Raw genomic sequence first — 57,671 nt, forward strand, 5'->3', positions numbered from 1 at the left:
TAAAAACTCCAAGAAAAAAATAAATAGAAAATGAATAAATGAGCTTTTTAAAACACATACCGCAAAGTCTTTACTTGGAAACGCCGGGCGGCAGTTTTGCCCTCTTAATCCTTCACATCAATAACTTAAAATAAGCGGTTGTTTTGTACCTTCCTAGCATAGTAAAGCGAAGATATAATTCTTGACCAAATAATTGATTATACCAACAAGTAATATGGAAAATAGTGTTACTTGGAAATATCCAATATTTTAAACTTGATTACTCCTGCCGGTGCATCAACCTCTACAACTTCACCCTTTTTCTTTCCCATCAAAGCCTTGCCTACGGGAGATTCATTGGAAATCTTTGACTTTGCCGGATCAGCTTCCGTCGAACCTACAATGGTGTAATCAACTTCCTCATTATACTCCATATCCAAGAGTTTAACCTTTGCCCCTACGCTGACTTGGTCCGTCTTTATATCATCTTCATCAATAACCTTTGCATTCTTCAGCATATTTTCCAGCTGGACGATTCTAGCTTCCATATATGCCTGTTCATTTTTAGCTTCGTCATATTCAGAATTTTCAGATATATCACCAAATGAAAGCGCCTGCTTTATTCTCTCAGCAACCTCTCTTCTCTTGACACCCTTTAAGTACTCCAGTTCATCCTCCAATTTTTTCAAGCCCTCATAAGTCAACACTATTTCTTTATTGGTCATTTAGAGCCTCTCCTTTACCTAATTATTTTGTGTTGATAATATATGTATTAGCCTTATATTTATTCTAAAAACTAATACTTTGCTATATAAAACATAAACAGCACTGAAGTAACAACAGTGCCTGAAGTAGCAGAAAGAATTTACAATTATCGGATTATTTTAAATAATTATAGAATACAAAGTGCATAATGTCAAGAATATAACAGGATAAATCTAGGGAAGCAGGCAAATCAGCGCTTTAGCATGCCTTTAGCTTGATAAAAATCCAAGAAGTTTTTGGCTTCTGCCGGTGGCACTGAGTTCTAATATAACTGCAATGGCAATATTTACAGTGTAAATTCCAGGACGACCTCCGTTCCGTCGCCGGCTAAAGCATATATTCTTATGGTATGGCGGCATGCTGTAACCAAGTATTTCATATTGCTATGTCTTTAGGCTTTATCTTGTTTCTTCTTCCATAAAACTCCTTTATGGAACATCCGCATTTCAAAAACGCTTCTGAAACCCCCTTTGCCGTTTCCCCATCAATGTATTCATTTATTAACTTATCTTCCATTCCTGCTCTGAAAAACAATATAACCTCCATTAATCCTGTTGCATCATATGCTTTTAAAACATCTTCGGTGATTATATGGAGTATATTTTTCTTTATGTTAATTATAAAACCATTGAGTATTATATTTTCACAACTGTGCTTATTTAATTCACTGCTTCCGTAATTGAGTATTATTGCCCTTGGGTTTATTTTAGCATTTGCTGGGATATTTTCCAGACCGCCGAGATTGATGATAATATCCGCATTTTTAAGGCAACTTCTGTGTTCTTCCGTCACTCTCACGCATAGCCCGGTGTCATCATAGACCCTGTTCATTTCTGCCTCGACCGCTTCCCGGTCTTTTGCTACAATCGTGATATACTTAACAAAAGGAGCCAGCAGATCGATCACTCCATATAGCTCAGTCCTGCTCTCTCCCTCAACTATGCAAATATCCAATTCACTGACCACAATATTTCTTTTTGTGTAAATTTCGTCCAATATCAAAGTCAAGGCTGATTTATACAACAGCTTGCCTGTAGACGCAAATTTCATGCATGCGTCCAGTTGCACCCCGTCAGGGGTGTCCTTGGGCAAAAAACAGTATTTTATATCATTATCTGCGGCAAACCCTGAAAGAAACCTATTCAGCCTGGCTTTGTGCCTGTCTATTTCACTTAGACAATACGGCAGTCTTATTATATAGACATCCAGTCCTTCATAAAGCTCTATCTTATTTATATTATCTTCCAGTACCGGCCTTTTAAAGAAATTTTTCAGCCGGGCAGCTATATACTTGAAAAAAAATGCCCTGTCATCTTTTTCCCTGTGCTCATCTTTGAATGTAACCAACGCAAAACTGCTCATAGCACTGATCCTTTAAATATTTTATATAAGAATACTATTTATTACCAGTTAGAAATATGCCCAAAAACCGATAAAGGAGCAGATTGATTCTGCTCCTTTTATAATAGCTTGCCATTGCAGCAAGTTTAATACCTATTCTTCTCTTTTTAAGTCCCCTGCCTTAATCAGGAGGAAAACTCGCTCTCTTTCAAAATTACATCATGAGCGCCGCCTTCTACTATGCTTGTGGAAGATACAAGGGTGATCCTTGCTTTCTGCTGCAGCTCCTTGATAGTCAGAGCTCCGCAGTTGCACATCGTCGATTTGATTTTGCTTACAGTGATATCAAGGTTGTCCTTCAGCTTACCGGCATAAGGTACATATGAATCTACGCCCTCTTCAAACTCCAGCTTTGTCTTTCCTCCAACATCATATCTCTGCCAGTTGCGTGCTCTGTTGGAGCCTTCACCCCAGTATTCCTTAACGAAGTTGCCACCTATTTTAAGCTTTCTGGTAGGGCTTTCATCAAACCGTGCAAAATACCTTCCCAGCATGATGAAGTCCGCTCCCATGGCCAAAGCGAGAACCATATGATAATCATGAACTATTCCACCGTCAGAACATATCGGAACGTAGATGCCGGTTTCCTTATAATATTCGTCCCTTGCCTTTGCCACTTCGATAACTGCAGTAGCCTGGCCTCTTCCGATACCTTTCTGCTCCCTAGTTATGCATATGGAGCCACCGCCTATGCCAACCTTTATGAAATCGGCTCCGGCTTCTACAAGGTATCTGAAGCCATCGCTGTCCACAACATTTCCTCCGCCTACTTTCACTTCTCCATTATAATGTTCCTTGATATACTTAATGGTGTCGTACTGCCACTCAGTATACCCATCGGATGAATCCACGCACAGAATATCCGCTCCTGCTTCCACCAGTGCTGCTACTCTCTCTTTATAGTCCCTGGTATTGATGCCGGCTCCCACCACCAACCTTTTATGGCTGTCGAGGAGCTCGTTGGGGTTCTCCTTATGGCTGTCATAGTCTTTTCTGAACACCAAATACACAAGATGGTCGTTTTTGTCCACAATCGGCAAGCAGTTCAGCTTATGCTCCCATATCATGTCATTGGCTTCCTTCAGGGTTATCCCTTCCCGTCCGTAAATGAGAGAAGAAAAAGGAGTCATGAACTCTTCTATTTTTTGATCCAGGGAAGCTCTGCTCAGACGATAATCCCTGCTGGTAACGATCCCCATAAGCTTTCCGGTGGGCGTTCCGTCCTCAGTTATGGCAACTGTTGAATGGCCTGTCCTTTCCTTTAACTCCAAAACGTCCCTCAAGGTATCCTGGGGCTTCAGGTTCGAATCACTCACCACAAAACCTGCCTTATATTTCTTTACCCTTCTTACCATTTCAGCCTGCTGCTCTATTGGCTGTGAGGCATATATAAAAGAAATTCCTCCACACCTGGCCAGAGCTATTGCCATATTGTCGTCCGATACCGACTGCATTATTGCCGAAGCCAAAGGCAGGTTAAGCATCAGAGGTGACTTTTCTCCTTCTTTGAATTTTACTATGGGTGTCTTCAACGAAATATTCTCAGGCGTGCATTCTTTAGTTGTAAGGTTGGGTATCAATAAATATTCACTGAATGTTCTCGATGGCTCATTATAATAATACGCCATTTTTACTGCTCCTTTCTGTTCACCTTTTTATATCATAGTTATTTGCATAGTACTTCATATAAATTACAACCTGACATAAAATCCATTATATTTATGGGTGAATGTATACTGTATTTTGTAGAAGATTTTATACTATCGGCCCTTTTATGTCAAATAAAAGTTTTCACCTGCTGGAAGGAGTTAAAATAACTCGCTGTGCTAGCATATTAAGTTATTATAAAACTTGCCTGACCTATGCGTATATAATGCAGTCGGCAAGTTTCAATGTCTCTATGGTCAGAGAATTTAAAAGCAGCAAGGAGGAACTTCATCCCTTCTATCCATATCACCTGTTATAAGAGTATTCCACGCTGCTGTTAGCCTCCAGCCATTCACTATAGCTGTTTAACTCTTTAAGGTTTTTGCTCAGCACTTCCCAAACATCCTGGGATTCATCCCCCATTTTCCACGCTGCAGCCCCGGCAAGGCTGTATTTCTGCACCAGGGAGGATTTCAGATTTATGGATTCGGCACTCTCAAGCCATATTTTATATGTCGCTCCATCCTTCTCAAACTCGGCATAGAATTGGCCGCTTTCATCATCCCATACCACCGGGGCGTTGTTTTCGGCGATTAAGGCTCTTGCCTCATCCATTGTAAGGGCATCAGGGTTTGTAACCTTCACTTTCCCATCGTCGCCAATCTCCTCCTTCCAAAGCCGGGTGTAAAAGGGAAGCCCTAAAAGGAGCTTCTCTCTTGGGATTGATTCAAGAGTCCTCTTAAGCTTACTCTCAACCCATGTGATCTGGGCAACCGAACCGGCTTTCGGGCTTGTACTCCAGTGCTGATCATAGGTCATCACCATCACATAATCCACGGTTTCACCAATAGCTTCCCGGTCATAGCACAGGGAATAATTCTCGCTTCCGTCGGGAACGCCTATATCCATTGACACAACAAGTCCCTGCTCTTTAAGCAGCGGAGTTATCTCCCGGACAAACTGGGTCAAAGCATCCCTGTCCTCAATGTTGATATTCTCAAAGTCAATATTTATCCCGTCCAGTTTATATAATGAAGCATAGGAAAGCAGCTGCCGTATGGCGTTATCCCTCGAGTCGGTATTGTTTAAAAATTCTCCCGTCATCTCTGCGTCATTGAAGGTATTGCTAAAAAGGGCCCATACCTGATATCCCCGCTTATGAGCCCATTCCACATATTTAGCATTTGCTCTGTTTATAAGATCCCCTTCTTTATTGACCAACTGGAACCAGGTGGGTGAAATGACATCCAACCCTTCCATCTCTCCTATTTTTGACAGGTCCGGCATCTTTCCATACATCATATGCCACACAAGGCTGATCCCGCCTTTTTGAGGCTTCCAGGCGACATTCCCGGTATCCTCTTCCGGCAGCTTTACTACAGTAACCTTTTTAACAACAACATACTTCTTTTCAATATAACCCACTATCCCATCCTCAGTCCTTACCTTATACCATTTGTCATACTCTTCAAATATCCTGAGCTTGGGTGTGGCGGTGCTCTCCGGATCTGCCCCAAGGCGCTTCAAAATCGGATATTTCACAGAACGGCCCTTACGGACTACGGCATCCTTGTGCACCGGCTCGGCTATTTGCTGCACACTGTTTTTAAAATCAATGGTTACCACATTGCTCTCCTCGATATAATTAACCACTATTCCATAAAAGTCGCTTAGAAACTCAATAGGTATATACACCACATCATCGATTATTGTTACAGGTATATTCAATTCGACAGGTTCATTATTAACATAAGCATTCAGGCTGTCGGTTTTCATTCTGATGACCCGGTCTTTTGTTGTTATCGTCACCTTCTGCAGGTTCTCATCCCAGTAAATATAAGGATCCAGATACTCTTTCACCGTATCCATGGGCAGGCATACCTCCCCGTCGATTATCCTGGGTTCATCATCAATAACATCACTTTCCAGCACCAGGTTCAGTTTTCCTTCCTGAAAGGCGGAAACTACGCTGTCATTCGGCTTGAAAAAGTAGATATACACTCCTATGAAAATGCTTGCGACTATCAATACAAATAATATAAGTGACCTGATTTTTTTCAAATTTCGAACCCCCGTTAGATTAAAATACTCTTTAGAGCAACCCCTCAATACTCCAAGCCATTGCTTAATATTTATGACAGGAGTGCTGATTAAATTATACTATCGATTGCATTTTTAAGCTATGATAATTATTTCTAATATATTACCTCCCTTAATGTCCCTGGTTTGGATAGGTACGGATTATTGAATTACTAAAAAACGAAAAGAATATTAAAAATTCTTTTCGTTTTTCAAATAACAATATTTATTAATTAGGTCATATAAAAACTTTTCGTGGTATAAAGGTCTTAAATGAATTCAGCATTCTTTCGTCAGGTTCGAAAAAGACTATCGTCCTCTCGCCCTTATAGGTGAGAGTAGCAAAATAAACATCGGGTGACTGCAGCGTGCTTACCAGTTCAAGGCGGTTTCTGATGTTTCTCGCTTCATTGTCATATTTATCGCTGTTGAGCTTTGCAACAACATCAAACTCCTTGCAGTGGGCACTGAAAACTCTCTTTCTTTTTCTTTTTGAAGTTATTTTATCTATGTCCAGATCACCGTTGGTAACTATATATTCAAACTCTACGTTTCTTGATGTTATCAGATAATACATAAGATATATGATGCCTGCATCTATGATAAGCGCCATTGAGCCTATAATGGGTATGATCGGCACGAACAGCATTGCGGTACCGCCTGCGACAAGTATACCAACCGTTATCAAATGATCTTTTGCATCTTTTTTCTTGCTCACTATTTTTTCCATGAAAACATCCATGCTTTTATCCTCCCCGCCATGTATATCCTTCTGCTTTTGTCACAATAAATTGTACCACACCAGAAATGTATAAACAACCGTAATATGGTGTAAAAAAAGACCTATGAATATCATAGGTCTTTTCCTGACGGGAAATATTAATACATTCCGCCCATTCCACCGGGTGCTCCAGCTGCTGGAGCTTCCTTCTCCGGAATATCAGCAACAATGCTCTCAGTAGTGAGCACCATGGCAGCCACTGAAGCAGCGTTCTGGAGAGCGGACCTTGTAACCTTGGTCGGATCAACAATACCAGCTTCGATCATGTTCACATATTTTTCATTCAATGCGTCGAATCCTATACCAGGTTCGCTGTTCTTAACCTTTTCAACAATGACAGAGCCTTCCAGTCCAGCATTGATTGCTATCTGCCTTACAGGTTCTTCCAGAGCCTTTGCTATTATCTGTACACCAGTCTTTTCGTCCCCGCTTACTTTATCAAGCAATTTCTCTACCTTGGCTATAGCATTTACCAATGCTGTTCCGCCTCCAGGAACGATACCTTCTTCCACTGCTGCTTTTGTTGCTGCAAGAGCGTCTTCTATTCTCAATTTCTTTTCCTTCATTTCAGTTTCAGTTGCAGCACCAACCTGGATTACAGCAACTCCGCCGGAAAGCTTAGCGAGTCTTTCCTGAAGCTTTTCTTTATCAAATTCGGAAGTTGTCTCTTCAATCTGAGCTTTTATAGCATTGATTCTCTTCTTGATTGCATCAGGCTTTCCTGCGCCGTCAACAATTATTGTATTTTCCTTCTGAACTTTAACCTGTCTTGCTCTACCCAGCTGGCTTAACTTGGTTTCTTTCAGATCCAGGCCCAGTTCTTCGGTGATAACCTGACCGCCTGTAAGTATAGCTATATCCTCCAGCATAGCCTTTCTCCTGTCGCCGAAGCCAGGAGCCTTAACAGCTACGCATGTGAATGTACCTCTCAGCTTGTTAAGTACGAGAGTTGAAAGAGCTTCGCCTTCAACATCCTCAGCGATTATAACCAGCTTCTTGCCCTGCTGTACGATCTGCTCGAGCAGTGGCAGCAAGTCCTGAATATTGCTTAACTTCTTGTCTGTAATGAGTATATATGGATCATCAAGAACAGCTTCCATCTTTTCAGTGTCTGTTACCATGTAAGCTGAAATATATCCTCTGTCAAACTGCATACCTTCAACAACTTCGAGGTTTGTGCCCATGGTCTTTGACTCTTCCACAGTGATAACCCCGTCATTGGTAACCTTTTCCATAGCATCAGCTATCAGGCTGCCTATAACTTCATCGTTAGCAGATATGGAAGCTACCCTTGCAATATCTTCCTTGCCTTTTACCTTGCGGCTGACTTCCTTTATACCTTCAACAGCTGCTTCAACAGCTGCAGCCATACCCTTCTTGAGTATCATGGGATTAGCGCCTGCTGCTACGTTTTTCAGACCTTCCCTTATTATAGCCTGAGCGAGCAGAGTAGCTGTAGTTGTACCATCTCCGGCTACATCGTTAGTTTTGGTAGCAACCTCTTTTACCAGCTGTGCTCCCATGTTTTCGAACTCATCTTCCAGTTCGATTTCCTTAGCTATAGTAACGCCGTCGTTTGTGATCAAAGGCGATCCGAATTTCTTGTCAAGAACAACATTTCTACCCTTTGGTCCCAGTGTGATCTTTACTGTATCGGCTAACTGGTTAACGCCTCTTTCCAATGCACGTCTGGCGTCTTCACCGAATTTTATTTGCTTTGCCATACTATAATACCCTCCTTGTCAAACTTCCGTGTTTATTCAATATGATAAGCATGATATGTTAATAAATAGAATTGATTTGCTAAGTACTATTTATCAATGGCGGTATGAAGCACATTACTCAACTATCGCCAATATGTCGCTCTGTTTTAATATCGTATATTCCTGTCCGTCAAATTTTACTTCAGTACCTGCATATTTGCTGGTAATTACCTTGTCTCCAACTTTTACTTCCATCTTTATCTCTTTGCCGTCCACAACTCCTCCCGGACCTACTGCAACCACTTCAGCAACCTGTGGCTTTTCTTTTGCAGAACCGGGCAGAACTATACCGCTCTTAGTGGTCTCTTCAGTTTCAAGCATCTTAATGACAACTCTCTCACCTAAGGGTTTTATTTTCATAAAAAAATACCTCCTTCTAACATTTCGGACTTATTAGCACTCACTATCATCGAGTGCTAATCATATAAATAATATTATATTCTCTCCTTTTTTTAATCAAATATGTGTTTTTTCTAAATTATATTGTTTTTAGCGAATTTTGCCGGTTTTCCTCCCAATTTTAAGTTATTTCACCGTTTTTCACTACTAGATATACCACAAAGATTCCCCAGAATATGCGCATAAAACGAGATCAAAACCCATCCCAATTCCATTAATCCGGCAATAAAGACCCAAATCCGGAGTACAGAGCACCTCTGCTTCATCCATGTTTCTCCGGAAGCTGCACATGGCTCCATCGCCCTGCTCTTCATTACTATTTCTGAATCATTCCTGCTTCACCAAGACTTCTCTAGAGGGGGCAAACTCAATGTTTCACGTTTCATATTCCGAAATCCTTCAATCTGTATGATATTGAGGAAGGAGATACACTATACTTTTTGGCCAGACTGCTTTTTGAGACCCGGATCAGATGCCTGCGGCAGTAAACGTATTCCAGCACAGCCGCCCAGACTTCCCTCTTTCTTATAACTGGAGCTGTGTCCGGATCAATTCTTCTTATGTAGTTCATCCAGATGCTTCTCAATTCCTTCTCATAGCCTGCCCTGTATATGGTCTCCCGGTTTTGAACAGCACATTCTATGACATCATCCCATTCCTTTTCCCATTTGATGCTTTTCTTCTCCATCCCTTCCAAAATTCCCTCAATGCTGTCCGTCAACCTATGCACATCCACCGCTTTCGCCACTTCACACAGCTTTTTGTACATTTCTTCGATCTCCCTTAGCTGTTTTCTGAAATCCACCGGGGAATATGTAAGAGAATCCAACTGATAATTCAGCTTTTCCTCGTCTCCTTTATAGGAATAAAGAACAGCGAGATTACACAAGGAAAACGGATTGTCCCGCTGGAGGATGAGCGCACTTTTTTCCAGGCTTATTGCCCTTTCTATATCTCCATTAAGAAAGCAAAGCACAGCCAGGTCATTTCTGGCATCAACAGAGCCGTGGTCTTCTTCCAAAGCCTTTTCCAGCTTATTATAAGCCTCGTCAAATTTTAAGTCATCCAGCAGCTTTTTTCCTTCCCGTGCAAGCCTGGATGAGTTTTTTCCTTTACGCTTTCTGCCCTGCGCACCGTCATAGAATTTCAAATAATACAATATGTCGTAAGCATCGTCTGCAAATATACCCTCCGGGTCGTGGTAAACATATTTTTCAAAACATTCCCTTGCTTTTTTCATATCCTGGAGGTCAAAATAGTTGCAGCCCATAGCAAAATAGCATTCTGTCAATGCAGGATTTATGTTTACCAGTATGCCCATCAGTATTTCATTGGACTTCCTGATATCCTGCAATTCAGCATACACCGTCGCCAGGTTAAACTGATAGTCTGCATTGAAAGGCTCTATTTGCACAGCCTTATTAAAATATTTCAGAGCTTTGTCAAACTGCCTCCTGTCGGCATATTTTAGTCCTGACCTGAAGCATATTTCCGCACCCTGCTCAAACGGGATAATTCTCCCTTTTTTCAATATATCACCTACCATCGCAAATACCATCTTTTTTATCTTCTGCTTTTGAGCTCTTCATATATGTCGTCCAGCTTTACGCCTCTTTCCACCATCAAAACGCAGAGGTGATACAGCAGGTCTGCGATTTCTCCTTTTATTTCATTAGGATTTCCGTTTTTTGATGCAATAATAACTTCCGAAGCTTCTTCTCCTACCTTTTTTAATATCTTATCCAGTCCTTTGCTAAAAAGGTAGTTGGTATAGGAACCTTCCTTAGGATGAATCTTCCTGTCCGTTACCGTGTTATATACCTCCTGAAGCACTTCTGCCAGGTTTCCTTTCTGCTCATCATCACAAGGCTGTCCAAAGGTACAGGGATTTTCCGCTGGTTTGGCTTCGGCCTGGCATTTGCCATCCTGTACATCCTCTATATTAAGCTTCCGATAAAAGCATGAGTGGTGTCCTGTATGACAGGCCGCTCCGGTCTGATCAACCTTTATCAGCAGCGTATCCCCGTCACAGTCATAGCTTATGGACCTGATCCTCTGGAAATGTCCTGATGTCTCACCCTTTAGCCAAAGTTTGCCTCTGCTCCTGCTCCAGTAATGGACCATGCCGGTTTCCACAGACTTCTCAAAGGCCTCCCGGTTCATATATGCAACCATCAGAACCTCATCAGTCCTGTTATCCTGAGTAACTACCGGTATCAATCCTCTTTCGTCAAACTTCAGCTCATCTACAATATTCTTAATCATCATTCCTCCTGCAATGTAAAAAACTCCCTATTTCCTTATATAACCATCAATACTGGCATATATAACCGTACTTCTTTTTCGCAATATCCCAGCCTTTTCAGCCAAAATGGGAATTCTTACGTAAAAAGCCGGTTTTGCTTATTATGTTCTCACGCTTATTCCTTTATCTTTCAGGTAACCTTTTAATGCCAGTATCTCCAATTCCCTGAAATGAAACAGAGATGCTGCCAAAGCCGCATCAGCCTTACCTTCGGTCAGCACATCATAAAAATGTTCCATGTTGCCCGCACCGCCGGAGGCTATGACAGGGATTCCCACACTCTCCGAAATAGTTCTGGTAAGCTCTATATCATATCCGTTCTTAGTCCCGTCACAATCCATGCTGGTGAGCAAAATCTCCCCGGCACCAAGCTTTTCCGCCTCCACAGCCCATTCAACAGCATCTTTTCCCGTATTGATTCTTCCACCATTAATGTATACTTCCCATCCGGAGCCATCCTGCCTTTTTTTAGCGTCAATAGCCACCACCACGCATTGGCTTCCAAAGCGCCATGCAGCTTCGGACACCAGCTCCGGTCTCCTGATTGCGGCTGAATTTACAGATATCTTATCAGCTCCGGCCTTCAATATTTCCCGGAAATCGTCCACTTCCCTGATGCCGCCGCCTACCGTAAAAGGTATGAATACCTGCTCGGCAACTCGGCTTACAACATCCAGCATTATATTCCGTGCATCGCTGGATGCGGTTATATCAAGGAAAACCAGTTCATCAGCCCCGGCTTTATCATAAACAGCCGCAACTTCAACAGGGTCTCCTGCATCTCTTATATTTATAAAGTTAACACCTTTAACAACCCTCCCTGCATGCACATCAAGGCAGGGAATAATTCTTTTGGTAAGCATATGAATCTCCCGCCATTCCAATAAAAAAGTAAAGTTATTTCGCAGCTTCCAGAGCTTCTACTAAGTCTATATCTCCGGTATAAAGCGCTTTACCGATTATGGCTCCCGCCACACCGATATCCTTCAGCCTTTTTATGTCGTCAATGCTGCTGATACCGCCTGAAGCAATGATGTCTACCCCAACCTCTTTCACCATCTCTTCCATAGCTTTGAAGTTGGGTCCCGTAAGCATGCCATCCCTGGAGATGTCGGTATATATGATGGTTTTTGCACCCAGCTCCTCCATCTTTTTGGCGAACCCTACAGCAGTAAAGTTGCTGGTCTTGGCCCATCCCTCTATAGCCACCATTCCGTCGCGCGCATCAATACCTATGACTACATTGTTCTCAAAGTTCTGCAAGGCGTGCTTCACCAGTTTGGGGTCCTTGACCGCCGATGTACCCAGGATAATACGCTCAATTCCCTTGCAAAGGACAATTTCCATAGTCTCAATTGTCCTTATGCCACCGCCCACCTGTACAGGTATGCCGAGTTTTACAGCCATTTCACTTATCACGGCGATGTTTTGCGGTTCTCCGCATCTCGCTCCGTCCAGATCTATCACATGCAGATACTGCGCTCCAAGCTTTTCCCATTTAAGAGCCATCTCCACCGGGTCGTCGGAATAAACAGTAACAGCATTGAACTGTCCCTGGACAAGCCTTACACATTTTCCGTCCTTAACATCTATAGCCGGGTAAATAATCATATCTCTTCCTCCCATAAAACATGGATTAAATCTGAATATCTTGCTTTATCTATAGCTTAGCCCCTGCGACCTTAACAAAATTTCTCAGCATGCTAAGCCCTACTTCTCCGCTTTTCTCAGGATGAAACTGCACTGCGAAAACATTGCCTCTTCCTACAGCAGCATCAAACTCAATTCCATAATCTGCAGTCGCCTTGACGATATCCCTATCATCGGCTGCCAGATAGTAGGAATGCACGAAATAGACGTAAGGGTTTTCCGGTAAACCATCAAAGATAGGACAGTTGTCTTTCAGTTTCAGGAGATTCCAGCCTATATGGGGAACTTTCAAACCCTTATCTACAGGCAGCTGCTTTATTGAGCCTTTAAATATGCCAAGGCCTTTCACATTCTCTCCGCCTTCTTCGCTGTAGTCGAATAACAGCTGCATTCCAAGGCATATTCCAAGAAAAGGCGTATTTTTGCTTACCACTTCTTTGACAACCTCAATCATATCCGCCTTTCCCAGGTTTTCCATGGCATCGGCAAAGGCCCCCACTCCCGGCAAAACTACCGCATCGGCCTGCAATATGGTTTTTCTGTCACTGGTAATTACGGTATCACAGCCTATATACTCAAAAGCTTTTTCCACACTTCTTAAATTTCCAACACCATAATCTATGATAGCAATCAAAACAACTCAGCTCCTACCTAATGGGTCATTCCAGCTTTTTGCCGGTTATGCGCTCATAAGCTTCCAGGTATTTCTCCCTTGTCTTTTCTATCACATAGTCCGGCAGTGAAGGAGCCGGTGGCTGTTTGTCCCATGTTATTGATTCAAGGTAATCCCTCAGATACTGCTTGTCAAAACTCTTCTGCGGCCTTCCGGGCTCATAGTCGTCCATCGCCCAGAACCTTGATGAGTCCGGCGTAAATATCTCATCTGCAACCACCAGTTTGCCGTCCAGCATTCCAAACTCAAACTTTGTATCCGCCAGTATAAGCCCTCTGCTTTCCGCATAACTGCTGGCTTTTTTGTAAAGCTTCAGACTGATATCTTTAAGCTTTTCGGCCAGATCTCTTCCTATAGCATCAGCCAGCTCTTCAAAGGTCACATTCTGGTCATGCCCGTCCTGAACTTTTGTAGAGGGGGTAAATATCGGTTCCGGAAGCTTGTCTGCCTGCTTCAGGCCTTCAGGCAGCTTCACACCGCAGATGCTTCCTGTTTTATTATATTCCTTGAGGCCTGAACCTTCCAAATAGCCTCTGACTATGCATTCCGCCGGAACCATATCCACCTTTTTTACAAGCATCGACCTGCCCTGCAGCTCTTCCTTGAACTGAGAGAGCTCCTCCGGATATTGGCTGACATCGGTGGTTATCATGTGATTGCCTATTATATCGGATGTGTAGTTGAACCAGAACTCAGAAATGCTGTTTAGAACCTTTCCTTTATCGGGTATCAGATTTGGAAATACAACATCAAAAGCGGATATCCTGTCTGTAACTACTATGAGGAGCTTGTCCCCAAGGTCATACACATCTCTTACTTTTCCCTTCACAAATATGGGTCGCTTTATAAAGCTTGTATCATTTATTAACAAAAAATCAACTCCCTTCTAGCTATCAGGCTTATTTTTTCATTACTTGCCGGCTATCATCCACCGGCCATTTGAAAAGGTTTGTTTTCCTTTTGCAGTCATTGCCTTTGCCGAATCTATTCCCATTATTGTTTCGCCATCCTCCCGGCCATGCAAAATCACATGTTGCCGGATGCAATGCGCTTTTTCCTTTATCTGCTGCGTTGCCAACAATCATCGGCAGGCTGCTAATGGTAAACCTCCGGTTATATGATCGTTCCCTTTGTGGACATGACTCCTTCTATCCTCTCGTCAATCCTGCAAGCCTCATCCAGAGCTCTTCCAAAGGCTTTAAAAATCGCTTCTATAATATGATGGTTATTGCTTCCGTAAAGGACTTTAATATGTAAATTCATGCCGGCGTTAAAAGCGATAGCACGGAAAAATTCCTCGACAAGCTCAGTATCCATATTGCCTACTCTATCCTGGGTAAACTTTGCGTCAAATACTAAATAAGGTCTTCCTCCGAGATCTATAACGACCATCGCCAAAGCTTCATCCATAGGAACATGGGAAGAACCGTATCTCTTAATTGACTTTTTATCCCCCAGCGCAGCGCGAATTGCGCCGCCCAGCACAATTCCCACATCCTCAACGGTATGGTGGGCATCCACCTCCAGGTCTCCCTTGGCCTTGACAGTGAGATTAAAAAGCCCGTGCTTTGTAAATAAATTGAGCATATGATCGAAGAAACCTATTCCGGTATCGATATCGGACAATCCCCTGCCGTCCAAGTCCAGTTCCAGCTGTATTTCCGTTTCAGCAGTCTTTCTCGACATTTCAGCTTTTCTTTCCATTTTTTCCTCCGCCTAACCATCCAAAATCAGTCTTATTATATCAGATGCATGTACAACTATTCCATAAATTATTAGAAATTTATATTAAACCTGTTCATTAAATCAATTCTTTCAATACCTTTATCATTTGCTCCATTTCCTGATCCGTACCAATGGTGATCCTGAGATAATTGTTTATTCTCGGCTTGTTGAAATACCTGACAAGGACTCCCTTTTCCCGCAAGGCTTTAAACAAATATTCCGAATCCAGTGAAGCATGGCTTGCAAAAACAAAGTTGGCCAAGGAGTCCGTGAGACGAAATCCCAGTTTTTCCAGTTCCGGGCCCACCCATTTCCTCGTATGTATGATCTTAGCCCGGGTTTTTTCAAAATATGCCGTATCTTTGATGGCTTCCGCCGCTCCCGCAAGAGCGATGCGATCGATGGTATACGAATTGAAGGAATTCTTGACCCTGTCAAGACCTTCGATCAAGCCGGCATTCCCCAGGGCAAAGCCTATACGAAGCCCTGCAAGGGAGTGGGATTTGGAAAGCGTCTTTATTACTAAAAGATTTGGGTATTTATCTATGAGTTTTACCGCCGACTGGCCTCCAAAATCGACATAAGCCTCGTCGATGACCACTACCCTTTCAATATTCTCTTTGACTATTTTCTCCACCGAGGCGAGATCCATGAATTTTCCCGTAGGGGCATTGGGATTGGCAAAAATAATTCCTCCGTTGTCCTGTAAAAAACCCTCCACCGGTATGTTGAAATCGGCATCCAGTGGTATCGTCCTGTAATCTATGCCGTAAAGCTGGCAATATACCGGATAGAAAGTGTACGTGATGTCGGGAAAAAGTATGGGCTCTCCCGGATTAAAAAAGGCGGCAAAGGAAAAGGCCAGTACTTCATCCGATCCGTTTCCTACAAATACCTGTTCCTTTTTTACGCCCAAATTCTCGGCGAGGACATGCTTCAACTCATCGCAATCAGGGGCGGGGTATAACCTCAGCCTTTCATCCGCAGCCTGCCTTATCGCCTCAATTGCCCTTGGAGAAGGAGGGTAGGGATTCTCATTGGTATTCAGCTTAATATATTTTTTGTCTTTAGGCTGTTCACCAGGAACATACGGTTCCAGCCTTTTTAAGACATCGCTCCAATATTTGTTCATATTTGCACCTCATATAGTGATTCGTCACCAAAAGCCATTTGGCGTTGAGTAATAATATCAGTACTGCTTTGTAGCACCAGAAAGCAACGGTTTTAAGGCTCCTTCAACTTTTCCGCCGAAGCTTAATTCCATCTGTCCAAGCTCAAAAGCATGGCAGACATGTTAATAATCCAAACATACCATGCTTCGGGTGAAATAAGCCTTTCGCCAATTGCTTTTCACTTAAATCCAACTATGATAAAGCAAAATCAGCTTTAAGTAAAATTAGCTTGAAGTTCCGGCGCTTCTATGCGTAGGTTTCGCCGTCAAAAACAATAGACGGCAGCCGCCGGTCACTCAAACCTTATCCTGATGGCGTTGGCATGGGCTGTGAGACCTTCTGCTTCTGCAAAGCGTATCACATCATCCTTTACACTTCCCAGAGCTTTTGCGCTATAGGAAATGATGCTGGATTTCTTTATGAAATCTCCCACATTCAAAGGGGAGAAAAACCGCGCAGTTCCGCTGGTGGGAAGCACATGGTTGGGTCCTGCAAAATAGTCTCCCAGGGGTTCCGATGAGTAATTCCCAAGGAATATGGCTCCCGCATTTCTTACCGACCCCAGCAGGCTGAAAGGCTCCTGTACGCATAGCTCAAGATGTTCCGGAGCGATCCGGTTGGCGACCTCCATCGCTTTCTCCAAGCTTTCGGTGATAATTATTGCTCCGTAGTTTTCAAGGGATTTTTCTATTATTTCCTTTCTGGAAAGCCGGGAAGCTTGCTTTTCCAACTCTTTTTTGACTTCTTCTGCCAGCCTTTCGGAAGTTGTTATCAAAATAGCCGAAGCCATAACATCATGCTCCGCCTGGGACAGCATATCGGCTGCGACAAAGCAGGGATTCGCAGTCTCATCAGCAACTACCGTTATCTCGCTGGGCCCGGCAACAGCATCAATGTCACAGTAACCATAAACCATTCTTTTTGCTGTAGCTACATATATGTTACCCGGGCCGACAATCTTATCCACCTTGGGAATGCTTTCGGTGCCGAAAGCCAGGGCTGCAACCGCCTGAGCACCGCCAATCCTGTATATTTCATCCACACCGGCTTCATTAGCCGCCACAAGAACTGCCGGATTGATGCCTTCCTTCTTTGGTGGAGTCACCATCACCACCTTTGGTACCCCGGCCACTTTTGCCGGCACGACATTCATCAGCACAGAGGAAGGATATGCAGCCGTACCGCCGGGCACATACACACCCACAATTTCCATCGGCCTGTACAGCTGTCCCAAAATCACGCCGTCCTTTTCTGAGGAAAACCAGGAATTCTCCTTTTGCTTTGCATGGAAGGCCTCAATATTTGCTTTTGCTTTTCTTATTACTTCTATCAACTCGCCGTCAACCCTGCTATAGGCTTCAGCTATCTCTTCCTTCGAAACCCTCATGGTCTCGGCGGTGAGTTTCACATTATCAAAACGGGAGGCATATTCCATTAAAGCCTCGTCTCCCTTTTGTCTTACGCTGCTTATCACCTCTCCCACCGTTTTCATAATGCTGCTGTCGTCCATGCTGATCCTGTCCGGCAGTCTTCCGTATATGTCACCTTTCTTGTCGTCCCTCATATCAATAACCTTAATCAACCCTGCTCCCTCCTTCGATCCAGCTGCTTTCTTACACCCTCTATGATCCTGTTTATCCTGTCGCTTTCCATCTTCATGCTCACCCTGTTTACCACCATTCTGGCGCTTATATCCGCAATGGTTTCCAGCACCACAAGCCCATTTTCCCTCAAAGTTCGTCCGCTTTCCACAATGTCCACTATCACCTCGGCAAGACCCACAAGAGGCGCCAGTTCCACTGACCCATTCAATTTAATGACCTCTATGGATTCCCGCCTTTTATGCTCGAAATATTCTCTCGCTATCCTGGGATATTTTGTCGCCACCCTCTTATTATTTAAGCTGTCCAGCTTCCCCTGCAGCTCAGCCGGGCCTGCTACAACCATTCTGCACGCCCCGAATCCCAGGTTCAGCACCTCATACAAGTCCCTTCCCTCCTCCAGGAGGGTATCCTTCCCAACTATACCTATGTCGGCAGCCCCATAATCAACATAGGTAGGTACATCGCTGGGCTTTACCAGGAAAAACCGTATTTTGTTTTTTTCATCCGTCAGTATAAGCTTCCGGGATGAATCCTTAAGATCCGAGCAGTCAATCCCTATATTTTCAAACAGCTCTATGCTGAGATCAGTAAGCCTGCCTTTTGACATGGCTATGGATAGATACCTCATAATAAACACCCCTGTCTTTTATCATCTCGTCAGTGACCGATAGCACTTTTTATGCGATGCTTTGCACTGGAGGAAATTCGTTTAATGTTTAATAAGGATAAGATGATTAGCACACTTCTTTTTATATGGAACCTATACATCTCTTGATCCGGATAGTACCTTTCATCTTCTTACTTTATGCCACCTGATTCATACAACCCTATCAACCCTTGAGAATTTCACTTATGCTTGTTCTGATAACTTCCCGGGTTTCAATATTGTGAACTTCAATATTTTCCTCATCCTTCACATAAATGATACCGCCAATGCCCTTGCTTGCAGCATACTTCAAAGAAGCTTCAATTCCACCGCCATTTATATCCATTTCCACGGTCAAGCCTTGTCTTCTCAGTTCGCTGCATACCTTAAACGCAGTGCTTCTTCCCTCTCTTTTGCAGCAGATGAGGCTGTCCACGGACGGTTTCTCCAGTACAGGCTTTTGCTTTTCCAGAGCCATCATTATCATGTTTATACCCAGCGAAAAACCTGTAGCAGGACAATCGACACCGAACTGCCCTACAAGATTATCATACCTTCCTCCGCTTACCACCGGGAAACCTACTCCGTAAGTAAATCCCCTGAAAATTATGCCGGTGTAGTAGTCGAGGCTTTGAAGCATGCCCAGGTCCACCGATATATATTTACCCAATCCATAGTCCTCCAGGATCTCTATGACCTCCCTTAAATTGGCAAGAGCTCTTAAAGACCGTTTGTTGAGAGCCACCTTTTCAGCCCTGTCAATAACATCAACGGAGCCAAAAAGGCCTGGCAGGCTTTGAATCAGCTCCTTAAGGTCATCCCGAATGTCATATCCCCTTACCAGTTCTTCTATGGCCGGATAGTCCTTCCTGTCAATAAGGGCGCGCAGATTCTCCGCATCCTGCTTCGACAGCCCCGTCTCCTCTACGAGCCCCTTAAAAAATTCCACCTGTCCTATATCAATCTGGAAGTTTTCAATTCCTGCCGCTTCTACGGCGCTTATGGCGGTGGCGATAACCTCCGCGTCCGACTCCGGAGTGCTCGATCCCATGATCTCCACCCCTGCCTGAGTGAATTCCTTTTGCTTTCCTCCACCCAGCTCATTGTACCTAAAAGTTTTATCTATATAAAAGAACCTTATCGGGCGTTCCCTATCCTTATATTTTGTAGCAGTAAGCCGGGCAACAGGTATAGTGATATCAGGCCTTAAAACCAGTATCCTTCCCTGCTGGTCGAAAAATTTAAACATCATTTCCTGGGGGATTTGGTCATCATCGGAACAAAACACATCGTAAAATTCAATGGAAGGAGTTTCAACTTCATAATACCCGCAGCTCCGGAAGAGTTTCCTGACCTTCTCCTCCAGGTTCCTCTTTCCGTAGCATTCTTCAAAAAGTATATCCTGAACCCCCTCAGGCGTGTATATCTTCCACTTGGACAATTCAAGCACCTCACTTTAACGCTTTACTGCTTTATTATGATAAATCAATAAATTGATGAATTAACAACATTATAACGATTGTGATATTCCCTGTCAACAAAAAAAGGAAAATTATATAAAAATAACAGATGGAACACCGGTATCACCGCGCACTCCACCTGCTGCTATGTAAAACAAATATTGGGTTGTCTTTCTAATCCCGGCCCAGTCCGGTAAGCACCGAGTCAAACGAATTTGCGATGCACTTTGAACCGTTCCAGTTGTCGCATATTCTGCAGGATACACCTTCCGAAGGATCAACGAACTTTCTTTTCAAGGAGTTGCTGGATTTGAAGCGCCTGCAGGATTGCGCGGCAACAGCCATATTCTCATCACTGGCATAGTCATTCATCATGCCATCCCTCCTCTTTAACAAAGTGCCAAAAAACTCCTCCCTTATAAAATAGGGAGTTGAGCTGACACATATTATAATGGCAGCCTTGTCTTGTGAGGAACGCAAGACATCCGGCAAATAAGCCCCGCTAAATCGAGTTTGCCGCATGGCCGTAGTGCTAGAACCTCAGGCTGTCCATTATTCAGCGCTGGTAAATATGGCAGGCCACACTTGATTACTTATATATATAAAGAGTGGCATCCATACCATATTATCCGTACATTTTGCCCGGATTATGCACCCTGCGGAAAAAGGATGAATTCCTTCAATTTTTACAGCATTTCTAATTCAGCTTGGTCAGGTTGGCAAAAGCTGCCATGAGCCTCTTCATGCCTGCTTTTTCAAAAAAGATCTCCAGCTTGTAATCATCCTTTTCCTTTTCTATTTTAGTTATGATTCCTGCACCGAATTTTTTGTGTGACACCTTATCTCCTACATTATAGCTTCCATCCGCCGACGCTTTTTTAACAGGAACAGGTGTCACTGTTCCAAAAGCCTTTGGAACTCCAAAGCTTGGCTTTTCCCTGACCTGGCTCTGTATGTTCAGTTGTCTTAATCCCGCTGACCTTCTTTTCTCAGCCTCGTTAACATCATCGAGAAGCTCCTCGGGGATTTCGCGGATAAATCTTGATACCTTGTTATATGTGGTATTTCCGAACAATGTCCTCGACTGCGTGCTGGTAAGGTAGAGCCTCTCCTTTGCCCTGGTTATGCCTACATAGCAGAGCCTTCTCTCTTCCTCCAGTTCGGTTTCGTCAGTCATGGAACGGTATCCGGGAAATACCCCTTCCTCCATCCCCACCAGGAACACCACCGGAAATTCCAAACCCTTGGCGCTGTGCAAAGTCATCATCACGGCGGCATCCCTTTCCTCTTCGAGGTTATCAATATCCGAAACAAGGGATACCTGGGCAAGAAACTCCTCCAGGGTTTGCTCCTCGCTCTTGGCCTCAAATTCCAGAGCAACCGAGATAAACTCTTTTATATTCTCAATCCTCGTCTGGGATTCCACAGTATCCTCTTCCTGCAGTTCTCCCAGTATTCCTGACTGCTCAATAATCGCCTGTATCAGCTCGGAAACCTTCATGGTCTCCTTGTATACCCTGAATTTCGATATCATTGTAACAAAAGATTCCAATTTTGATGATGCCCTCTGCAGCTGCGGAATCTCAGAAGCAGAGGATATAATACTGAAAATGCTCACATTCCTCTCCACTGCTATGGCTTCGGCATTCTCCACCGTCGTGTTTCCTATACCCCTTTTGGGCACGTTGATAATCCTCTTCAGGCTGATATTGTCGGCAGGGTTCTGCACCACCCTGAGATATGCCAGGACATCTTTGATTTCTTTTCTATCGTAGAATTTCAGCCCTCCCACGATTTTGTACGGGATGCCTTCCCTCATGAACATCTCTTCCAGCACACGGGACTGGGCGTTTATCCGGTACAGCACGGCAAAATCCTTATATTCTCTTTTTCCGGCCGATACCTGTTTTTTTATCTCATTGGCGGCAAACATAGCCTCCTCATGTTCATTGCCGCATTGTCGATACAGTATTTTTTCCCCTTCAGGGTTATCTGTCCACAGACTCTTTCTCTTTCTGCCAAGATTATTTTTTATCACATTGTTGGCAGCCTCCAGAATGGTCCGGGTTGAGCGGTAGTTCTGCTCCAGCTTTATAACCTTGCATCCTTTAAATTCCTTCTCAAAGTCGAGGATGTTTCTGATGTTGGCACCCCTGAAGCTGTAAATTGACTGGTCATCGTCGCCCACCACACACAGGTTTTTATGCCCCTGAGCCAGCAGGCTTATCAGAGAGTACTGGGCGGTATTGGTATCCTGATATTCATCTACAAGGATGTATCGGAACTTCCTCTGGTAATAATCCAGCACAGGAGGATTATCCAGAAACAGCTTTATGGTCATCATTATGATGTCGTCAAAGTCCAAAGCATTATTCTGCTTGAGCTTTCTCTGGTACAGCTTGTATACTGATGCCACCTTGCTCATCCTGTAATCGGCGGCATGCATTTTTTCAAAGATCTGTGGCTCAATCAGCTCGTCTTTGGCCTTCCCTATCATCTCCAGCACCTGTCGGGGAGGGAAATTCTTCTCGTTCAGATTAAGCTCCTTCAGACAGTCTTTAATGACCGTCTGCTGGTCTGCCGAATCGTATATCACAAAACTCCTCTCATAGCCGATCTTTTCTATGTCCCTTCTCAGTATTCTAACGCAGGTGGAATGAAATGTACTTACCCACATGCTTTCAGCCATATCGCCTATGAGCTTCTCTACCCTTTCCTTCATCTCCCTGGCTGCCTTATTTGTAAAAGTTATTGCCAAAATATTTGCAGGATGTACGTTTTTTTCATTTATCAGATATGCTATCCTATGGGTCAATACCCTGGTTTTTCCCGAACCTGCTCCTGCCAGGATGAGAAGCGGTCCATCCACATGCAGTACGGCTTCCTTCTGCTCTTTGTTCAATCCTTCTAGTAATTCCATATGGTAACCTCTCCGAATTCAAATATTAAAAAGGAAATGTCCATTTCCAGAAACTGTTTTAAACCATTATGTACGCCATAAAAAATGCCGTTATCATATAACGGCATTTTTTATTATAGCTTAAATTATCAACTTGTTCAACCAAATAAGAAAGTTTGTTTGGTAAGCATGGTTTCACATAGGATAAATTTATGATAAATCTGCTTTCATCAATACTCGGGCTCTATCAGTCCATAATTCCCGTCTTTTCTCCTGTAAACCACGTTTACAAGGTTGGTATCGGCGTTTGAGAAAACGAAAAACTCATGCCCCAAAAGATTCATCTGCAATATCGCTTCCTCCACATCCATGGGTTTTATGGCAAACTTCTTTGATCTCACTATCTTGAATTCGCTTTCTTCTTCCACGGCAGCTTCGGTGTTTGCCGGAACCGTTCCGGCTACAAAGGCTCCGTCACGCAGCTTCTTTTCCAATCTGGTTTTATTCTTCCTTATCTGCCTTTCCAGGATATCTATTGCTTTATCGATAGATGCATACATATCTTCATTAGCTACTTCCGCTCTGAAAATCATCCCCTTGTAAGGGATAGTAACTTCTACTATCTGCCTTATCTTTTCGACACTTAGCGTCACATGGGCTTCCGTTTCCGGGCTAAAAAACCTCTCCAGCCTGCTCAATTTCTTGATTGCTCTGTCCCGTAATGCCTCTGTTACCTCGATGTTTTTTCCGCTAACTATGAACTTCATATGCGTCACAGCTCCTTTCTTATAATAAGCGCAGCCTGCCATTTAAGCTGTCTTAATTCAAACTGCGCAAACTGCACGGATTGCATGATAACTGCTTTTTCAACCTCTGGTTTTTTGCGTTACCGATAATTGTAAATACCTCCGATGTACATACCAAACATCCTGGTATCTTACAGCAGTCAAAAGAGCGCCTTTTTCTTAGCTTTAGCTGCTACTTTATTTTTACCCGAATTTTCAAATATCAATCTAAAACATGTACAAAACATTTTTCCTTATATATTATTAATATTCGATACTTTATCAAGAAATCCTTTTTTGTCACATTTTTGTTATAATGCACAAAAGTATCTCCCAACTACCCGGAAATTAAGCTTTTCAATGCTTGTTTTCCATATTTGTCCACATTTTTTCCACAAAACGCCTGTTTTGTGTATACTTGTCCTGTGAATAATGTGGATACATCTGTGAATAACTCATATACAAGCTTTCGACATGTGGATAACATTGTGTCTTTTTTGTTAATATTATAACATTGCATTGAGGAAGTGGCATCCAAGCTTTTGATTTGCACAGGCTATGTTAATTAACTTGTCGAAATGTCAGGAACATGGTACAGAATATGGCAGATATGTTTAGAATTCAACTCATTGACATGAAAATAGTAATGTTATTTTCATTATTGGCTACGTTATGCAAACATGAGGGGTTGTGCCGGCATTGTCTAAATATAAGTTCTGAGTTAAAGTGATGGCATGGATAGCCTTTTATATATTGCTTACATTTTATTTTCACAATCTGATTGCGTCTTGCAGCCAGCAGTTGAAGTGCTTTTATAAAGAAAGCCTTCCGATGATCGTCCTCCAGGAAACACCATAAGAGTATGGGAGAATTTTCAATATAATGGAATTCCTTGGATGTTGAATAAAAAGGCATAACGCTTGTGCATGCGTCACGCCTTGTTTTTTCCTATTACATGTATTGCTGCATTTAATAGATTTTATCTGCTTTACATAAGTTAATGTTTTATGTTTGCTTGGCACTGCCATAAATGCGTATTACACTCCTCGCAATTTCACGCATGGGTATGCCTTTGTCCATGCTTTGCTTTTGCATTCTCCGGAAAGCTTTTTCTTCCGTAAGCCCCAGGTGCTCCATAAGAAGGCCTTTTGCTTTTTCAATCTCTTTTCGAGTTTCCAGGCTTATCTTTAGCTCCTCTATCTGTTTTTCCAGATTCATTATTCTCTGCCGGTTTCTTATGATGACATCAACTATATTTAAAAAACTCTCACGGTTCAGAGGCTTCACCAAAACTGTGATTTCTTCGCTAAAATCTCCAAAGAACGCAGCGTCCTTCTGACGCCTTCCTACTATAAGGATAATATCGCATAATTTATCTTCAGCGGCTATTTTTGAAACTTCATAGCCGTTAAGAGCTGGCAGGTCATAATCAAGTACGGCAAGATCAGGCCTTAATGATTTTATCTTGCGCAGGCAATCGTTTCCGTCCGTAGCATGACCGATAACGGTATAACCGTTTGCTGCAAGCAAATCCCTCATCTTGCCGTCTGAGGTTTCACTGCCCATGGCCACCAGTATCCTCGCCGCCTCCATACAATCCCTCCCCGTCAAGCAATTTGAGCCAGCATATTTCTTAAGCGGACAATCTATTGGTCATGATAAAAGAACTGCACATCGAAGCATAAGCAACAGAAATAGATCAATATTTGGAGAGATATCTTTCCAGTTCCCAGCTGTTTACTTTTGTTGCATAGTCATTCCATTCATTGATCTTGGCTTCGATATATTTTTTGAAAATATGGTCTCCCAGCACTTCTCTTACAAACTCACTTTTTGCCATTTCATCAATAGCTTCTTTCAGATTGGCCGGAAGAGAAGCAATACCCTCTTGAGTTCTCTGTTCTTCAGTCATGGCAAAGATATTTTTATCCGCTGACGGTGGAGGCTGGATTTTATTTTTTATACCATCCAAACCAGCACTCAAAATTGCTGCTATGGCAAGGTATGGGTTGCATGCAGGATCAGGACATCTCAACTCAATCCTTGTAGATGCTCCTCTTGCTTCAGGAATCCTGATCAGCGGGCTTCTGTTCCTGGTAGACCATGCTATATACACCGGCGCTTCATATCCAGGAACAAGGCGTTTGTATGAATTTACCAACGGATTTGTTATAGCCGTAATAGACCTCATGTTTTTCATAACTCCGCCTATAAACCAGTATGCCTCCTGGCTGAGCTGACGGGGATCCCTTTCATCATAAAAAGAATTGGTTCCATTTTTGAAAAGCGAAACATTGGTATGCATTCCCGAACCATTGATTCCAAATATGGGTTTGGGCATAAAAGTCGCATGCAGTCCGCTTCTCTGAGCGATGGTTTTCACCACCAGTTTGAAAGTCATTATATTATCAGCAGTATGCAGGGCGTCGGCATATTTGAAATCTATCTCATGCTGTCCGGGAGCAACTTCATGATGGGAAGCTTCGATTTCAAAGCCCATTTCTTCCAAAACAAGGCACATTTCCCTTCTGGCATTTTCACCGAGATCCACCGGACCAAGATCAAAATATCCCCCGGAGTCATGGGTCTTTGTGGTGGGCTTGCCTTCTCCGTCGGTCAAAAACAGGAAGAACTCGCATTCCGGTCCGACATTGAAAGCATCATATCCCATATCGTGAGCTTTCTTTAATGCCCTGCGCAGCACATACCTGGGGTCTCCTTCAAACGGGGTCCCATCAGGATTATATACATCACAAATAAGTCTTGCCACTTTACCATTCTGCGGCCTCCATGGGAATATGGCGAAAGTGCTTAAATCCGGCCTCAGATACATATCTGATTCCTCTATCCTTACAAATCCCTCAATGGAAGAGCCGTCAAACATGCACTTGTTGTCCAGAGCCTTATCCAGCTGATCAGCTGTGATGGCAACGTTTTTTAATGTTCCCAATATGTCGGTAAACTGAAGACGTATAAACTTAACATCCTGCTCCTTTACAATCCTCTTGATATCTTCCTTATCATACCTATTCATATAATTCACTCCTTCACAAAATAATACAGTTTATGATGCATCGTGGTAATGGTCAGAACCTTTGACCATTGCAATTGTCTTATCCAGAATATAGTTCCCATGAAGCTTTTTCATATGCATTTTTTTACTTCTCTTCTTGCATAAAATGTTAATAGTCACAAACGCTCCATTGGAGTTATATAAAAAAAAGACGTCAACAAAGAGAATCTTCACTCTCCATTGAGTCCTTCCCGTCGCATTTTACAAGCGATATACCGTTTTTCCAATAAAAGCAAATGCATTTTCTATTAGTTATTATAGCATATAGATTTCTCATATTCAATATTTTATCAATAAAAAAATAATAAATTTGCAAGTTCTTAAATGCAAACTTGCAAATTTATTATTAATTCATGGTTTGAATTTGTCTTTTCCGTTCTTTATTGACACTACTTCCTTCATCACTTTCAAACCTTTTTACGGTCAAGCTTCAAACACAATCCTATGCCCATCGTCCACCTTAGAACATATTCAGATCCATTATATGAAACTCCCTTGAAATTATATTTTCATCAGCTTGCAGCAGTCATCGGAACATAACCACAGGAAGCAGCAACAATTTTGGGTATTGATGCTGTCAAGTGCTTTCACGTAGATGACCCAAAAGATTCATGGGAATTTTCCTGCCGTTAAAAAGCTTTTGTAGATGCTGTGAATCCTCTCCCGGTTTTTGCCAAAAACCCGTATTATCCCCGGATCAAAGTGCTTTCCGCTTTCATTTAGAATCATTTCAAAGGCTTCATCAAAAGAATATGCTTCCTTATATGGCCTTTTGCTTGTGAGGGCATCAAACACATCCGCTACGGCGACAATTCTCGCACTCAAAGGTATCTCCTCACCTTTTTTGCCATAAGGATATCCTGTGCCATCCCATTTTTCATGATGGCTTTCTGCGATTTCTATGCCTGGCTTAAAGAGGCTGTTCCCATTCCTGGCCATATGCTGGTCGGCAGCTCTTAACACTTCCGCCCCATATACAGTATGATGCTTCATCTCTTCAAGCTCTTCATCCGTCAGCTTCCCAGGCTTCAAAAGAATGCCGTCCCTTATGCCTACCTTGCCAATATCATGCATTGGGCTGAATCTTTCAATATTTTTTATGAACCCTGGTGAGATTTCATTGCTATACTCTTCGTCCTGATGCAAAAGAATTGCAATTTCTCTGGCATAGACTCTCATTCGTTCCATGTGCTCACCGGTATCCTCGTCCCTCGCTTCGGCCAGCTTTGCCAATGCCAGAACGCTGCTATATAGCAGGTCATCGACAAAAATATTCTTTTCAAAGCTAATGGCTATACTGCTGGCGACTGTTTCCAGAAAAGCCGCATGTTCCTCCGTATAAGCATTTTTGCGGGTGCTGGAGAAAAATATTATTCCCACCGGCTTGGTCCCTATTACAAGGGGCAGAGTAATGGATGAGCAGATTCCGGCACTCATGATAATAGAATTATATTCCTTAATAGGTTTACCGTATGTATACTTTTCAAGATCGTTGATAATCCTCGCATTCCCAGTCTCAACCACCTTTCCGAGACTGGTTTTATGTATATCCACCTTTCTGCCTAGCAAACCCTCCGGAAGTCCCTTTATAGTGCCGTCGGATATGCCATAAGCCGCTTCCAAGGTTTTACCATCTTCCTTTATCAGAGCAATTCCTATATATTCATAGGGGACAAAGGCTTTAAAAGCAGAGTATATGTATTTTAGAACTTCTTCAAAGGAATGGCTGCGGTTGATATTGCTTATGAGGGAAATAAGCTTGTCCAGCTTGCTGGTATCACTGCTTTCCACCAATATTGCAGGGTTTGGTTCCTTTTTCTTTGGAAGAGTATTGATTTCCTTCTGCGCAGCAACCGATGAAATGCTTTCAAAAACAGCATTCCACAGGTTAATTATTTGCCTGCATAATTTAAGGAGCATCGCCCCTGCGATAACCACTAGTAAAACAGATGCCGCAGCAAGACAGACTATTAGGCTGCGGGGTACATCCATATACACATCCGCCTTCCCACCACCGATCAATACTATCATAATAGCAGCAAGGCAAATAGCGGCGGTTATGATTATACCGAATATGAGTACTGCTTTTTTCTTCACTAAAGCTGATGTGCGTTCCATATCGCTAACCAAAGAAGCTTCCCCCATTTAATCCGTTTACATAATATTAATCAATAAAGACCGGCAAATTCCGGAGTACAGGCTGATTTTGCCCAATATACCCCGACGCCGGTTCTTTATGTTTATTAAGCATTCTATCATTATTTATCGGTATTCTGCTACTTAAAATAATATTAATTTAACTCATTGAGCTAGTATTTTCTAAGCATAAGTTCCGAGTTAAAAAGATAGTTGCATGTTCTGATGATAAATGGAGAAAACACAAGCAAATTTGTCCTACTCAGTTTTTATAGCCTCCAGGGCGCTCAGCTTCATTGCCCTTCTGGCAGGATACAGCCCGCACACCAGCCCGATCACCGTCGCAAATCCTATTGATGCCAGTGCAAGCCATATCGGAATAATCGATATTTTGACTTTTTCCTCTCCGTACATTCCCATATAATATCCTAAGTTGCCCATGAAGTTGCCTCCAAAATAGTTGAGCAGGAACGACGCCCCATAGCTTAACACAATTCCGGTTATACCTCCCAGAAGCCCTATCATTCCCGCTTCAAACAGGAATAACCTTTTTATATCCCTGATAAGGCAGCCCAGCACCTTCATTATGCCTATCTCCCTTGTCCTCTCATATATCGACATGACCATGGTGTTTGAAATGCCAAGGGCAGCCACCAGCAAGGATATCGCTCCGATGCCGCCTAATATTGCCTGGGTTGTGCCGGCCTGCTTCTGGTAGGATTTTCTTATATCCGAAAGGCTGTAAGTTCCGAAGCCCATATTTTTGATTTGCTCCTGTACCTTATCGACATCATTTATGTTCTTCACCTTTACCATTACCCTTTCATATCCCTGTTCCAGGTCCGGAACATAATAACCCATTTCCCTCTGCCCTGATTTGTTGGCTCTTTGAGCTTCCCTCACCAGTTTTTTAAGCTGATTTATATCCATATAGACGCTGTAGTCCTTTTCATCATTTGACTGGGTAAGGAGGCCTACCACCTGCAGCTTATATAGTTTTGCCTGCTTCTGGTTGGAACCTTCGGAGCCGATTCCTGCAGGACGCCTTTCCCCATAGCTCGTATCAAAGGTCAGGGATATTTTATCGGTCATCGGATCTACAAGGGCAGTTCGATCAGCTCCTCCAAAATACCAACCTCCCCTTGCCTTGGGATTATAGAAATTATAGGGAACATTGTATCCAAAAACCGCCGCCAGACCGTCGTTCTCCTCGAGGAGCCTTCCCTGTTCAACTTTAAAATCAAACGCCTCCATCGTTCTGGCATCTATGCCTTTTATCTGCCCATATCCTACATATTTGCCGGATACCAGCTTAAGAAATACCTCAACAACGGGAGTAACCGCTTCAACGCCTTCTATCTTCGCCATCTTGGCAATAGCCTTATCATCCAGGGTAGCCTGTTCCACCGCTCCCTTTGAGTTTTCAGGTACATAGTACCGGTTGACATCGATGATATTGAGGCTTCCCATTCTGCGCAGCTCTCTTTCAAAGTTTTCATTCATGCCAATACCCAGGGACATCATCACCACGATAGCAGCCGTTCCTATAATAACGCCCAGCACCGTAAGGAATGTTCTCATCTTTCTTCTATGCAGGTTCCTGAAGCCCATCCTTATTAGGTCAATACTATTCATCCAGCATCAATTCCTTTCTGGCTTTTATTTTCCTGCGCGTTACTATTACTACTATAACCAGCACGATTACCCCCATCACCGCACTACCGGCAATGAGTGCTATCTTTTTTATGTCGGTCTTGCTCTTTTGCTCCGGTATTTCATTTCCGGGAATCATAATTCCCGGATCATCAAACGTCGGCATCTCCATTACATTCATCGAAAATTCTTTTCTAACCTCCATCGGTTTCCCGGAAGAATCCTCAAATTTGAAAACGATACTTCCCGTTACTGCTCCCGGTGCGTTGGGCAGCACGGTAACATCAAAGCTATCGCTTTTTCCCGGCTCAAAGTTACCTACATAATATCCTGAGCCCTGAACCTGGAAATCACCTTCGGCAGTAACCATCAGGTTGTATAGAGTCGACTTGCCCATGTTGTAAAATTCAACATATACCGGAGTCGGCTGTCCGACAAAGGCCTCCGGAGACATCTCCACTTCCCCGGCTACCAGCTTGGGAACCTGCTGTACAATCACACCTATCGTATCCTTCGCCGTATACTGGTTCCCCTTGCTGTCTTCATACTCCATGTTGACGCTTAAGTTATAGGTCTTGGGTGCCGCATCAGGCTTGGCATTCAGTATCATTTCCTTACTTACGCTGCCTTTGGGGTCGATATTTTCTATATAGAAGGTGGTGCTGCTGTTCACGGGATTAAAAGTGCCATCATCCGATGAAACTGTAACTTTTATATTGCTTACAGGTTCAGTTCTGTTAGTATTGAAAAAGGACATGTTGAGTTTAAAATCCTCACCTGCTACTATTTCTGAAGGTTCAAAGCTGTAACTGTCAACAATTATTTTCGGAACAGTCTTTTTCTCTTCATCTTTTTCTACATACACACCTACATACTGCGTCAAAGAATTTTTCTCTGCTTTGCTTCCCTGACCCGTTTCATACTCGACAGTGATGCCTATGGGATAGTTCTTGGTTGCAGCTTCGGATAGCACATTCATTTTGAAATCCACCCTTTGGGACTTGCCTTTCTCAAGGGTATCTATCAAAACAGTGTTCAAAGACTTGTTTATGATCTCCGGTCCGGTTATCAGCGACACTTTTATGTTATACGCATCGGTGTCCCCGGCATTAACAACATCCAAGCCTATATTGAAATTGCTGCCAGGGCTCAAGGTATCCCTGGGGTACTCAATGTTATCCATCTTTATATTTGACTTGCCTTTATGTTCTTCCACATATACCCCTACATATTGGGACAAGGAATTTTTGACTGCCTTGTCTCCCTGACCCATATCATACTCGACATTGATGCCTATGGGATAGTTCTTGGTGATGGCATCGGGTATAACATTCATTTTGAAATTCACCCTTTGGGACTTACCCTTATCAAGGGTGTCTATCAAAACAGTGTTTAAAGACTTATTTATGATTTCCGATCCGGTTACCAGCGACACTTTTATGTTATATGCAGCAGCATCCCCGGTATTAACAATATCCAAGGCTATATTAAAATCACTGCCGGGTCTTAGTGTTTCCTCGGGATAACTGATATTTTCCATCTTTAAACTGGGTTTACCCTCATAAACCTTTCCTACAGGGACGAAAAACTGGCTTGATTCCGTGTAGGTGGTTCCCTTGCTGTCCTTGTAGTCGATATTCACATTTAATGAGTGGTTTCCTTCGGATATGCTCTTTGAAGCATTAAGCCTGTAGGTAACGGTGGTCTCCTTATTGCCTTCCAGCTCGTTTATGTGCTTGACGTCGGTAAGTCCTTCGGCAGTGAAGCCATCACCCCTTAATCCCTGCACTGTGAGCTTGATATCTTTTGCTGTAAGTGTACCCAGGTTCTTGATCCTGAAGGTGACGTTTATGCTTTCTCCCGGCAGCACATAATCTTTGCTGAGCCCCACTCTGTTTACCGTCAGCTTGGGCGGAGTATTCTCATTTACAATGTTCACGGCTATTATTTCTGAAGAATTGAATGAGTTGTTTAATGTATTTGAATAGCTGTAATCAACCTTCAATATATATTGACCCGGCTTCACAAACTCATCCAGCTCCAGTTCAAAGACCGCATCATATGTTGTATAGGACTCGATTTTATCGACTTTTACCGATGTGTTGAGTTTATCAATAACAAAAGGAAAGCTCGAGCCTTCGGCGGCGCTAAGAGCTATCACCACATCCTTGGCGTTATGCGGGCTGTTGTTCTTTATGGGCAGCTTCAGGGTAACCTTGCCCCCTGCTTTTAACTCCGGTATTTTTGTTCCGCTGACTATGTTGAGCAATGGTTTAAACGAATTCTCAGGAACAGGAATAATTTGTATATCTGCAAAGGCTATACCACTTGCAGATACAATCAGTAAAACAGCTAGTAAAATTGATAAGAATTTCTTCATTGTTCAAGTCCCCCTTAGTTTTTTTGCACTGCTTCTATCTTCTGGATATTGCCGTCCATTATATGGACGATCCTGTCGGCATATGAAGCAATGCTGATGTCATGGCTTACAATTATCAATGTCTGGTTATGTTCTCTTGCAATCGATGTTATAAGGTTCATAACCTCTTTGGTGGTTTTGGAATCAAGGTTTCCCGTAGGTTCATCGGCAAACACTATAGCGGGATTGCTTATAAAGGCTCTGGCAATGCCGACCCTCTGCTGCTGACCTCCGCTCATTTGCGATGGTTTGTGCTTCAAATGAGTTCCCAGGCCTACGGCTTCAAGCATGGCTTTGGCCTTCTTATCCCGTATATGCTTAGGTACCCCTTTGAACGTAAGAGGCAAGCTCACGTTCTCGACAGCATTCAGTGTGGGAAGCAGATTATATGACTGAAACACAAAGCCTATGTTGTTCTGCCGGAATAGAGCAAGCTTTTTCTCATTCAGCTTTTCAATATAGGTGCCATTTATTTTTATATGCCCACGAGTAGGCTTCTCAAGCCCTGCCATTAGATTCAGCAAAGTTGATTTTCCTGAGCCTGATGTTCCAAGAATGCAGCAGAACTCGCCTTCTTCTATGGCAAGATCTATATTGTCGAGAGCTACAACCTTCTCATTGCCTATCCTGTACACCTTCCTTACTCCGCTTATCTCAATGATATTTCCCAAATTCTCTAGCCCTCCGTTCCCCCATTTTGTTATTAATATCGGTAGATAATGAAAATATTGCCAATATTGTTGGACGTATGGCCTAAGAAAAAAGTTCCATCATCATGGAGCAATATATATTTTTTCAGTTATAACACAACCCAAGCTTTAAAGATAATGGCTTAACTCACTGTGCTAGAAAATTAACTTAGCATTGAATTGCTGCACTTAAAAGCAATAGTTTTGACGATCCTTCAACTTCTTCTGGCAACGCATAAATCATTCTTTTGAAGCTGCAGGGGCATGGCTGTCAATTTATAGACTAATTTACCGCTTTCGGATGTAGCAATCCTGCCGGCAATTTATTTCATGATCTGACACAACAACAAAGTAGAATTAGGTATGGCTTGTTGGCAATAAATATTGAGTGTATAAAAATGTAGAAAATAACCATAAAAGCACATTTTTTGTATCAGATTTTATTGCATTAATTAGCCAAATATGGTAAAATGTTATCGCTCAATATTCCATTGGCAGTTCAATATCAATAAGCTTTTAAGCTCTTTAGATGATGTCCATGGTAGGGTTAAGGGATGCTTGAATCAGTACATTCTTAATAAACCCGGCCAGCCAACAGAATCAGAATTCTAACCCATGCGAAGCCTGTGGAGTATGAAGCTTCAGCAGTAATTCAATAATACAGTTCAGAAAACCGCAAGGCTTCTGTTCTTTCATTGTAAATTATCGACGGTGTGGGACGGCTAAGTCTTAAAAGTGATGAAATTTCTATGTTCTTCGATAATCAAGTTTTGTGTGCATATAACCCGCATACATCAACGGGTGCGGATTATTGTGCAAGGCTAATCTTTAAATTTTAACAGCTCACAGACGTGAAATGAGCAAAGAAAAAGCGTGTTATTGGCGGTAAATGAAAACAATGCTTTGATCCAAGTAATTAATTTAAACATCATATTTTATAAACTTTGAAAGGATGGTTTTAATGAAAAAGAGATTTATAAGCATACTGTTAACAATAGTATTTGTACTTTCGGCAGCAGGCCAAGGGTTTGCTGCCATACCCGGATACACCAAACCGGCTAAACCGATCAAGGTGTTTATAAACGGTGTTGAACAGAAGCTTACCCTGCCCATATATGCATACCAGGGCAGAAACTATTATCCCTTTCGGGAACTGTGCGAAAAGGTCGGAGCGACAGTAACATACAATGAAAAAACAAAATCGGCAGAAGCGACTTTAAACGGCAATACGGTATCCTTCCCTGTAGGCAAGGATTATTATTACCTGAATGGCGTAAAAATGAGCATGGACGGAAAAACAGTAGGAGACCCTGACACCCAGAGGACGTATATACCCATAAGGTATGCCATGGAGGCCTTCGGCTTTGATGTGAAATGGCTTACTGGGTATAGTTACAACATCATAAGGATTGCCAGCCCTGCCCCTTCTGAAAGGGAAGATATACTCTTACAGCTGCACGCATATCCAGATAATTTGCAGACTTACTATAAAGATAATTCCAGGTATATGCCTAACTCAGAATTGATGGCTAAGGAAAATGAAAACATAAACATTTATGGGCCTGTAGCTTTACAAAAGAAAGCCGATTTAATCAAGGCTTTTATGGAAGTAGAAAACAATGTAGATTATAGAACTATTGATGATAAATATATAAACAGCTATAAATTTTATTTTCAGCCCAACGGAAATGATTTTTATGTATATGAATTGGAAAAAGAACTGAGCACAAGTGAATACATACAAAACAGGATTAACGATATTAAAACATATAAAATTGCTTCTAAAGCAGAATTCATAACTGATAAAACCTTGATATATTGTTCTAAAGATGGGGAAAGAAGAGTTAGAGGTAGACTCAAAATTATGTTTACTTCTGTAGATCCCAAATATTTTGCTAAATATAAAATGAAGCCTTTGAAGCTTAACAAATGGTATTACATGGATGTAGAAATAGCATTTGCTTATGTTGCATATGACCCTTATGGCAAAGATAAGTGGGAACATAGCCCTGAAACTTACACTTCTTTATATAAACTCACTGATTTTATTGAGGTGAAATGATATGAAATATAAAAGAGCGATATCAACATTGCTGATTACAGTATTAATTATTATGAGCATACCTTATATATCGTTCGCTGCGAAAATTGACTATGCACCGGATACACAGACAATAAGATTAACCACAGTAGCTACTAATGCAACCACACCGGTTACATATTCGGTTGAAGGGTGGACTATTGCTTTTACGGGAGAATCAGGGAAAAAATATGCTGTGCGTTTAAAGCTTAAAAACACATCCTCAACTCCTCTTCCAGGGAATAAAACTGAGTATGTATATGAAATCCCGATTGCGTCCACGACTGATCCAAACAACGTATTAGACCGCTGCAAAGCTACATATGGAGATCATGATGATTTTATAAAGTTTTTTTCCAAAGATAAACACGTTAAACTCTATGCCCTTATCGTTATAAAAAACAATGGAGTACCGGAAGGCAGCTTAAATTATGACGGTACCACAACAGGGAAGGTATATGACCTATATGCCGGCGATTTGGATGCACTAAAGAAAGCCAGGGCATGGCTTGACCCCACCACATTTGATGGAAACTATATAAGGGACTGCTTTATTCCTGCGGTGGACGTTCCAAAAGAAGATATTGCTCCTCCAACCGCAAAGATAACTCATAAAGGTGTAGAGGTATCTTCTCTTTCTGTGTCTGAGGGGGAGCCTATTGACATATCCGGGGCCAATTCCAAGTTTCCCAGCTATGCAACAGAAAAACTTTACACGTGGCAGTACAGGACGAAAGGCTCTTCTACCTGGACAACCCTTGTTACAAAAGGGATTGACAAGGTTGTACCTCCCTTGCCGAATTTAAAGGTAGGAAAGTATGAGGTAAAGCTTCATGTTGATTACAACATGGGAAAGAATAAATATGAGTTTAAAGAATCTGAACATCCGGAAACGTCAACGACCATGGAGCTTGAAATAAAGCCAAATGCAAACAAGGCGTATGTTATAGCAACAGGAGATATAGAACCGGATAAGATAGTGTCCCAGGAAGACGTTGACAATAACGTGCCGATACCAGTTAATGTAGGGGTAACTGGAAAGCTTATGGATTACCCGGATATTTCGAGGATATCGAAATGGACGTTGCATTTGAGGAAAGACCCGCAAGGCCCTGATGACCAATATCAGAAAGTTGAATACACAACCAACCTTAAAGATACTGCCTCAGCTACATGTGAATTTACAATACCCGCAGGATTGCTAAAAAACTCCGACAGCTATACGCAGCCGTTTGTTGTATCTGCCTGGGCGACAGTAGATGGAAAAGTTATAAAAAGTGATCCGGTATATTGTTACATAAAATTATATAAAGAGGGAGCAGCTCCTTATGTTAAGGCAACACCGTCAATAGAGCCGGATAAGAAGATATCTCAAGAAGATGTTGACAAAAATGTAATGATACCGGTTGAAGTCGGAGTTACAGGAGTGCTCAAAAATTTATCAGATATTTCGAAGATATCAAAATGGACGTTGCATTTGAGAAAAGAGCCACAGGGTGAAGATGATCAATATCAGAAAGTTGAATTTACAACTAACCTTAGAGCTTCGGCCCATACTATATGTGACTTTACTATACCGGCAGGAGTTTTGAAAAATTCCGACAGATATACTCAGAAATTCGCTGTATCTGCCTGGGCGACAGTGGATGGCAAAGTTATAAAGAGTAATACTGAGTATTGTTCTATAACAATATATAAAGTAGGAGTACCACCACCAGACCCGAATCCAGACCCACCGGAAGTAAATGAGCCTCCAGTAGCAGTTATAACATCGCCGTCATATGTTAAGGCAGGTGAATTAGTCAACATATCCGGTACAGGTTCGTATGATCCTGATGGGACGATAGTTGACTATTACTGGGAGATACAGGATAAACCCAATGCCATTAGTGGCAGCTCAGGTTATTATACTTTCCCATATATAGGAGTTTATAACGTAACGTTGGTTGTTACTGATGATGACGGAGCTACCGGACAGGCGCAAAAAGCAATCACAGTAATGCCTCCATCTCCAGTTGCTCTTATAACCGCCAACGGAAAATTTAAAGAAAACAGAATAGTAAACATCGATGGAACACATAGTATTGGAACGCCTCAATATCCCATAGACTGGTCTAAAGCTGAGTGGAGTATAACTCCTGTAAGTGATACAGGAGCAACTGATAATATATGGGTAGTGACCTCTTTGGATGCCAATGGCATGCCTATTGGAAATAAATACAGTGCCGGTTCCACAGATGGAGGCCCATTGCATAAAATCGTTTTCAAGGATGCCGGAGAATATGACATAAACCTAACTGTGTATAATACAGCCGGATTGTCCGGAAGCAGAACTTACAGATTAGAAATTAAAGAGGACCTGCCGCCTGTTGTCAATGCTTCTGTATATCCTACAGAAAGGTTATACAATGCAGATGGTACCCTGTGTGAAACTACAATTATCCGTGTGGAGCATACAAATGAAAGCGGTACTACTCCTGTTATGTTTGAAGTGTCCAGATATACATATAATGGTTGTCTGGACAGAATTAACGAATTTTTTGGAGTAAATCCGATTACTGAGGCAAAAATCTCAGAATTTCTTTCTGCTAATCCGGATATTAAGCGTGTTACTACATCAACACCATTATTTGCTAAGCTGGTAATCACGGATAACAGTTATTCACCGGACGGAGATTTTTTGGCAAACCGTAAAATATGGGTAACTTACGATGCAAACAATAATGGTGTTTTCACGGATTCGGTCGATACAAAGACTTTAATCCAGGATCTTTCAGGGCAGGACAACATAGAAAAAAACAAAGTAATAGAATACCTTTGTAGTGATACTGTAGGTAGGTATAAGGTGGAAATAGAGGTTACAGAAGGCTTTGTGCCATAAAAATGGAGTAGTTTGGGGATGAAAAAGAAAGTATCCATATTTTTAGCATTAGTATTACTGGTATTTTGCACTACAAATATATTTGCAGATGATGCGATAATAAAAAGTACAGACTTTCTCAAGAGCAAAGAGGATATTAATACGGTAGTAGATAATGCTGCACCTAATGTTGGTTTTAGTCTTGCTAAGAAGAAGCTGGTTGATGTAGTTATACTGACGGATTACACAGGAACCAATCTTACAAATTTAGCATCACAGCTAAATTCATTGAAAAATAGTTTATCAGCGAATAATGTGGACATGCAGTACAATATAATAGATGGCACTAATAAGGCTTATGCCGGAGAAGCATTAATATCTGAATCACCTATGGCAATTGGACAGTATGTTAATGCTAACTATACTTCCTTTGTGGAAAGTTATGCTGGTATAAAACAGGACTTAACAGTAACTACTAACAATCCGAATATTGCTATAGATGTATTATCTGATATAAAAATAATGAGATCATATCATGGTGGATATTATCATCACAATAGATATGCAGATATTCCCGGCAGTTCATTTTTTGCTGTAACAAATTCAGGAGAAATGTATGGCTGGGGGTATAGTTCATATGTTATTTCGCTTCTTCCTATTGAATATGGAGAGGATTCAATAACTACTCCTAGATTGTTTACAGATATCAGCGACGTTAAAGATTATATACCTAACGGTTGGTATGGCGTGGCTCTTAAAAATGACGGTTCGGTATGGTATAATGGTGAACTTCGTTATAGTCCATTGTATTTTACTGGCCCCGTAGGTGATCCAGTGTACTATTCATTTAAAAAACTACCAGGATATAGTAACATTAAGCAAATAGTAAACACCGGGAATTTTATTTTAGCACTTAAGGAAGACGGTACTGTTTGGGGGCAGGGTGATAATATATGTTATTCATTAGGTAACGTGCCAAGTAACTATAATAGGGATGCGGAAGGGTACTATACATGGGATACAGAAATGGTTCAGGTACCAGGGCTTACAGATGTAGAGAAAATATTTGGATTTAAACATTCTGCATTTGCAATAAAAAAAGATGGTACTGTCTGGGCCTGGGGAGCTAACTATTATACAGAGATACTTGGTGTACCTAGCGATGGTGAAAGTAAATTTTATTATATAGAGAATCTGAGCTATCCTCCTTATCAAATATATCATCCCAAAACTGCTTTTTGTGTTTACAATCCAAAGAAGATACCTGGACTAGATGGTAAATCCATATCACAAATAACCTGCATATACAATGAGTATAAGGACCCTATATATACAGTTATAGTTAAAACAGATGGTACGGTATGGAAGCTGGATAGCAGTGGATTATCTAAAATAACAAAAACTCGTGAACAGGGTATAGATTATGATAATTTCACGACTTATGAGCTTTATCCTGGTACACCTCTAAATGATATAGTTTACATTGACTCAAAACCTTCGCTCACTGCTTATCTAAAAAAGGATGGAACAGTGTTAATAGATTACTATAGAGTATATGAATCATTAAGTGGAAGGAAACTACGGTACATAAAAACACTAATCAATAATAATACAGGTATTAGTCCGACTATGCCTGTATATGGTGTAAGCGTGAATAAAGTATATGAAAAAACGCTTCGTAAAGGCTCAGACAGGTATTTGCTATGCATAAGCAAATCTACCGGAAATAACTACAGCGGAGGGTTTGGCTCATACTACAGCTTTGGTACTTTAAATAATTCATTTGTCGAATACCTTGGTAGAAATGATTTTTCCATATATGCTGCTGTGCCGGCATCAACCTTTGACTATATAAGCGATGTAGGGAAACAGGAGGTGTCAATACGCCACCTTGTAAATAGCTCTGTAAGGGAAGGTAAATTATACGATATAAGCCAGCTATCTACCATGCTGAACTATATTAATACAAAATATGCAAATGTAGACCCAGAAAGTAAAATAACTCAGTATGTAGTAGTAAATGAGGATAAAGTTGAATATTCAACATTTTATGATGATGGTTCGAAGGATCCGATATATACCGGAGAGTGGCAATACACTCATGATCCTACTGTGTTTGAGAATAACAATGGTATAATTTCCTTTTCCGGGCAGTGGAGAAGCACTCCCCTGTTAACCTTTACCAATGTAGGTAAATACGATGTTATATATCGGGCAACGGATAATCCAAAAAACAATATCATATTTTCAGCATACAGGAAAAGTGGTGATACACCCAAAATGACTATATATGCCCACAGAAGGCCGATAGCCCAAGCTAATGTCAACTTTACGGGAATTGACGGCAGCGGCAAATACATCACATCTACCGTCAGCACATCCTATGACCTTGACCACACAAGCAGGACAGACAAGGGAATAGTGCAGGAGAATTGGGCCTGGAAAGATATTGCCGACGCAGGCTGGACACCGGGTAAATTGCCGGGATTGCTACCTCCTAACAAAACTTATCTTGTGAGATTGTCGGTTATGGACCTGGAAGGGGCATGGAGTGATCCGTATGTATTAGCTGTTAAAACACAACTCTCCAACCAGCCGCCTACGGTAGACGCATCACCTACAAGCAGGGACTGGGGCAATACTAATGTAACCTGTACCGTAACGGCCAGCGATATCAACGGTGATTACGCATATACGAACTATATGTGGAGTACATCACCGGTAAAGCCTACATCCGGGTGGACAAAAAACACCAGCAGCAGTTTTAACGTAACGCAGTCAACACAGGGCTCATGGTATCTACACATGGAAGCGTTCGATGCTGTCGGAAACAGCTTTTACCGCATGAGAGGGCCATATAACATAGATAAAACTCCACCTTCGGGAGTGTTTAACCCCAATACTCACTCCTGGACGAATAAGGATGTAAGTGTAACTTTTGATCCATCGGATACAGGCGGCAGCGGTGTGAAACAGTGGAGATACAGAGTATCTACTAATAACGGCAGTACTTATGGCTCCTGGAGCGGTTATATAACTGGTGACACCAATGGCATGATAGTCCTAAAAGATACGGGAAGCAACAGAATACAGGCAGAGATACAGGATAATGCCGGCAATATAGGAACAGTAACATCGGGAACATATTATATAGATAAGATAGCACCAGTAGTAAATGCCAACCCTGCCACCTTAACGAGTTACGATCCTATTACAGTAACATTGACAGCTGCAGATACAGGAGGCAGTGGACTAAAGCAAACTAACTATAAATGGACTACAACAACTGCAAAACCGGCAAGCGGATGGTTGATCGCAACTGCAGGCAGTTTTTCTACCACCCTTTCCGACGACAGCAGTGAATTCTATCTGCACGTTGAAGCCTTTGACAATGCCGGTAATTCAACCTACAGGGTTTTCGGCCCTTATAAATATGAAAGCTTAAAAATCACTGGTGTAACCATATCCGGCTATTGGAACCATTGGCGCGGACAGGTGGATATGTTTGGGAAAAGAATGACAAATGAACCCCACAGGTTTCTGAGCCTGGAAAGAGTTAAAATAAACGTTTACACTTCAGGATATGCAGACAGGGTTGAAATACGTTTCAGCCCGGAACTGGAGGCAATGCAGTATACCGATATTTATGGCAATGTATACGACTATAACAGGGATTACGATCTAAACTATGTATATTTCCCACAAACATTTGCGTTGGACAATACACAAAAGGACGGCCATATATATTGGGAATACATATTACCCCTGGCCAACAGCACAAAATCATGGGATGACAGACGGCTAAGGCCTCCCTACTCTATGACTGTTACGGCTTACAAAGGTGAGAAATCCGTTGTATATACTATATCTGATATAGATATAACCGGAAATATTTTCGACTTAATATACATCCAGCCGGTAGATTAGTGATGTTGTTGAATGATAACAAGTTTGCAAGGGACGGATGCATTTCTCCCAAGCCCTATTCAAAAGGATGTACTTACATTTTTTGGACGTCAAAGATTAAGTCAATCGTGAGTTGATATGCAAAATAAACTTTACGAAAAACAGTAGAAATTGCCACATTTATATTGTAAAATATGGATATATTGAAATGAGGAGAGTTTGAAAACGATGTATAAACCATTTATCAACCAATAAGACTGTATTGAGCGAAACCAGACTTTAAACATGTATTAAAGGTAGCATTTCATCTACCTCTAATTGTGTTGCGCTCTTTACAGTCTTTTTTTATTTCTCAGGCAGGGCATCACTGCCGTCAAAAAAACTTTATGACAATGAGCGTAAAGGCTTTTATAGCCATATAAATTGGAGGTATATATGTTTAAAGGATTATGGTTTTTCGTTAAATTTGGTTGGAAATGCGAGAAAAAATACATCGTTTATTTAGTTTTAAATCAAATTATAAATTCTCTCATCCCCATCGTTTCAATTGTAATGCCCAGGTATATTATTAACGAACTTGTTGGTTTTAGAAGAGTACCTTATATATTTTTATATATCGGTATTTTAATAGGTTATAACCTATTAGGTAACATTGTATCCAACTACCTGACCTGGACTTCATTTACCTATCGACTTAGGGTCGCATCGGAATTTAGCCTTTTCATGCATCAAAAGACGATCAATGCTGATTACGCAGACTTGGAAAGCTCCGAGTATATAGACATAAAAGAGAAGGCGAAAAAGTTTCTTTTCGGAGATATGAAAGGCTTTAGCTATGTGCTGGATATCGCAGTTCAAATTATTGGGAAGCTGTTTACTCTAATTGGAATCGTCTTAGTTATCGCCAACTTAAACCCGATACTTGTTTTATTATTCATAGCCCTTGTCTTTACAAACTCTTATGTTGAATCAGTTATTAGAAAAAAACAGATAGAAATATCGCTTAAATTAACTGCTGCCGAACGCAGGGGAATGTATTACGGTGAGCTAATGGAAGGCTTCGAATATGGTAAGGAAATCCGTCTGAATGGTATGGGAGACTGGCTTATAGACCATGAGAGGAGATTTGCGAAAACTGTAAATGATGGATATGCAAGAAGCAATGAACTAGGGATTAAGGCAGGAGCCTTCGGAGCTTTTACGCTCTTTTTCCAGCAAGGTTTGCCTACATTTATCTCGTAATACAACTGATAAATAAAGCAATTACTATTGGCGATTTTTCGATGTATGTGGGTGGTGTAACTGCCTTCTCAGGTGCAATGAGGGACGTAGTGGGTAGTGTTATTGAGGTTAGTCAGTATAGAAAATATTATGAAGCTATGGAGCAGTACTTAAACATTCCCTTTAAGATGAGGAATAATGCAAGAATCCCTGTGCCTTCCGGCGAACACACTATTGAGTTCAGGAATGTGTCGTTTAAATATGCCGGGCAGAAAGTTATGCATTAAAAAATATTAGTCTTACGATACCTGCAGGACAAAAGCTCGCTATAGTCGGTGAAAACGGAGCAGGCAAAACAACTTTTGTTAAGCTGCTTTGCAGAATATATGATCCTACCGAGGGTGAAATACTTTTAGACGGAATTAATATAAAGGATCTTGATTATGACCAGTATATGGCGCTTTTTTCTACAGTGTTTCAAGACTTCAAGCTGTTTTCATTCACCTTAAAGGAAAATGTGGCCCTATCCAAAAGCGAGAAGGCAGAAGATAAAGACATAGAAAAAGTATTAATAAAAGCCGGATTTGGAGATAAGCTTGCCAGCTTACCTAAAGGTATTCATACCAATGTATTTAAAAACTTTGAAGGTGATGGATTTGAGCCATCTGGCGGAGAAGGTCAGAAGATTGCCCTGGCAAGAGCTTTATATAAAAATTCTCCGATTGTAATACTGGATGAGCCGACTGCTGCCCTTGATCCAAAAGCAGAATTTGAGATCTATCAAAATTTCAACGATCTTGTAGCTGGCAAAACCGCAATTTATATATCACATAGGTTATCGAGCACACGATTCTGTGATAAGATTGCAGTATTTGCTGACGGAGAAATTGTTGAGTACGGCAATCATAAAGAGCTATTGCAAATGGGAAAAACATATGCGAAATTGTTCAATATGCAAGCGGGATATTACACCGATAAATTGATAAGTTAATCTTCAAGTGTCTTTAAAGCTACGCACAGAAAATTATTTATATCAACAATCGGCCTTTAGCGATCTCCCTCATATCCCGCTTCGGTGGGGGCTGGTTATCCCCCACCAAGCTGGGTCGCCATCCTGGTTTGCGTCTATTCAGCTTTCTCTTGTATAAACGAGAAGCTCCTGCATCCCTTGTTTAGTTTTCTTAAATAAGTTTATGAACCAGGATCATTTCTACTTATTCGTTTTCATCCGCTTTTTTCATCCATAGTCTCGGGCTTATTAAAATGCCCATAGGCTGCAGCTGATACTGGTATGACCACCTGTTGCCGGTGCTCCTCCAGGCGTCAGGGCCGAACCATCTCACTGAACGGTCACAATTGTGCACGGCTCCAAAAGTGTTCACACGGTTGCCATAGGCGGTTATGTGTATAGTATGAGGACCTGCCTCAACATCACCAAGATCAAGCTTGTATGGAGCAAAAGCGATGGTCCCTTTCCTGTCATCATCAAGAGCAACTGACAGAACCGGGTTTCTGAACTGGGGAATTTCTATTTCCGTCTTTCCTCCCTTCAGCTCCACCGGGCAGTGATAGGTCACATTTCCGGCATAGAAAGGCAGTCCCTGATGAGTCCAGTCGCCAAAGGCGAGCTTTCTTACAGGTTCTGTGATCCTCGCATGCCTTCCATGCACGCATACTCCAAAATCCCCCAGAAGATAGCACCACTCTACATTGGTCTTAGGTCCAAAGGGTATTCTCAAGACAATTTCCGTTTTCCCGGCCGGGATGGCAGGAAGCTCAACCTTGCTTATGGATTCATCCACATACCATCCTGTTATCCGTGACGGCACCTTTGTTCCATTGACTACTATCTCCGTTTGCTCCGCATTTTCCAGTGCCAGGCATGGGGATTTGACCTCTATGTCCGACCATACCGTAAACCTAAGGCTCAAAACATGTGTCGGAGCCTCATTATCCGGGTTTACCCATGGCTGTGCCATTGCGTCCATCCTCAGGGGATATCCCAGCTTCTTCCTGAACTCATTATCTATGCGCAGCACTTCTTCCGCAGGCATCCATTCTCCATCATCAAAAGAGTATTCTGCTATATCCAAAAGAAGCGCATTAGGCTCTGAAAGGGTAACCAGCACAGGGTCCGGCAGGTCGTACGCATGCATCTCCCTTTTCTCCGCATGCTTAGGTACATGAATCAAAGCATTATCAGGTTTCCCGGGCTTCAGGCACAAAAGCAGGCTGTCATGCTGAGAGAAGCTATGGCAAATATGTGTTTCGCCATCTTTTATTTCAGCTGCAATGTCATAAATTTCTCCCGTCATAGTGTCATATACTACAGGTTTCCAAATGCCTTTCACTTTTATACGTATGTTCTCCATATAAGCTATATCAGGATTGGACATTCTGTTTGCATGACATATGAACAGCCACATTTGATCGTTATCTTCCCTCATCTGGTAAAGCAGGTTATCCGCGCGGGAGCCGTCCTCCTTCCGGATTTCTACATCTCTGTAGCTTTCGAGGGTTTCCAGTATACGGCTCTTTGAAAAGGGTATTCTGGTGCATTTCTCAGCCAGCTTCACTGCCCGGTCGGATTCCACCGCATCCACAAGTCTTGCCGGTTCTCCTGCAAAAACGACATTTCCTCCGGCCATCCGAAACGCTTCAAGACGGTCCAACGTAGTAGAGCGGAGGGTTTCGCAGGCTGGAATAACAATCACATCATAATTCATCTCCCCGACCTTCAATACCGGTGAATTTTCAACGGGGCATAAAGACGGCAAGAGGGATTCGGATATGAAATCAAAATCCAGCAAGCCGAATAACAGCCATTCCGTTATATTTTTAAAGTTGCTTTCCAGCTCCTCCCTGATTACGCTGGTTTGCTCTCTAGGTCCCCAATGCAGCCAGTAGGACTCTATGGGATGTATGACTCCGATGCGGACATGGGGCCTTCCCCGGGTCAATGCCGTATTCAGCCGGCTAAAATGGTCTTCTATCAGAGGATACTCCTTATACCATGGAGACTGATATCCGATGCTTGCCGGGTAATCACGCTTTGCTTCGCCGGCCATGGATACCCAGGTGAGGTGATGTACCCTTACTGTCACTCCCAAGGCAGCCTGCCAGTCCCCAGCCACCTTGTGTCCCCGGAAATCAAAATCCCAGTTGGTGACACCGTAAAGCTCGCTCAACACACCGGGACAGCCATATTGATGGGCTGCACTTTGCGCTTGCTTGGCAGTGGTGTATTCCCTCGAATCACACAGTATGTCTATTCCAGGAAGCTGGAATGACCGGTAGGATCTCATGGCTTCACCAAGGGCCTGGGTTTGAGAAAACAGAGTAGGCTCCTCCATCATGTGGCCGGTCAGCATAATCCCATGGGATTTACACCAACTGCCTATGGTGTCGGCAAAAGCTTCTGCAAACCTCTCACTCAAATGGTCATGGTAACGGTATCTTGCCAGCGAAACTTTACCATCAGGAAGCTCCCAGAAAAGCTCAGGCAGATAATCCAGTATATCGTCACCATAGGTATTCTTATATGTAACACTGAAATCATCCGTGAAGGGAAGCACCACATCCCTTTCTTCATAAGCATATCCAAAAGTTTGCTTGTGGCTGAACTGAGGCTCGTCGGTGAAAATAGCCGGGATTGATTTGCCAAAATCATCCCCCAGCTCAGCATAGTACCTTTCATGGGTGATTTCAATAAATTTGCGTATCGCTTCACGGTCCAGCGTGTTTACATAAGCCTGATTGTTAAACCATGGGCTGTCGGACGCAATTTCTAGATAAGCCCACCACACTTTTGCCTTTTCGTCAGGTGTTTCTCCATCCTTTAGTCTCTTATAGCTAGCCAGATACCCATTTTCTAAAATTACCTGATACCTTGCCAGGCAGTAGCCTTTTTCATTTCTTCCTCCCCGCGCTGCGGAAATATTCTCATTTTTCTCCACCTTATCATCACTATATGGTCTTGGAGTAAACAGAAGATATCTGGCTCTGTACCTGTGATCTTTAGTCACCAGACCTCCCGCTGCCCCGGAAGGCCAGCGGTCTTCATCATACAGCCAGCAAAGCATATCATTTTTCTTGGCCTTCTCATTGCAGGCCTTAACCAGATCCATAAATTCATCGCCCAGATATTCCGTTGCCATACCTGAACGGCTGTGTATATGGAATCCTCCCATTCCCATTTCCTTGAGCTGATCTATCTCTTTTAAAAGCAGTTCCTTGTCAAGCTTGCAATTCCACGCCCAGAAGGGAGCTCCCCGATATTCTGCTGTCGGGTTTTTAAAAAGCGAATCCGGAAGATTTTTGGAATCATTCTTTGGGTAAAGCATAGTGACTACCTCCCATATCAATGAGTTTTCAGTATCTCTCGACAATTCTATTATATATAGTTTTGCTTTTCATGGGGGCATCTTATGAAAATTATAGGCTTTTACTACATTGTTAACACCAAAACAAGAATGTTATTTTAATTATTGACTGTACTATGCAAGCATGAGGGGTTTTTGCCGGAGAAAAATTGTTTTAAGATTTTTCAGTTTCCTTTGGCGATACTTAAATCAACCTGAACATGGACATAACCTAAATTCCAGCTTAAACCCAAGAGCGTGTCAGGTATGTCTATAATGCAATTTTACTCATTTAAGATGGAGCAAGCCTTTTATAAGTATTTTCCACATAAAAACCACACAATAGCAAAGCAGAGCCATGTTAATATATTGCCCCCAAAACGAATAAGGCTTATTCCAATCGCCTTTTGTGCTTGTATTATATGTTAATATGAAGATGGTATTTATTGTGTAAATGTATTAGAATAGTAAAGGCAATATTAAAAACGTTTGAGTAAATCGGCACTGAACATCATATCAAATCTGTAATAAATCAGGAGGTCCATATGCTTATTGAGAAGGGAAGCAAGCTTGTTATGATTGGTGATTCCATCACCGATACTGACCGTGCCAGACCCATAGGAGAAGGTCTGTTTGATGGTACGGGTAAGACATATGTGGGAATGGTGAATTCCATGCTGGGAGCTACATATCCCGAAAGAAAAATCCGTGTGGTCAACATGGGCATCAGCGGTAACACAGTGAGAGATCTGAAAGCGAGATGGCAAACCGATGTAATTGATCTAAAACCCGACTGGCTTTCAATTCTCATCGGTATCAACGATGTATGGCGTCAGTTCGATTCTCCTACCATGACCGAACAGCATGTGTACATAGATGAGTATGCCCGGACTCTGTCAGAACTGGTGGTCAGTACAAAGCCTCTGCTGAAAGGCCTGGTACTCATGACGCCGTACTATATAGAGCCCAACCGTAATGATGCAATGCGTGCCACTATGGACAAGTACGGAGAGGTTGTAAAGGACATCGCAAAGAAGAATAATGCAATTTTTGTGGATTTGCAAGCTGCCTTTGATGAAATCCTTAAGCACTATCATCCCAATGCAATCGCATGGGACAGAGTGCATCCCAACCTTATAGGTCACATGGTGATCACCCGCGCCTTCCTGAACGCGGTGGAATATTCATGGAACGGGCAGGCTTAACAGCCTGCCATTCCTTTTTTCATCTTTGTCCACTCTTGTATACCCAGTCATGTTGATTTGATTAATGGGATTACTTAGTGCTTCCTTGATTTTATCATTCCTCAGCTTACATGATTCTTGTCTTATTTATACTAATTTGAAGATTTTTCCATGCCAGGCGATTATTAAGTGCGACCTCTGCGGGTTAAAGGGTATTATCACTGCGGCAAATTTCGCACAACAGAAATTCATTCCGAAACCGACAGATTCCTAGCAGTGGTACCCCGGATGGTACGGTTAATCTGAGTCATCTTTTCATCAAGAATCCTAATCTGTTCAGAGCATTCACGAAGTTCTTCCACCACATCCTCCGGCGCTGTTCCATCGTATTTATAACGCAGCTTATGCTCCAAGCTTGCCCAAAAATCCATAGCCACAGTCCTGATCTGGACCTCAACCCGCACCCTTTCCATACGGTTTGAAAAGTACACAGGTATCTCGACCACCAGATGCAGGCTGCGATATCCATTAGGTTTAGGATTTTTGATATAGTCCGTCATTTTTATCAGCGTAACATCATCCTGGGAAATTAGCATATCAGCTATCATATAGATATCGTCGATAAAAGAGCATATTACCCGGACGCCGGCAAGGTCATTCAATTCCTTGCGTGCCACATCCAGGCTCAGCGGAAATCCTTTTCGTATCAGCTTATCAATGATGCTTTTCGGAGTTTTTACTCTGGATTTTATATGCTCAATAGGATTGTATTCATGCATGCTTTGGAACTCATCATTCAATATCTCCAGCTTGGTGTTGATTTCTCTTAAAGCAGACTTATACAGCAGCTGGATACTTGTAAATTCGTTTATATACCTTTCCAGTTCATCTGCTTGGATTTTATACATGAGCATTTTGCTAGCTTCATCGGACTGCGGATGGAATTTACGCAACTTTTTCTCCATGCTATGCTGCATCCCCCAATCCACAAAATCAGGGAGATGATCTCCATTCCCTTCTAAAATATTGTTGTAGTTGATTTTTACCAGATAATATATCCATCAATATTATAGTATACAATGATGGAATATCTGTCAATGAGGGTGAGAGGGAGGGGTGGGGACGCTCCTGCATGTTTTTTAAAAAACAGCAGCAGAATATCGAGCAAAATAACCTTAAAGCGATGTAAATAGGAGAGGGACATTCCTGCATTTTTATCAAAATGGCGATAGAATGTTGGATAAAAGCAGAGAAAGTAAAAAGTAAAGGAAAGCTGGGGGACGCTTCTGCATTTTTTATATTTTTTATTGAAAGCATCAGCAGGATGTCGGAAAAATAGCCATAGACTAAAAATGCTAATATAATATTCTGTGTGTCAAAGAAACTACAAGCTAAATTTAACCCGGGAGCAATTATCTTAACCTCATAAAAAGATCTTTACCACTGCTTCCTTGCCTAACAAGAAGGCCAGCAATTCAATTTCAAAACAACATAGCGTGTAATGGTTACCATGCATTTTGCTCCTTAACTTTGATTATTGGTGAATAATTGAGCTAAAACTACCAAAAAAATAAGGAAAATAAAAATTTATTTTCCTAGAAAAAGTAATCAATCAATATATTATTAAGCAGTACAATATTGATGCATCAGCATCAGTTCATTTTAGTCATGCTTTTCAGGCATTGACGACCATCATACGATGGATAACTTATATGCCGGCTCAATGTCTGACTCTGGGGCTGATATCCCAATACTTATGCTTTCCCTTCTCAGTGCTGTCTATAGTTTTATTAATTTTCATGAATCGCTCCTTTTGAAATAATAGTGGCCTTCCCCAATTTTCATTTTCACCAAAAGGTAAATCTCTGAAGCTTCTCGGATTTAACACAACCTTTGCTTTTTCACCCTATAACTTTTTCATACTCAGAAGCCTTATGCTTGCTCCTGCAGATAATCTTTTTTATGCTGTATTCCGATAGATTGTACCTTTCAGCAATCTTCTCCACGCTGATACCACTTCTGTAAAGCATGACAATTTCTGCATTTCTTCTTTTATACATTTCCCGCGTACCGTTGGACTCTCCCCAGCCGGCCCTGATTTCTTCCCTGCCGGGCACATACAGTATTTCGCCCTGCACATATTGCTGCAGTTCTCTTAAAAGACGTTCAGGAAGAATTGTTTTTGCATTTCTGTATTTCAATTATGGTTCACACTCCTTAAAATCGGCATAAAAAATCCACAGAGAATAACCCCTGTGGATTTTCGTTTATAAGACATTTATGTCCTTTAAGGTAAAGCAAAAGCACGATAACCTCCACCGTGCTTTTTATCAATTGTTAGGGACACCTCTGCCGAGCAGAACACCTATTGCCTGAGTATACGCTCAACATGTATTTAACGGTTTTCCCTAAACCTTATATTCAGCTAAAAGGGTTATTTCAAAGCATAGCTGCAAAAGGCACAACAAACAGACCCAAATCAAAACAGGGTGATTCTCTCATACCTTTTGCCAATATTCAGTTATAGAAAGGCCACCTCAATTACAGTTCTTTTCATAATTCCATAACACTCCTTTCCTACTGAAATATTAAAACCCATATTTATTGTATTACAACATTTTACAAAACGTCAAGGGAAAGAATCGTTATAATTGTTTGTGCCATATATTCTAAGATCATAAATATAAAATCAAACGCAGCAAATTTTTATTTGCCCCTCTTAAAGACGCTTCCCGGCTCAATGCAAAAGGGGCGCTCAAACCATTTACGGCTTGATACGCCCCGGCCATCAAACGATGGCCACCTCCATTGCAATCTTCACTTTAAGACCACTCCTTTCTTTGCGAAAGTCGGCTCCGGATACCGCGATGTACATGGTGTCCATGTACAATAATTATTATAAGGCTAATATATCGCCGCCTCAAGCTACTAAACAGCTATAACTGAACTCTCTTAGGGGACGCTCCTTTTTAATTCAGACTAAATGATAGGCATGGAAAAACCCTGGCATACCTATACCGCTAGGGCTTATTATTCAGACAATGTAAAATAGATATTATTAAGTGAAATTACTAAGCTCGTTTGTAGTATAACTAATGCCGATGAAAATTCAATACGGTTATACTGCTTTTGATTATTGATTACTAAATATGTCAAAGATTTGAATACAGCACAAAACAGCCTTAGAAGCCTGTGCAAGGCATCTTAAGCTCGATTCGGATAGTTATGAGATTTTTGATAGGATGAATGGATGGTCTTTAGAGTCTATTATTCACTACGTCCACAAATCAACGCCTACCCAGCCCGAATTAAAGAATTGAATGTATTCCGGTATTTCAAATCTTCTTTTATTAACCGGAATCCTTCATTAGTAAGCCTTGATATCCCGGACAGCGACATGTTGCCTATATATTCACATAGGCTTTTATATGTATATCCACATATCGATCTCATTATATATACCGTGAATGCTCTGATTCTGCTTGCTTCCCTGCTGTATTTTGCTCTCAGCTTTTCCGCCACTCCCCTGCCTAAAAGATTACTGATTTTATAAATTATGTCCTCCGGGGTTCTATTCCTCACTATATACTGTTTCTCGCTACTGTACACATTTTCAGTGTAAGCCTTCATTATGCTATCGTCTACTTCCCTCATTATGCCTGTTTCTTTCATGGATTCTGTAAATACCCTGTACTTCTGCCGTGCAGCCCTTTTATCCCTTCCGAAGTGACTAAGTATAAATTCCGTATCCACTATACCGTCGGTGTCCTTCCGGCATCCTGTGTAAATACCATAAGACGAATAGCGGTAATATTCCTCCCTGCCGGCATATCCGGGCAAGTCCTTAGGATTGTTGTGGATATATGCCGACAGGGTAAGGCTGTAAGTATCATTGTCCACTATCGTGCTGGCAAAACGCCCTTGAAATAGATGCCCATGGCGGTCATACTTCCTGTTGAAGTAAGCAACGTAAGCATTGTTCAGACAGCGCATGAACGTGGAAATGTCAAAGCCGCAGGGGTCAATGTAAATATGAACATGGTTGCTCATCAGGACATAGCAATATATCTTGCAATGATACTTTTCTTTATAGCGCTTCAGGAGCGATAAATAATAATCCTTGTCCTCATCACACTGGAAAAGGTCCACTTCGCTGATGCTCCTGGACATCACATGATACATGGATTCTTCTGACTTCTTCCTGGCTGCTCTTGGCATGATAAACCACCTCTGGATATCATTTGTGGTTATATCATACCATATAATACATTATTTGTAAAGAACAAATGTTCTGTATAAAAAACGTCACTTAATTATTCTATGTGAAGGAGCGTCCCCTAATTACGCTCCTTAATTAGCCGCTGGTACTCTGCCTCCAGAGCTTCCTTGTCTGCACCGGGCATGGACAGCTTTGCTATTATCTCTGCTATCCGCATCTGCAAAGCAATTTGTTCCATTTCTTTATCAGCAGCTGCTTTAGGCTTTTGTTTGCTTAGCCTGTACTCGTCAAGAGTTCCCTCGAATTCCGTTATGGCCTGATTCTCCAAAATGAGGAGCCTGTCAGCAACAGTGTTGACAAATTTGCTATCATGTGAAACAAACAGGACCGTCCCCTCATAATCGCAGAGGACATCTTCCAAAGCTTCTATAGACATCATGTCCAGATAATTGGTGGGCTCATCCAGCAGAAGGACATTGGCATCCGACACAAAAAGCTTTGCAAAAGAAACCTTTATCCTTTCACCGCCGCTTAACACGCCAACCTTCTTATAAACATCATCTCCGGAAATGAGCAGCCTTGCCAGGATCGTTCTTGCAACAGCCTGGGTCTGAATGCTGTCCTGCATTACGTTTTCCAGCACGGTTTTGTCATAATCCAGATTTTCAAACCCCTGCCGGAAGTAGCCGATTCTGGCCTTGGGCACAATATATATGCTGTCATCCGACCTGCTGCTTATAAGATTCAACAACGTGGTCTTGCCTGCACCATTTTCGCCCCAGAGGGCAGTTTTTAACCCGTTGTATACTTTGAATTTAGCATTGTTTAGTATCTTCCTGCTGCCATAACTAAAGTTAAGCTTTTCTGCGGAAATGACAATCTTATTTTCCGGGGGATTGGTCAAAGAGAAGTCCAGTTTTATCTGGGGCAGCTCTTTGGGCTTTTCCTTCACTTCCAGCTTTTCAAGCCGTGTTTTCAGGCTGTTGGCAGCATTGTTTATTTTCTCCTGTATCTCGGTGGCACTTCTCTTGTGAAGCCTTGCTTCAGAGTTTCCCATTCTTTTAGGAGCCTTCCTTATGGATTTCGCTTTGCTCTGCCTTTCCCTTATTGCCTCTTCCAGCTTTTCTTTTTCTGAAACGTATTTTTCATATTCCTGCTTCTCATGCTGGTATTCCATCTCTTTCTGCTGCCTATAGGAAGAGTAATTGCCGTTGTAAAGCTTAACTTTGCCGTCCCTCACTTCAAGGATTTTATTGCAGAGGCTGTCTAAAAGATTCCTGTCATGGCTGATAAGCAAAAAGGACTCCACTCTAGAAAGCTTTTGCCTGAGAAGCTCTATGCCTTTGTAATCAAGGTTGGCCGTCGGTTCATCGGCAAACACAATCAGACTGTCATTGCTAAAGGCGTTGGCAATTTTTATCCTTGTTCTTTCACCCCCGCTGAACTCATTCTGATGCAGCTTATCATGCAGATTGAACTCCTTTAAAGTCTTTGTACCTGCCTCCACTCCCTCTTCAGAGAACTGACGGATATATGAAATGCTGCAATAATGGTGAACGACGCCCTCATCCGGTTCTATTTCCTTGGATAGAATATTCATAAGGGTGGTCTTACCCGAACCATTTTGCCCTACAATGCCGATTTTGTCCCCGGAATAAACTTTAAAGCTGTCCAATTCTATTATTAATCTGTCGTTATAATATTTCTTTATTTTATCCGCTTCCAAAATTAGCATAAAAAAATCTCTCCTTTCACTTTTTACAGTGTGCTGGAAAGACTTGTAGAAATAATCAATTTAGATGTTGAAATTTATAAAATGATTTGGCATCCATTAAACGCACAGCATGGTTCAACATCTCTGCTACGGTGAACCTGCCACAATCAAAATGTAGGCTTTCTGCCTTATTAACCTCACAACCTGCTATTTCCACAGGCATCTATTCAAACAATTTCTGCCCAGAGGTGCCCATACTTATAAACTAAAGTATAATAAATACAAGAAATGATTTTCAATTGAGTTTTAAAGCATGGCAAAGTATCCGTATAAAGATTATTCCCAAGCTAATCCAGCACAAATAAGAGCAATATTCCAACTTGCTCCCTTCAATAATTCAATTGATTTTGCCGAATTAGCCAATCCTCATCCCTGGATACCTTACCCTTTCATTAAAATTACAGCTTATGCTGCTTTTAAACTATGCATATTATATCTTAACCCATAAAAGATTATAAATCAATCCCTTATTTCTTTTCAAAATCCTTATAAAGCAGGCTTGGCTGTATTCCAGTATTGTTCTGGTACTTACCGCTGCAGTATTTCTCATATTCTCCTTCAATGGAATGATAATATATCTGGCAGATTTCCACTCCTGCATATATTCTTATAGGCTGAATGCAGTGGATCTCCAGCGTCCAGTAGCCGCTGAAGCCAACATCCCCGAAGCCTGCCGTCACATGGATAAAAAGTCCCAGCCTGCCTATGGAAGAACGCCCTTCCAGCATGGGAACATACTTGTCGGTCTTTGTATACTCCATAGTCCTTCCCAGATACAGCTTTCCCGGTTCAAGAACAAGACCTTCCTCCGGTATGATCAGCTTTTTGGTCTTATTAGGCTTTTTCATGTCCAATATATCTTCATCATAAACCAGCAGCTCATTATTCAACCGCAGGTTATAGCTGTTGGGATTCAGATATTTATCATCATAAGGCTCAATTATTATTTCCTTGCCTAAATGTTTCTTTATTTCAAGACCCGATAGAATCAAATAAAATCTCCTCCAAAATACATTTTTATATAAAAAATATATGTAATAGTACTTACGCAAAAGTAACATAAACAAGTCATATCAGCACTTTGAAAACAGAATATAGCTTAAAAGGTTGTTGCATTGAGGTTTCCATATATTACAGCTATTCACCAGTTTTCGAATTATGCTATTCTTTTGGCAGGGGTTCCATGAGGTCTACCAAAAATTGCATTTCCGACATAACCGTTGCCAAGCACGGCATTCACGATATTATTACTGAACTGGTGAGAAAGTTCAATTTGGATAAGTTTTTGTTCCCTGAGAAGTATACACTGGTCTTCGTTGCAGCATGTATGGGTATAATCCTGTTTAATAATCCTACAGCAACATATATTGCGCAGAAGCTGTACTGGGTATCCCATGATGCCATAACAAGGCTGCTGCCGTTGCTTTCTATTAATAACACAAATATCATGATCCTGTTCATCCAGGCAATACAGTCACAAACGGCTGGTCTTGGATATTTGATCATCGATGATGTGATTATCAGGAAGCCTTTCGGCAAGAGCATTTTCCCGACATCTTATGTATACGATCACACAAATAATCGGTATGTCTGGGGAATGCACATTGTAGTCCTTCTATGGTCTAATGGTTGGATTAAAATCCCCGTGGCGTTTCGGATATGGAAACCGGAAGAAAAGTGTGAAGAATATCATACCAAGGTTGAACTAGCCATACGTATGATATCCTTCGCCCACAAATTTGGTTTGGCTGCCGAATACGTCACATTCGACACCTGGTATTCCTGTAAAGAGCTCCTGCAAAAGCTCTCAGAGTGCGGTTACCACTATGTCTGCATGATAAAGAATAACCGCAAAGTGCTGTACAACAACAGGGTTAACTTTAACGTTAAGACCATAAGCCTGCTGTTTAGCAAGAAACAGTACAGGTACTACCCCGGTACAGGCTTCTACATCAAGGCTTTATCGGTAATCTTACCTGGTGTGGGTAACACCATGATGGCAATAGTCAAAAACGGCTATAACGCATCTATCCAAAACACCAGATTTATCATTACTGACTTGCCCGGTGTAGCTGCTCAAGACATCCTCAAGAAATACCTTTGCCGTTGGGACATTGAAGTATTCTTCAGAGACATCAAGCAGTTTCTGAACTTTGAAAAAGTTCAAGTCCGGTCTATTAGAAAACTTGAGGGTCACTTCTCCTTGGTGTTCATAACTTCTGTATTCGTGCAGATTTTGCAGATACAGAATAATTTGAATACCATGGGTGAAACCATCAGCTTCCTGCAGGACATTGTCCAGGTTAAAGTCAACGGTATTGTGTACATTATTAATGTAACATCCAAAGACCGGACAGGTAAAG

The 57,671-nt window shown here is 41.9% G+C and carries 42 protein-coding genes (1 of these 42 running past the window's edge); 8 read left to right on the forward strand and 34 right to left on the reverse strand.

Features of this window, described 5'->3' with window-relative positions; all coding sequences use genetic code 11:
- Positions 1-227: 227 nt before the first annotated feature.
- The 28 genes from greA to CDO33_RS18110 form a co-directional block, all read right to left on the reverse strand.
- A complete protein-coding gene (greA, locus tag CDO33_RS17975; RefSeq protein WP_103081710.1) occupies positions 228-704 on the reverse strand; it encodes a transcription elongation factor GreA in 477 nt (158 codons plus the stop codon).
- A gap of 415 nt (positions 705-1,119) precedes the next feature.
- Positions 1,120-2,106: a hypothetical protein gene (locus CDO33_RS17980; RefSeq protein ID WP_103081709.1), complete on the reverse strand. Its 987-nt coding sequence runs from the start codon at positions 2,104-2,106 to the stop codon at positions 1,120-1,122.
- A gap of 164 nt (positions 2,107-2,270) precedes the next feature.
- Positions 2,271-3,773 (reverse strand): IMP dehydrogenase, encoded by a 1,503-nt coding sequence (locus tag CDO33_RS17985; RefSeq protein ID WP_103081708.1) that lies wholly within the window; start codon positions 3,771-3,773, stop codon positions 2,271-2,273.
- A gap of 325 nt (positions 3,774-4,098) precedes the next feature.
- A complete protein-coding gene (locus CDO33_RS17990) occupies positions 4,099-5,853 on the reverse strand; it encodes a glycosyl hydrolase family 18 protein (RefSeq protein ID WP_103081707.1) in 1,755 nt (584 codons plus the stop codon).
- A 256-nt stretch (positions 5,854-6,109) separates the two neighbouring features.
- On the reverse strand, positions 6,110-6,613 hold the full coding sequence (locus tag CDO33_RS17995; protein ID WP_103081706.1) for a DUF6106 family protein: 504 nt from the start codon (positions 6,611-6,613) through the stop codon (positions 6,110-6,112).
- Between the two features lie 137 nt (positions 6,614-6,750).
- Positions 6,751-8,376 (reverse strand): chaperonin GroEL, encoded by a 1,626-nt coding sequence (gene groL / locus CDO33_RS18000; protein ID WP_103081705.1) that lies wholly within the window; start codon positions 8,374-8,376, stop codon positions 6,751-6,753.
- 114 nt (positions 8,377-8,490) lie between these two features.
- Positions 8,491-8,775, reverse strand: a complete 285-nt coding sequence (groES, locus tag CDO33_RS18005) for a co-chaperone GroES (RefSeq protein ID WP_103081704.1) — start codon at positions 8,773-8,775, stop codon at positions 8,491-8,493.
- A gap of 421 nt (positions 8,776-9,196) precedes the next feature.
- The gene (locus CDO33_RS18010; protein WP_161496521.1) at positions 9,197-10,360 is read right to left on the reverse strand and encodes a tetratricopeptide repeat protein; all 1,164 of its coding nucleotides are present in this window, start codon (positions 10,358-10,360) and stop codon (positions 9,197-9,199) included.
- Between the two features lie 17 nt (positions 10,361-10,377).
- Positions 10,378-11,076 carry a bifunctional phosphoribosyl-AMP cyclohydrolase/phosphoribosyl-ATP diphosphatase HisIE gene (hisIE, locus tag CDO33_RS18015; RefSeq protein WP_242973901.1) on the reverse strand — a complete coding sequence of 233 codons (699 nt, stop codon included), beginning with the start codon at positions 11,074-11,076 and terminating at the stop codon, positions 10,378-10,380.
- A 144-nt stretch (positions 11,077-11,220) separates the two neighbouring features.
- Complete coding sequence (gene hisF, locus CDO33_RS18020) at positions 11,221-11,982, reverse strand: imidazole glycerol phosphate synthase subunit HisF (RefSeq protein WP_103081701.1); 762 nt, start codon at positions 11,980-11,982, stop codon at positions 11,221-11,223.
- A gap of 34 nt (positions 11,983-12,016) precedes the next feature.
- Positions 12,017-12,730 (reverse strand): 1-(5-phosphoribosyl)-5-[(5-phosphoribosylamino)methylideneamino]imidazole-4-carboxamide isomerase, encoded by a 714-nt coding sequence (gene hisA / locus CDO33_RS18025; RefSeq protein WP_103081700.1) that lies wholly within the window; start codon positions 12,728-12,730, stop codon positions 12,017-12,019.
- Positions 12,731-12,779: 49 nt separating this feature from the next.
- Entirely contained in the window at positions 12,780-13,403 is a 624-nt protein-coding gene (hisH, locus tag CDO33_RS18030; protein ID WP_103081699.1) for an imidazole glycerol phosphate synthase subunit HisH, read from the reverse strand.
- Between the two features lie 25 nt (positions 13,404-13,428).
- Complete coding sequence (locus CDO33_RS18035) at positions 13,429-14,313, reverse strand: phosphoribosylaminoimidazolesuccinocarboxamide synthase (RefSeq protein WP_103081698.1); 885 nt, start codon at positions 14,311-14,313, stop codon at positions 13,429-13,431.
- A 39-nt stretch (positions 14,314-14,352) separates the two neighbouring features.
- On the reverse strand, positions 14,353-14,523 hold the full coding sequence (locus tag CDO33_RS20995) for a hypothetical protein (protein ID WP_161496520.1): 171 nt from the start codon (positions 14,521-14,523) through the stop codon (positions 14,353-14,355).
- A gap of 32 nt (positions 14,524-14,555) precedes the next feature.
- Positions 14,556-15,146 carry an imidazoleglycerol-phosphate dehydratase HisB gene (gene hisB / locus CDO33_RS18045; protein WP_103081696.1) on the reverse strand — a complete coding sequence of 197 codons (591 nt, stop codon included), beginning with the start codon at positions 15,144-15,146 and terminating at the stop codon, positions 14,556-14,558.
- A gap of 97 nt (positions 15,147-15,243) precedes the next feature.
- Positions 15,244-16,299: a histidinol-phosphate transaminase gene (gene hisC / locus CDO33_RS18050; RefSeq protein ID WP_103081695.1), complete on the reverse strand. Its 1,056-nt coding sequence runs from the start codon at positions 16,297-16,299 to the stop codon at positions 15,244-15,246.
- 332 nt (positions 16,300-16,631) lie between these two features.
- Positions 16,632-17,921, reverse strand: a complete 1,290-nt coding sequence (gene hisD, locus CDO33_RS18055) for a histidinol dehydrogenase (RefSeq protein WP_103081694.1) — start codon at positions 17,919-17,921, stop codon at positions 16,632-16,634.
- Positions 17,918-18,571 carry an ATP phosphoribosyltransferase gene (hisG, locus tag CDO33_RS18060; RefSeq protein WP_103081693.1) on the reverse strand — a complete coding sequence of 218 codons (654 nt, stop codon included), beginning with the start codon at positions 18,569-18,571 and terminating at the stop codon, positions 17,918-17,920. The genes hisD and hisG overlap by 4 nt, the downstream gene beginning before the upstream one ends.
- Before the next feature lie 202 nt (positions 18,572-18,773).
- Entirely contained in the window at positions 18,774-20,030 is a 1,257-nt protein-coding gene (gene hisZ, locus CDO33_RS18065; protein ID WP_103081692.1) for an ATP phosphoribosyltransferase regulatory subunit, read from the reverse strand.
- 193 nt (positions 20,031-20,223) lie between these two features.
- Positions 20,224-20,424, reverse strand: coding sequence for a hypothetical protein (locus CDO33_RS20635; RefSeq protein ID WP_133158692.1), 201 nt, complete (start codon positions 20,422-20,424; stop codon positions 20,224-20,226).
- Between the two features lie 322 nt (positions 20,425-20,746).
- Positions 20,747-22,969 carry a DNA helicase PcrA gene (gene pcrA, locus CDO33_RS18075; RefSeq protein ID WP_103081690.1) on the reverse strand — a complete coding sequence of 741 codons (2,223 nt, stop codon included), beginning with the start codon at positions 22,967-22,969 and terminating at the stop codon, positions 20,747-20,749.
- A 209-nt stretch (positions 22,970-23,178) separates the two neighbouring features.
- Complete coding sequence (gene hpf, locus CDO33_RS18080; protein WP_103081689.1) at positions 23,179-23,715, reverse strand: ribosome hibernation-promoting factor, HPF/YfiA family; 537 nt, start codon at positions 23,713-23,715, stop codon at positions 23,179-23,181.
- Between the two features lie 1,023 nt (positions 23,716-24,738).
- On the reverse strand, positions 24,739-25,326 hold the full coding sequence (locus CDO33_RS18085; protein ID WP_103081688.1) for an ANTAR domain-containing response regulator: 588 nt from the start codon (positions 25,324-25,326) through the stop codon (positions 24,739-24,741).
- A gap of 106 nt (positions 25,327-25,432) precedes the next feature.
- On the reverse strand, positions 25,433-26,767 hold the full coding sequence (gene glnA, locus CDO33_RS18090; protein ID WP_103081687.1) for a type I glutamate--ammonia ligase: 1,335 nt from the start codon (positions 26,765-26,767) through the stop codon (positions 25,433-25,435).
- 648 nt (positions 26,768-27,415) lie between these two features.
- Positions 27,416-28,936 (reverse strand): HD-GYP domain-containing protein, encoded by a 1,521-nt coding sequence (locus tag CDO33_RS18095; RefSeq protein ID WP_161496519.1) that lies wholly within the window; start codon positions 28,934-28,936, stop codon positions 27,416-27,418.
- 264 nt (positions 28,937-29,200) lie between these two features.
- Positions 29,201-30,577, reverse strand: a complete 1,377-nt coding sequence (locus tag CDO33_RS18100) for an ABC transporter permease (RefSeq protein ID WP_103081685.1) — start codon at positions 30,575-30,577, stop codon at positions 29,201-29,203.
- Complete coding sequence (locus tag CDO33_RS18105; RefSeq protein WP_103081684.1) at positions 30,570-32,975, reverse strand: COG1361 S-layer family protein; 2,406 nt, start codon at positions 32,973-32,975, stop codon at positions 30,570-30,572. The genes CDO33_RS18100 and CDO33_RS18105 overlap by 8 nt, the downstream gene beginning before the upstream one ends.
- Positions 32,976-32,989: 14 nt before the next feature.
- Positions 32,990-33,685 carry an ABC transporter ATP-binding protein gene (locus tag CDO33_RS18110; RefSeq protein WP_103081683.1) on the reverse strand — a complete coding sequence of 232 codons (696 nt, stop codon included), beginning with the start codon at positions 33,683-33,685 and terminating at the stop codon, positions 32,990-32,992.
- 979 nt (positions 33,686-34,664) lie between these two features.
- Between CDO33_RS18110 and CDO33_RS18115 the strand changes: the two genes are divergently transcribed.
- The 6 genes from CDO33_RS18115 (at position 34,665) to CDO33_RS18140 (ending at position 44,761) form a co-directional block, all read left to right on the forward strand.
- Positions 34,665-35,765 carry a copper amine oxidase N-terminal domain-containing protein gene (locus CDO33_RS18115; RefSeq protein WP_161496518.1) on the forward strand — a complete coding sequence of 367 codons (1,101 nt, stop codon included), beginning with the start codon at positions 34,665-34,667 and terminating at the stop codon, positions 35,763-35,765.
- A gap of 1 nt (position 35,766) precedes the next feature.
- Positions 35,767-38,664 carry a PKD domain-containing protein gene (locus tag CDO33_RS18120; protein ID WP_103081681.1) on the forward strand — a complete coding sequence of 966 codons (2,898 nt, stop codon included), beginning with the start codon at positions 35,767-35,769 and terminating at the stop codon, positions 38,662-38,664.
- An 18-nt stretch (positions 38,665-38,682) separates the two neighbouring features.
- Positions 38,683-42,570, forward strand: coding sequence for an RCC1 domain-containing protein (locus CDO33_RS18125; protein ID WP_103081680.1), 3,888 nt, complete (start codon positions 38,683-38,685; stop codon positions 42,568-42,570).
- 414 nt (positions 42,571-42,984) lie between these two features.
- On the forward strand, positions 42,985-43,791 hold the full coding sequence (locus CDO33_RS18130) for an ABC transporter ATP-binding protein (protein WP_103081679.1): 807 nt from the start codon (positions 42,985-42,987) through the stop codon (positions 43,789-43,791).
- 41 nt (positions 43,792-43,832) lie between these two features.
- Entirely contained in the window at positions 43,833-44,057 is a 225-nt protein-coding gene (locus CDO33_RS18135) for an ABC transporter ATP-binding protein/permease (protein WP_103081678.1), read from the forward strand.
- Positions 44,058-44,098: 41 nt separating this feature from the next.
- Complete coding sequence (locus CDO33_RS18140; protein ID WP_242973495.1) at positions 44,099-44,761, forward strand: ATP-binding cassette domain-containing protein; 663 nt, start codon at positions 44,099-44,101, stop codon at positions 44,759-44,761.
- A 223-nt stretch (positions 44,762-44,984) separates the two neighbouring features.
- On the opposite strand, the gene CDO33_RS18145 is transcribed toward CDO33_RS18140, so the two are convergent.
- Positions 44,985-48,113: a glycosyl hydrolase gene (locus CDO33_RS18145; RefSeq protein WP_103081676.1), complete on the reverse strand. Its 3,129-nt coding sequence runs from the start codon at positions 48,111-48,113 to the stop codon at positions 44,985-44,987.
- A 563-nt stretch (positions 48,114-48,676) separates the two neighbouring features.
- Between CDO33_RS18145 and CDO33_RS18150 the strand changes: the two genes are divergently transcribed.
- Positions 48,677-49,336 carry an SGNH/GDSL hydrolase family protein gene (locus tag CDO33_RS18150; protein WP_103081675.1) on the forward strand — a complete coding sequence of 220 codons (660 nt, stop codon included), beginning with the start codon at positions 48,677-48,679 and terminating at the stop codon, positions 49,334-49,336.
- Positions 49,337-49,563: 227 nt separating this feature from the next.
- On the opposite strand, the gene CDO33_RS18155 is transcribed toward CDO33_RS18150, so the two are convergent.
- The 5 genes from CDO33_RS18155 to dcd all read right to left on the reverse strand — a co-directional run bounded on the left by CDO33_RS18155 (position 49,564) and on the right by dcd (position 56,300).
- Positions 49,564-50,280 carry a GTP pyrophosphokinase gene (locus CDO33_RS18155; RefSeq protein ID WP_333551613.1) on the reverse strand — a complete coding sequence of 239 codons (717 nt, stop codon included), beginning with the start codon at positions 50,278-50,280 and terminating at the stop codon, positions 49,564-49,566.
- Between the two features lie 936 nt (positions 50,281-51,216).
- A complete protein-coding gene (locus CDO33_RS18160; RefSeq protein ID WP_103081674.1) occupies positions 51,217-51,516 on the reverse strand; it encodes a CD3324 family protein in 300 nt (99 codons plus the stop codon).
- A gap of 1,093 nt (positions 51,517-52,609) precedes the next feature.
- Entirely contained in the window at positions 52,610-53,533 is a 924-nt protein-coding gene (locus tag CDO33_RS18165; protein WP_103081673.1) for a transposase, read from the reverse strand.
- A 119-nt stretch (positions 53,534-53,652) separates the two neighbouring features.
- Entirely contained in the window at positions 53,653-55,269 is a 1,617-nt protein-coding gene (abc-f, locus tag CDO33_RS18170; RefSeq protein ID WP_103081672.1) for a ribosomal protection-like ABC-F family protein, read from the reverse strand.
- A gap of 506 nt (positions 55,270-55,775) precedes the next feature.
- On the reverse strand, positions 55,776-56,300 hold the full coding sequence (dcd, locus tag CDO33_RS18180) for a dCTP deaminase (protein WP_103081670.1): 525 nt from the start codon (positions 56,298-56,300) through the stop codon (positions 55,776-55,778).
- Between the two features lie 191 nt (positions 56,301-56,491).
- On the opposite strand from dcd, the gene CDO33_RS18185 reads away from it, so the two are divergent.
- Positions 56,492-57,671, forward strand: the 5' portion of a protein-coding gene (locus tag CDO33_RS18185; protein WP_103083335.1) for a transposase. Its footprint extends 59 nt past the window's final position; the window shows 1,180 of its 1,239 coding nt (coding positions 1-1,180); it begins with the start codon at positions 56,492-56,494; its stop codon lies beyond the right edge, outside the window.

It is taken from the genome of Clostridium thermosuccinogenes (genome assembly GCF_002896855.1).
In the GTDB taxonomy this organism is placed as follows: Bacteria; Bacillota; Clostridia; order Acetivibrionales; family DSM-5807; genus Pseudoclostridium; species Pseudoclostridium thermosuccinogenes.

Bases quoted from the DNA above. Each gene is read 5' to 3' on its own strand.
- greA (WP_103081710.1), bottom strand. From the start codon at position 704: ATGACCAATAAAGAAATAGTGTTGACTTATGAGGGCTTGAAAAAATTG.
- CDO33_RS17980 (WP_103081709.1), bottom strand. From the start codon at position 2,106: ATGAGCAGTTTTGCGTTGGTTACATTCAAAGATGAGCACAGGGAAAAA.
- CDO33_RS17985 (WP_103081708.1), bottom strand. From the start codon at position 3,773: ATGGCGTATTATTATAATGAGCCATCGAGAACATTCAGTGAATATTTA.
- CDO33_RS17995 (WP_103081706.1), bottom strand. From the start codon at position 6,613: ATGGATGTTTTCATGGAAAAAATAGTGAGCAAGAAAAAAGATGCAAAA.
- groL (WP_103081705.1), bottom strand. From the start codon at position 8,376: ATGGCAAAGCAAATAAAATTCGGTGAAGACGCCAGACGTGCATTGGAA.
- groES (WP_103081704.1), bottom strand. From the start codon at position 8,775: ATGAAAATAAAACCCTTAGGTGAGAGAGTTGTCATTAAGATGCTTGAA.
- CDO33_RS18010 (WP_161496521.1), bottom strand. From the start codon at position 10,360: ATGGTAGGTGATATATTGAAAAAAGGGAGAATTATCCCGTTTGAGCAG.
- hisF (WP_103081701.1), bottom strand. From the start codon at position 11,982: ATGCTTACCAAAAGAATTATTCCCTGCCTTGATGTGCATGCAGGGAGG.
- hisA (WP_103081700.1), bottom strand. From the start codon at position 12,730: ATGATTATTTACCCGGCTATAGATGTTAAGGACGGAAAATGTGTAAGG.
- hisB (WP_103081696.1), bottom strand. From the start codon at position 15,146: ATGGAAAGAAAAGCTGAAATGTCGAGAAAGACTGCTGAAACGGAAATA.
- hisC (WP_103081695.1), bottom strand. From the start codon at position 16,299: ATGAACAAATATTGGAGCGATGTCTTAAAAAGGCTGGAACCGTATGTT.
- hisG (WP_103081693.1), bottom strand. From the start codon at position 18,571: ATGAGGTATCTATCCATAGCCATGTCAAAAGGCAGGCTTACTGATCTC.
- CDO33_RS20635 (WP_133158692.1), bottom strand. From the start codon at position 20,424: ATGATGAATGACTATGCCAGTGATGAGAATATGGCTGTTGCCGCGCAA.
- pcrA (WP_103081690.1), bottom strand. From the start codon at position 22,969: ATGGAATTACTAGAAGGATTGAACAAAGAGCAGAAGGAAGCCGTACTG.
- hpf (WP_103081689.1), bottom strand. From the start codon at position 23,715: ATGAAGTTCATAGTTAGCGGAAAAAACATCGAGGTAACAGAGGCATTA.
- CDO33_RS18085 (WP_103081688.1), bottom strand. From the start codon at position 25,326: ATGGAGGCGGCGAGGATACTGGTGGCCATGGGCAGTGAAACCTCAGAC.
- glnA (WP_103081687.1), bottom strand. From the start codon at position 26,767: ATGAATAGGTATGATAAGGAAGATATCAAGAGGATTGTAAAGGAGCAG.
- CDO33_RS18100 (WP_103081685.1), bottom strand. From the start codon at position 30,577: ATGAATAGTATTGACCTAATAAGGATGGGCTTCAGGAACCTGCATAGA.
- CDO33_RS18105 (WP_103081684.1), bottom strand. From the start codon at position 32,975: ATGAAGAAATTCTTATCAATTTTACTAGCTGTTTTACTGATTGTATCT.
- CDO33_RS18115 (WP_161496518.1), top strand. From the start codon at position 34,665: ATGAAAAAGAGATTTATAAGCATACTGTTAACAATAGTATTTGTACTT.
- CDO33_RS18120 (WP_103081681.1), top strand. From the start codon at position 35,767: ATGAAATATAAAAGAGCGATATCAACATTGCTGATTACAGTATTAATT.
- CDO33_RS18125 (WP_103081680.1), top strand. From the start codon at position 38,683: ATGAAAAAGAAAGTATCCATATTTTTAGCATTAGTATTACTGGTATTT.
- CDO33_RS18130 (WP_103081679.1), top strand. From the start codon at position 42,985: ATGTTTAAAGGATTATGGTTTTTCGTTAAATTTGGTTGGAAATGCGAG.
- CDO33_RS18135 (WP_103081678.1), top strand. From the start codon at position 43,833: ATGTATGTGGGTGGTGTAACTGCCTTCTCAGGTGCAATGAGGGACGTA.
- CDO33_RS18145 (WP_103081676.1), bottom strand. From the start codon at position 48,113: ATGCTTTACCCAAAGAATGATTCCAAAAATCTTCCGGATTCGCTTTTT.
- CDO33_RS18150 (WP_103081675.1), top strand. From the start codon at position 48,677: ATGCTTATTGAGAAGGGAAGCAAGCTTGTTATGATTGGTGATTCCATC.
- CDO33_RS18155 (WP_333551613.1), bottom strand. From the start codon at position 50,280: ATGGAGAAAAAGTTGCGTAAATTCCATCCGCAGTCCGATGAAGCTAGC.
- CDO33_RS18165 (WP_103081673.1), bottom strand. From the start codon at position 53,533: ATGCCAAGAGCAGCCAGGAAGAAGTCAGAAGAATCCATGTATCATGTG.
- abc-f (WP_103081672.1), bottom strand. From the start codon at position 55,269: ATGCTAATTTTGGAAGCGGATAAAATAAAGAAATATTATAACGACAGA.